Source organism: Wenyingzhuangia sp. IMCC45533, assembly GCF_054111225.1.
This window is the reverse complement of sequence record NZ_CM134197.1, coordinates 1-57,671: the sequence shown is the minus strand read 5'-3', so window position 1 is coordinate 57,671 and position 57,671 is coordinate 1. Positions and strand designations below refer to the sequence as shown.

The 57,671-nt window shown below is 33.0% G+C and carries 51 protein-coding genes (1 of these 51 running past the window's edge); 30 read left to right on the top strand and 21 right to left on the bottom strand.

The features are described from left to right. Positions 1 to 1,445 carry the 3' portion of a ferrous iron transport protein B gene (feoB, locus tag ACXGQW_RS00255; RefSeq protein ID WP_457823117.1) on the top strand. 520 nt of this gene lie to the left of the window's left edge, so only the last 1,445 of its 1,965 coding nucleotides appear in the window; the start codon falls outside the window, past its left edge; the stop codon is at positions 1,443 to 1,445. Positions 1,446 to 1,580: 135 nt separating this feature from the next. Next, positions 1,581 to 2,867, top strand: a complete 1,287-nt coding sequence (locus ACXGQW_RS00250) for a dicarboxylate/amino acid:cation symporter (RefSeq protein ID WP_457823116.1) — start codon at positions 1,581 to 1,583, stop codon at positions 2,865 to 2,867. 76 nt (positions 2,868 to 2,943) lie between these two features. Here the strand turns inward: ACXGQW_RS00250 and ACXGQW_RS00245 are convergent, their stop codons facing one another. From ACXGQW_RS00245 to ACXGQW_RS00235, 3 genes are all read right to left on the bottom strand, one after another. Further along, on the bottom strand, positions 2,944 to 3,828 hold the full coding sequence (locus tag ACXGQW_RS00245) for a hypothetical protein (protein ID WP_457823115.1): 885 nt from the start codon (positions 3,826 to 3,828) through the stop codon (positions 2,944 to 2,946). A gap of 5 nt (positions 3,829 to 3,833) precedes the next feature. Further along, on the bottom strand, positions 3,834 to 4,322 hold the full coding sequence (locus tag ACXGQW_RS00240) for a T9SS type A sorting domain-containing protein (protein WP_457823114.1): 489 nt from the start codon (positions 4,320 to 4,322) through the stop codon (positions 3,834 to 3,836). Between the two features lie 309 nt (positions 4,323 to 4,631). Then, a complete protein-coding gene (locus ACXGQW_RS00235) occupies positions 4,632 to 5,462 on the bottom strand; it encodes a universal stress protein (RefSeq protein WP_457823113.1) in 831 nt (276 codons plus the stop codon). 152 nt (positions 5,463 to 5,614) lie between these two features. Here ACXGQW_RS00235 and guaB point away from each other — a divergent pair, with 152 nt between their 5' ends. From guaB to ACXGQW_RS00215, 4 genes are all read left to right on the top strand, one after another. After that, positions 5,615 to 7,078, top strand: coding sequence for an IMP dehydrogenase (gene guaB / locus ACXGQW_RS00230; protein ID WP_457823112.1), 1,464 nt, complete (start codon positions 5,615 to 5,617; stop codon positions 7,076 to 7,078). A gap of 113 nt (positions 7,079 to 7,191) precedes the next feature. Further along, positions 7,192 to 8,367 carry a putative sugar nucleotidyl transferase gene (locus ACXGQW_RS00225; RefSeq protein WP_457823111.1) on the top strand — a complete coding sequence of 392 codons (1,176 nt, stop codon included), beginning with the start codon at positions 7,192 to 7,194 and terminating at the stop codon, positions 8,365 to 8,367. 1 nt (position 8,368) lies between these two features. Then, positions 8,369 to 8,896 (top strand): adenine phosphoribosyltransferase, encoded by a 528-nt coding sequence (locus ACXGQW_RS00220; protein ID WP_457823110.1) that lies wholly within the window; start codon positions 8,369 to 8,371, stop codon positions 8,894 to 8,896. A 4-nt stretch (positions 8,897 to 8,900) separates the two neighbouring features. Then, positions 8,901 to 11,366, top strand: coding sequence for a M1 family aminopeptidase (locus tag ACXGQW_RS00215; RefSeq protein ID WP_457823109.1), 2,466 nt, complete (start codon positions 8,901 to 8,903; stop codon positions 11,364 to 11,366). 8 nt (positions 11,367 to 11,374) lie between these two features. Here ACXGQW_RS00215 and ACXGQW_RS00210 read toward each other — a convergent pair whose 3' ends face one another. Then, on the bottom strand, positions 11,375 to 11,785 hold the full coding sequence (locus ACXGQW_RS00210; RefSeq protein ID WP_457823108.1) for a helix-turn-helix transcriptional regulator: 411 nt from the start codon (positions 11,783 to 11,785) through the stop codon (positions 11,375 to 11,377). A gap of 310 nt (positions 11,786 to 12,095) precedes the next feature. Between ACXGQW_RS00210 and ACXGQW_RS00205 the strand changes: the two genes are divergently transcribed. The 10 genes from ACXGQW_RS00205 to ACXGQW_RS00160 all read left to right on the top strand — a co-directional run bounded on the left by ACXGQW_RS00205 (position 12,096) and on the right by ACXGQW_RS00160 (position 21,523). After that, entirely contained in the window at positions 12,096 to 13,151 is a 1,056-nt protein-coding gene (locus ACXGQW_RS00205; RefSeq protein ID WP_457823107.1) for a M14 family zinc carboxypeptidase, read from the top strand. A gap of 142 nt (positions 13,152 to 13,293) precedes the next feature. Then, positions 13,294 to 13,773 (top strand): Lrp/AsnC family transcriptional regulator, encoded by a 480-nt coding sequence (locus tag ACXGQW_RS00200; RefSeq protein ID WP_457823106.1) that lies wholly within the window; start codon positions 13,294 to 13,296, stop codon positions 13,771 to 13,773. 86 nt (positions 13,774 to 13,859) lie between these two features. Beyond that, positions 13,860 to 15,035, top strand: coding sequence for a hypothetical protein (locus tag ACXGQW_RS00195; RefSeq protein WP_457823105.1), 1,176 nt, complete (start codon positions 13,860 to 13,862; stop codon positions 15,033 to 15,035). Positions 15,036 to 15,196: 161 nt separating this feature from the next. Next, positions 15,197 to 16,714, top strand: coding sequence for a DEAD/DEAH box helicase (locus ACXGQW_RS00190; protein WP_457823104.1), 1,518 nt, complete (start codon positions 15,197 to 15,199; stop codon positions 16,712 to 16,714). A gap of 143 nt (positions 16,715 to 16,857) precedes the next feature. Next, entirely contained in the window at positions 16,858 to 17,547 is a 690-nt protein-coding gene (locus ACXGQW_RS00185; RefSeq protein ID WP_457823103.1) for an OmpA family protein, read from the top strand. A 483-nt stretch (positions 17,548 to 18,030) separates the two neighbouring features. Then, a complete protein-coding gene (locus ACXGQW_RS00180) occupies positions 18,031 to 18,648 on the top strand; it encodes a Crp/Fnr family transcriptional regulator (RefSeq protein ID WP_457823102.1) in 618 nt (205 codons plus the stop codon). Between the two features lie 63 nt (positions 18,649 to 18,711). Continuing rightward, positions 18,712 to 19,152: a peptide-methionine (R)-S-oxide reductase MsrB gene (msrB, locus tag ACXGQW_RS00175; RefSeq protein WP_457823101.1), complete on the top strand. Its 441-nt coding sequence runs from the start codon at positions 18,712 to 18,714 to the stop codon at positions 19,150 to 19,152. Continuing rightward, the gene (msrA, locus tag ACXGQW_RS00170) at positions 19,153 to 19,689 is read left to right on the top strand and encodes a peptide-methionine (S)-S-oxide reductase MsrA (protein WP_457823100.1); all 537 of its coding nucleotides are present in this window, start codon (positions 19,153 to 19,155) and stop codon (positions 19,687 to 19,689) included. A gap of 3 nt (positions 19,690 to 19,692) precedes the next feature. Next, positions 19,693 to 19,944, top strand: a complete 252-nt coding sequence (locus tag ACXGQW_RS00165) for a GNAT family N-acetyltransferase (RefSeq protein ID WP_457823099.1) — start codon at positions 19,693 to 19,695, stop codon at positions 19,942 to 19,944. A gap of 37 nt (positions 19,945 to 19,981) precedes the next feature. Next, a complete protein-coding gene (locus ACXGQW_RS00160) occupies positions 19,982 to 21,523 on the top strand; it encodes a protein adenylyltransferase SelO (RefSeq protein ID WP_457823098.1) in 1,542 nt (513 codons plus the stop codon). A 189-nt stretch (positions 21,524 to 21,712) separates the two neighbouring features. Here ACXGQW_RS00160 and ACXGQW_RS00155 read toward each other — a convergent pair whose 3' ends face one another. Together ACXGQW_RS00155 and ACXGQW_RS00150 are read right to left on the bottom strand one after the other, a co-directional pair. After that, positions 21,713 to 22,555: a hypothetical protein gene (locus ACXGQW_RS00155; RefSeq protein ID WP_457823097.1), complete on the bottom strand. Its 843-nt coding sequence runs from the start codon at positions 22,553 to 22,555 to the stop codon at positions 21,713 to 21,715. 451 nt (positions 22,556 to 23,006) lie between these two features. Beyond that, positions 23,007 to 25,640, bottom strand: coding sequence for a valine--tRNA ligase (locus ACXGQW_RS00150; protein ID WP_457823096.1), 2,634 nt, complete (start codon positions 25,638 to 25,640; stop codon positions 23,007 to 23,009). Positions 25,641 to 25,763: 123 nt separating this feature from the next. On the opposite strand from ACXGQW_RS00150, the gene ACXGQW_RS00145 reads away from it, so the two are divergent. Further along, complete coding sequence (locus ACXGQW_RS00145; RefSeq protein WP_457823095.1) at positions 25,764 to 26,165, top strand: DUF1573 domain-containing protein; 402 nt, start codon at positions 25,764 to 25,766, stop codon at positions 26,163 to 26,165. 55 nt (positions 26,166 to 26,220) lie between these two features. Here the strand turns inward: ACXGQW_RS00145 and ACXGQW_RS00140 are convergent, their stop codons facing one another. Further along, positions 26,221 to 26,481 carry a hypothetical protein gene (locus ACXGQW_RS00140; RefSeq protein WP_457823094.1) on the bottom strand — a complete coding sequence of 87 codons (261 nt, stop codon included), beginning with the start codon at positions 26,479 to 26,481 and terminating at the stop codon, positions 26,221 to 26,223. Between the two features lie 151 nt (positions 26,482 to 26,632). On the opposite strand from ACXGQW_RS00140, the gene ACXGQW_RS00135 reads away from it, so the two are divergent. The 5 genes from ACXGQW_RS00135 to ACXGQW_RS00115 all read left to right on the top strand — a co-directional run bounded on the left by ACXGQW_RS00135 (position 26,633) and on the right by ACXGQW_RS00115 (position 34,734). After that, complete coding sequence (locus ACXGQW_RS00135; protein ID WP_457823093.1) at positions 26,633 to 27,832, top strand: pyridoxal phosphate-dependent aminotransferase; 1,200 nt, start codon at positions 26,633 to 26,635, stop codon at positions 27,830 to 27,832. A gap of 31 nt (positions 27,833 to 27,863) precedes the next feature. Continuing rightward, complete coding sequence (gene proC / locus ACXGQW_RS00130; RefSeq protein ID WP_457824201.1) at positions 27,864 to 28,709, top strand: pyrroline-5-carboxylate reductase; 846 nt, start codon at positions 27,864 to 27,866, stop codon at positions 28,707 to 28,709. 409 nt (positions 28,710 to 29,118) lie between these two features. Next, positions 29,119 to 30,228, top strand: a complete 1,110-nt coding sequence (locus ACXGQW_RS00125) for an efflux RND transporter periplasmic adaptor subunit (RefSeq protein ID WP_457823092.1) — start codon at positions 29,119 to 29,121, stop codon at positions 30,226 to 30,228. A gap of 5 nt (positions 30,229 to 30,233) precedes the next feature. Beyond that, positions 30,234 to 33,431, top strand: coding sequence for an efflux RND transporter permease subunit (locus ACXGQW_RS00120; RefSeq protein WP_457823091.1), 3,198 nt, complete (start codon positions 30,234 to 30,236; stop codon positions 33,429 to 33,431). After that, positions 33,412 to 34,734 carry a TolC family protein gene (locus ACXGQW_RS00115; RefSeq protein WP_457823090.1) on the top strand — a complete coding sequence of 441 codons (1,323 nt, stop codon included), beginning with the start codon at positions 33,412 to 33,414 and terminating at the stop codon, positions 34,732 to 34,734. Before ACXGQW_RS00120 ends, ACXGQW_RS00115 begins: the two co-directional genes overlap by 20 nt. Positions 34,735 to 34,811: 77 nt before the next feature. On the opposite strand, the gene katG is transcribed toward ACXGQW_RS00115, so the two are convergent. Both katG and ACXGQW_RS00105 read right to left on the bottom strand, forming a co-directional pair. Then, on the bottom strand, positions 34,812 to 37,022 hold the full coding sequence (katG, locus tag ACXGQW_RS00110) for a catalase/peroxidase HPI (protein ID WP_457823089.1): 2,211 nt from the start codon (positions 37,020 to 37,022) through the stop codon (positions 34,812 to 34,814). 956 nt (positions 37,023 to 37,978) lie between these two features. Next, the gene (locus ACXGQW_RS00105; RefSeq protein WP_457823088.1) at positions 37,979 to 39,148 is read right to left on the bottom strand and encodes a THUMP domain-containing class I SAM-dependent RNA methyltransferase; all 1,170 of its coding nucleotides are present in this window, start codon (positions 39,146 to 39,148) and stop codon (positions 37,979 to 37,981) included. A 102-nt stretch (positions 39,149 to 39,250) separates the two neighbouring features. Between ACXGQW_RS00105 and ACXGQW_RS00100 the strand changes: the two genes are divergently transcribed. From ACXGQW_RS00100 to modA, 4 genes are all read left to right on the top strand, one after another. Next, the gene (locus ACXGQW_RS00100; protein WP_457823087.1) at positions 39,251 to 39,982 is read left to right on the top strand and encodes a class I SAM-dependent methyltransferase; all 732 of its coding nucleotides are present in this window, start codon (positions 39,251 to 39,253) and stop codon (positions 39,980 to 39,982) included. Then, complete coding sequence (locus ACXGQW_RS00095; RefSeq protein ID WP_457823086.1) at positions 39,979 to 40,683, top strand: ZIP family metal transporter; 705 nt, start codon at positions 39,979 to 39,981, stop codon at positions 40,681 to 40,683. The genes ACXGQW_RS00100 and ACXGQW_RS00095 overlap by 4 nt, the downstream gene beginning before the upstream one ends. A gap of 90 nt (positions 40,684 to 40,773) precedes the next feature. After that, complete coding sequence (locus tag ACXGQW_RS00090; protein ID WP_457823085.1) at positions 40,774 to 42,081, top strand: alginate export family protein; 1,308 nt, start codon at positions 40,774 to 40,776, stop codon at positions 42,079 to 42,081. Then, positions 42,078 to 42,851 carry a molybdate ABC transporter substrate-binding protein gene (gene modA, locus ACXGQW_RS00085; protein WP_457823084.1) on the top strand — a complete coding sequence of 258 codons (774 nt, stop codon included), beginning with the start codon at positions 42,078 to 42,080 and terminating at the stop codon, positions 42,849 to 42,851. Before ACXGQW_RS00090 ends, modA begins: the two co-directional genes overlap by 4 nt. Positions 42,852 to 42,934: 83 nt before the next feature. Here modA and ACXGQW_RS00080 read toward each other — a convergent pair whose 3' ends face one another. The 9 genes from ACXGQW_RS00080 to ACXGQW_RS00040 form a co-directional block, all read right to left on the bottom strand. Further along, complete coding sequence (locus ACXGQW_RS00080) at positions 42,935 to 43,750, bottom strand: enoyl-ACP reductase FabI (protein ID WP_457823083.1); 816 nt, start codon at positions 43,748 to 43,750, stop codon at positions 42,935 to 42,937. Between the two features lie 59 nt (positions 43,751 to 43,809). Then, complete coding sequence (gene recN / locus ACXGQW_RS00075) at positions 43,810 to 45,471, bottom strand: DNA repair protein RecN (RefSeq protein WP_457823082.1); 1,662 nt, start codon at positions 45,469 to 45,471, stop codon at positions 43,810 to 43,812. Positions 45,472 to 45,483: 12 nt separating this feature from the next. Next, positions 45,484 to 46,380: a type IX secretion system protein PorD gene (gene porD, locus ACXGQW_RS00070; protein WP_457823081.1), complete on the bottom strand. Its 897-nt coding sequence runs from the start codon at positions 46,378 to 46,380 to the stop codon at positions 45,484 to 45,486. Beyond that, positions 46,373 to 47,584, bottom strand: a complete 1,212-nt coding sequence (gene coaBC, locus ACXGQW_RS00065; protein WP_457823080.1) for a bifunctional phosphopantothenoylcysteine decarboxylase/phosphopantothenate--cysteine ligase CoaBC — start codon at positions 47,582 to 47,584, stop codon at positions 46,373 to 46,375. Before coaBC ends, porD begins: the two co-directional genes overlap by 8 nt. Before the next feature lie 6 nt (positions 47,585 to 47,590). After that, entirely contained in the window at positions 47,591 to 47,911 is a 321-nt protein-coding gene (locus ACXGQW_RS00060; RefSeq protein WP_457823079.1) for a DNA-directed RNA polymerase subunit omega, read from the bottom strand. A gap of 17 nt (positions 47,912 to 47,928) precedes the next feature. Continuing rightward, complete coding sequence (locus ACXGQW_RS00055; RefSeq protein ID WP_457823078.1) at positions 47,929 to 48,744, bottom strand: outer membrane protein assembly factor BamD; 816 nt, start codon at positions 48,742 to 48,744, stop codon at positions 47,929 to 47,931. Positions 48,745 to 48,753: 9 nt separating this feature from the next. Next, on the bottom strand, positions 48,754 to 49,638 hold the full coding sequence (dapA, locus tag ACXGQW_RS00050) for a 4-hydroxy-tetrahydrodipicolinate synthase (RefSeq protein WP_457823077.1): 885 nt from the start codon (positions 49,636 to 49,638) through the stop codon (positions 48,754 to 48,756). A gap of 156 nt (positions 49,639 to 49,794) precedes the next feature. Further along, a complete protein-coding gene (locus ACXGQW_RS00045) occupies positions 49,795 to 51,177 on the bottom strand; it encodes a trypsin-like peptidase domain-containing protein (protein ID WP_457823076.1) in 1,383 nt (460 codons plus the stop codon). Between the two features lie 65 nt (positions 51,178 to 51,242). Further along, the gene (locus ACXGQW_RS00040) at positions 51,243 to 51,590 is read right to left on the bottom strand and encodes a phage holin family protein (protein WP_457823075.1); all 348 of its coding nucleotides are present in this window, start codon (positions 51,588 to 51,590) and stop codon (positions 51,243 to 51,245) included. 119 nt (positions 51,591 to 51,709) lie between these two features. On the opposite strand from ACXGQW_RS00040, the gene ACXGQW_RS00035 reads away from it, so the two are divergent. From ACXGQW_RS00035 to ACXGQW_RS00020, 4 genes are read left to right on the top strand one after another with little or no spacing between them, the layout of a single operon-like run. Further along, positions 51,710 to 52,492: a diaminopimelate epimerase gene (locus ACXGQW_RS00035; protein WP_457823074.1), complete on the top strand. Its 783-nt coding sequence runs from the start codon at positions 51,710 to 51,712 to the stop codon at positions 52,490 to 52,492. Further along, the gene (locus ACXGQW_RS00030) at positions 52,485 to 53,012 is read left to right on the top strand and encodes a GNAT family N-acetyltransferase (RefSeq protein ID WP_457823073.1); all 528 of its coding nucleotides are present in this window, start codon (positions 52,485 to 52,487) and stop codon (positions 53,010 to 53,012) included. Before ACXGQW_RS00035 ends, ACXGQW_RS00030 begins: the two co-directional genes overlap by 8 nt. Before the next feature lie 6 nt (positions 53,013 to 53,018). Further along, positions 53,019 to 54,041, top strand: coding sequence for an endolytic transglycosylase MltG (gene mltG, locus ACXGQW_RS00025; RefSeq protein WP_457823072.1), 1,023 nt, complete (start codon positions 53,019 to 53,021; stop codon positions 54,039 to 54,041). Positions 54,042 to 54,071: 30 nt separating this feature from the next. Then, positions 54,072 to 55,061: a J domain-containing protein gene (locus ACXGQW_RS00020; RefSeq protein ID WP_457823071.1), complete on the top strand. Its 990-nt coding sequence runs from the start codon at positions 54,072 to 54,074 to the stop codon at positions 55,059 to 55,061. 9 nt (positions 55,062 to 55,070) lie between these two features. Here ACXGQW_RS00020 and ACXGQW_RS00015 read toward each other — a convergent pair whose 3' ends face one another. The 3 genes from ACXGQW_RS00015 to dnaA are packed head-to-tail and all read right to left on the bottom strand — an operon-like array spanning position 55,071 to position 57,671. Continuing rightward, entirely contained in the window at positions 55,071 to 55,775 is a 705-nt protein-coding gene (locus ACXGQW_RS00015; RefSeq protein WP_457823070.1) for an SAM-dependent methyltransferase, read from the bottom strand. Further along, on the bottom strand, positions 55,776 to 56,234 hold the full coding sequence (locus ACXGQW_RS00010; RefSeq protein ID WP_457823069.1) for a low molecular weight protein-tyrosine-phosphatase: 459 nt from the start codon (positions 56,232 to 56,234) through the stop codon (positions 55,776 to 55,778). 6 nt (positions 56,235 to 56,240) lie between these two features. Further along, positions 56,241 to 57,671, bottom strand: a complete 1,431-nt coding sequence (gene dnaA / locus ACXGQW_RS00005) for a chromosomal replication initiator protein DnaA (protein ID WP_457823068.1) — start codon at positions 57,669 to 57,671, stop codon at positions 56,241 to 56,243.

Below are 57,671 nucleotides of genomic sequence, written 5' to 3'. Positions count from 1 at the left end.
CGTGTTTTGTTGAGCAAGAAACTGTGTTTTCTAAGTACGCTAAGGATGTGCAGAAAAAACATCATTTAGAAACAGTAAGGAGATATCAATTTTTAAAAGAGGTTTTAAATAAAACCTATAGCCAAGATCCTCATAATGCAAAAGATATAAGGTCTTACTTAGACAGAATTCTAATCCATAGAATTTATGGTTATTTAATATTTTTTACCATTTTATTTACGGTGTTTCAGGCTTTATTTTCGTGGTCTGCCATTCCCATGGATTTTATAGACAATACTTTTGCTAGCTTATCTGAGTTTGTGAAAAATAATTTTGCCAAAGGTACTTTTACCAATTTGCTGTCAGAAGGAATTATTCCTGGAATAGGAGGGGTGGTTATTTTTATTCCTCAAATTGCTTTTCTATTTCTATTTACCTCGGTATTGGAAGAAAGTGGATATATGAGTAGAGTAGTTTTCTTGATGGATAGAATCATGAGAAGATTTGGATTGAGCGGAAAAAGTATTGTTCCGCTAATTTCAGGAACTGCGTGTGCTATTCCAGCAATTATGGCAGCTCGAAACATAGAAAATTGGAAAGAAAGATTAATTACCATTTTGGTAACTCCCTTTACAACTTGTTCTGCTCGTTTGCCTGTTTACGCAATAATTATCAGTCTAATTATTCCTTCACAAGCCACTTTTTTAACTTTTAATGTACAAGGTTTACTCTTAATGGGTTTATATTTACTAGGGTTTATAACAGCTATATTAGCTGCTGCTTTGTTAGATAAATTTTTAAAAATCACTTCCAAATCTTACTTTGTAGTTGAGATGCCTAATTATAAGCTACCTCTTTTTAAAAACGTACTTATCAATGTGGTAGATAAGACAAAAGCCTTTGTTTTTGAAGCTGGTAAAATTATTTTGGCTATTTCCATACTTTTATGGGGACTAGCTTCTTATGGCCCAGGTGATTATATTTCTAAAGCTGATGAAATTGTTTTGGAAAGCTACCCAAACTATTCTGAAGAAGAATTGCAAACAGAAATTGCTTCTTATAAACTTGAACACTCCTATATTGGAACCATGGGTAAATTTATTGAACCTGTTATTAAACCTTTGGGGTACGATTGGAAAATTGGAGTGGCCGTTATTGCTTCATTTGCAGCACGAGAAGTTTTTGTTGGAACTTTGGCAACTATCTACAGTGTAGGTAATGAGCAAGAGTCTACTATTAAAGATCGAATGAAAAATGAGGTTTTTCAAGGTACCAAAACACCTGTTTATTCTTTTGCTACTGGAATTTCTATTCTATTATTCTATGCTTTTGCCATGCAATGTATGAGTACTATTGCGATAGTTAAACGAGAAACTAATGGTTGGAAATGGCCTATCGTTCAAATGGTAGTCATGACTGGGATAGCTTATATCACTGCCTTAATTGCTTATCAAACATTATCCTAATGCAAATAGCTCAAAACATATTAACGTTAATATTTGTTGTAGCGGCTTTGTACTATATTTATAACAAATACTTTAACAACAAACCCAAAAACAATTGCGGAGGGAAGGATTGCTCTTGCTAAAAACTTTTACGATATGAAAAAAATAGCACTACATTGGAAAATTATCATTGGACTACTGTTGGGTGTTATTTTTGGATTGTTGATGACTCAAATTGTTGGTGGACAAAAATTTGTAGTGTATTGGATCAAACCTTTTGGAACCATCTTCGTAAAACTTTTAAAATTAATCGCTATCCCATTAATTATGGGTTCTTTAATTAAAGGGATTTCTGATTTAAAAGACATTTCCAAGTTTAAGTCTATGGGGATAAAAACGGTAACTATCTATGTAATTACTACTATAATTGCCATAGTCATAGGTCTGACACTCGTAAACTTACTAAAACCTGGAGAAGGAATTTCTACTGAAACTGTTGAATTGCTCAAAGAAAATTATGCACATCAATCGAGTATACAAGGTAAAATCAACGAAGCTCAATTTCAACAAACACAAGGGCCGCTTCAATTTTTGATAGATATAGTACCTAGCAATATTGTAGAAGCCATGGGTGATAATAAAAGTATGCTAAAAGTTATCTTTTTCACCTTGTTTTTAGGAGTGTGTTTACTATTGATAGAGGAAAAAAAATCCAAGCCTCTAAAAGATTTTTTCGATTCACTTAATGAGGCTGTTTTAAAAATGATTGATATCATTATGCTATTTGCTCCTTATGCTGTGTTTTCTTTACTAGCGACTGTTGTTGTCTCGTCTGACGATATTAACGTATTGCTTGCATTACTAAAATATGCAGGAGTTGTAGTGTTAGGACTGATGTTGATGGTTGGTTTTTATGTTTTTTGTGTCTCTTTTATAGTTAAAAAATCGCCATACTGGTTTTTAAAAAACATTTCTCCTGCACAACTTTTGGCTTTTTCTACCAGTTCTAGTGCAGCCACGCTACCTGTTACTATGGAAAGGGTAGAGGAACATTTAGGGGTTGATAAAGAAGTTTCTAGTTTTGTTTTACCTGTGGGAGCTACCATCAATATGGATGGTACCAGTTTATACCAAGCTGTAGCAGCAGTTTTTATCATGCAAGTATTGTGGCCTGAAGGTTTAAACTTTCAAAATCAAATTATTATTATCATTACTGCTTTGTTGGCTTCCATTGGTTCTGCTGCAGTTCCTGGAGCAGGAATGGTCATGCTCATTATTGTTTTGGACTCTATTGGTTTTCCCAAAGAGTTACTTCCCATTGGTTTGGCCCTCATTTTTGCTGTAGATAGACCTTTAGATATGTTAAGAACCACCATTAATGTAACTGGTGATGCTACCGTAGCTTTAATCGTCGCTAAATTAAGCCAAAAGACCACAAAATAAATCTTTACTCATTCTGTAAAACACAAAAACACCTATCTAAATTGATAGGTGTTTTTTGTCTTTTGTAGTTAAGGTATTACTCATCGTAAAATTCAACCGACAAACTAGAACTTACGCTACCCCAAGCTAAATATAAGGATTCTCCGGAATTTTGAAACAGTTTAATATCAAACACATCTCCAGAAGACACTTCAATAAACGAAGTACTAAAGGTCAAACCATAAAAAGAGTTAAAGTATTGATAAGTGTTAAACCCTGAATTAGACAATCCAGAAAAAGGGTTTCCGTTTTTATTTACAAATAGTTGAGATTTGCTATCGGTTGTCGTTAGAACTTGATCATAAATAATTGAACAATGAATTTTAATATACTTAACTCCTGTAGGAATAGTAATTTCTGTATTATTAGTTCCTCCCAGACTACTCTTGTAATTTTCACTAGGACCTCCTAACCAACGAATAGCCGTAGAAGTTAAATTGGGAATTTCATTATTTGAATTTGGATTCGGAGAGCCTAGGTTTTTTGATCTTACGGCTCCTAAATACTTTAGAGATGCATCTCCGCTTGTTTTGGCATATAAGGCATAAGGAACACTTAAAAATTGACTAACTCCCGTAATTGTAAAGGTAGTACCGCCCGTTGGATCAACTTCTGTTTTAATAAAATAAGTATCATCGCTCCAATCAATCGCAGAAAAATCTCCCAAAATTGCTGTATTTGCACCAATTTGAATACTAATTAAACCATTAGCGTTTGTATTTGTACTTAAAGCTTCTACGTAGACCGCAGTACCTGTAGCAGAACCCTTTAAAACGCTTATTTGCATTCCTATAAATTGATTTTTTACAAGTTCGTTTGAATTGTCTCTTATCACAGATTGGTAACTCATTTTTTCAGGAGCCTGAGAAAATAAATTTGAAAAGGCAAAAAGGATAAACGTAAGTGCTAGTATTTTTTTCATGTTAATTAGTTTTTAATGATTTTAAAAGTTTTAATGGTTTTGTTGTTTTTCTGAATACTCACGAAATAGGTAGAGGGAGTTAGTCTTTGCATCGGAATATCTGTCTTTGCTTCTTTAATATCTACTATAGAGACAGTCTTACCTTGCAAGTCCGCAATTCTATACTTCAAATTAGACAATTCCAATTCCTGTACATCTAATTTTAAGTAGCTTATTGCGGGATTCGGATATGCAGCAATTTTTGCTATTTTTTCAAGCGGAACTATACTTAATGTAGGGGAATTAGTTGTTTCAGATTGTTGAACTCCTTCTGTAACAACACCAGATGCTCCAATATGAGTATTGTACATTAATTGTCCAACAGAGTAGCTCATACTTCCAGCAGTTCCTGTGGCAATTCCACCACTTGTGTTAACGGAACTTTGAGCATGGGTTTGGACTGCCAAAAGCATTAGTAAATGAGACCATAATAAGACTGTGTTTTTTTGTTTCATCAATAGTTGTTTAGGTTAAAATTGTTTGTGAATAATTAAGGGACTGAATCCTTCAATACAGCAACAAAACTATTGAGTATACACAACTAAACCCCCACCCGAAATGGGTAGTTTTCACTATTTACTAGAGCTTTCAACAAATTTTACTTTTTTCTATCACCTTTCTATCAAACGTATATGTGAGGTGGATGCAAGTTTATTCTATCTTCCTTTTTAAATATTAATTATCTATATAACATCGCTTACAAACAACAAAAAGCCCCATTATCATTTTATAGATAATGGGGCTCAATTAAAAAGTAAATACTTTTAGATAAGCACTGTTAAAACAGGTAGAACAGTTTCATTAGCCAAGTCCAAAGAAACGCTGTCTGTAAAAAATTTGGAAATATTTGATTTACCGTGAGTAGCAACCGCTAATAAAGAAGTACCATGATCTTCTATATAACTATTAACACCATCTACAACTGTATAATCATCATAATTTTCAAAAGAATCCAAACTAGCTAAGCTTCCTTCGGTTTCCATTAAAAACTCTTTGAATCTAGTGTCCATTTCTTTTGTAGAAACAAAGCCACTACCAGGCTTATTAATAAAAAGTAACTTTGGAACAACTCCAATTTCATTAAAAAACTTTTTAGCATTGACATATGCTTTTGCTGATTCTAGTTTAAAGTCACTCACAAAAATTGATTTAGAAAAATCAATATCTTTCAACTCGTTTTTGATGACTAAAACTGGAATCTTAGAGTTTTTAACCACTTTCTCCGTATTAGACCCCAGGTATTCTCCATTTTGATAATCTTTTCCGTGCGATCCCATAACAATTAACGATGAGTTGTTTTCCTCTGCAATAGGTCCAATTTCTGGAAACAACGCAAAATGCTTTATAATTACTTTAATTGTGATTCCTTCTAAGTAATCTTTTTCTACAAAAGTGTTCATCTTTTGCTCTGCAAATTTAAGCATAAACACAATGGATTTGGCATAGGTACTATCGTGCTCGGAGTATCCAGAAGGTAATTCAAGCATGTGAATTAGCGTAAGACCATATCCGTGTTTTTTTGCTAGCATTGCTGCCACCTTTAATGCATTTTCTGAGTATATAGAAAAATCTACAGGTATAATGATGTTTTTCATGAAGTTTATTTTTATTTAATAAGTGTATTAAAAATAGCGAAAAATTACGTTATAGCAAAGTATATACCTCTATAAATCTTTCTAATGCGATTTTAACACCATCATTAAAAATGTTGTATATTTGCATGCAATTAAATCATATCTAATTGCAAATGTCTACTACAAAAGTTATTTCTGAAGGACTTACATACGACGACGTATTGTTAGTTCCGGCTTACTCCGAAGTGTTACCTAACACCGTATCGATTAAGTCTAAATTTACAAGAAATATTCCGTTAAACACCCCTATCATTTCTGCTGCTATGGATACCGTAACAGAAGGAAGAATGGCGATTGCTATTGCTCGTGAAGGAGGTATTGGTGTTATACATAAAAACATGTCTATAGCTGAGCAGGCTAAACAGGTTAAAAAGGTAAAACGCTCCGAAGCAGGAATGATTTTAGAGCCTGTTACTATTGCAGCTAGTCAAACAGTATATGATGCTAATTTATTGATGAGTGAGCACAAAATTGGAGGGATTCCTGTTGTTGATAGCAACGGAATTTTAAAAGGTATTGTGACTAATAGAGATTTACGCTTCGAAAAAAACAGCAGTAGAAAAATTCAAGAAGTAATGACTTCAGAAAATCTAGTTACTGTTTTTGCAGGTACTTCTTTAAAAGAAGCTGAGGTTATTTTACAAGATAACAAAGTAGAAAAACTGCCAATTGTTGATGATAACTTTAAGCTCGTAGGTTTAATCACTTTTAGAGATATTGTTAAAGTTAGAGAAAATCCCGAAGCAAATAAAGATGAGTTTGGTAGACTGAGAGTTGCTGCTGCTATTGGTGTAACAGACGATTGTGCTGAGAGAGTAAGTGCTTTAGTGAAAGAAGGTGTAGATGCAGTTGTATTAGACTCCGCACATGGTCACTCGGTAAACATCTTAAATAAATTAAAAGAAATTAAATCCCAGTTTCCTGATCTAGATGTAGTTGCGGGTAATATTGTAACAGCCAAAGCTGCTTTAGACCTAGTTGCTGCAGGTGCAGATGGTGTAAAAGTAGGAATAGGACCTGGTTCTATATGTACTACAAGAGTAGTTGCAGGTGTTGGATATCCTCAACTGTCTGCTATTATGCAAGTTTCCGAAGCTTTAGCGGGGACAGGTGTACCTGTTATTGCAGATGGAGGAGTGAGATATACAGGAGATATTCCTAAGGCTATTGCAGCTGGAGCAGATTCTGTAATGTTGGGTTCTTTATTGGCTGGTACAAAAGAAGCTCCAGGAGAAGTGATTTTATTCAACGGAAGAAGATTTAAGTCATATAGAGGTATGGGGTCAGTAGAAGCTATGAAAAAAGGTTCTAAAGACAGGTATTTCCAAGGAGATGAGGATAACAGTAAAAAACTAGTTCCTGAAGGTATTGAAGGAAGAGTTCCTTACAAAGGTGAGCTTTATGAAACTATGCACCAATTTATTGGTGGTTTAAGAGCAGGAATGGGATATTGCGGTGCTGCAACTATTAATAACCAAAAAGAAGCAGAGTTTGTTAGAATTACTGCCTCGGGTATTGCAGAGAGCCATCCGCATGATGTAACCATCACTAAAGAAGCTCCTAACTATTCTAGATAAGAGTTTTATTCCATAAAATTTATCGCCACCTAACATTTATTGTTAGGTGGTTTTTTTATATCTTTTTGGCTTAAAAATTGAAGTAGAAAAAACATTGCTAACCTTAGTTATTTATGAATTACATTCTGTTTGACGGTTCATTTAGAAATAATTTGCTGCCCTTTACACTCACTAGACCCGTTGCTGATATTAGAATTGGGATTTTAACAATTAGAGAAAAATGGGAAAAGTATTTAAAATTCACAACGACAACCCTAACTGAAGAATATCTGGAAGAAAAATATCCGATAGTAGAAATGGAAGAAAACATTTTTATCAATGCAGGATATCTCCCTAATGATGATTTTTTTAATGCCGTAAAAAAATTACAGAAAAATCAAGCGATTTATTACAAAGAAGATATTATTGCTTTTTATTCGCAAATAGATCAAGAAGATATAGATTTTAGCACTTATGAAGCTATTCACCTTGACCATGTAAAACCTATTGAACATAAATGGGACTTGTTTTTGTTGAATGATGAAGCCATCAGGCATGATTTTGAACTTTTAACCAAAGATGAGGTATCGCAAGAAATTCCAGATTGGATACAAGCCATCAATAAAAACGGAATATTCATTGAAGAAGGAGCAGAAATTAACCCCTGTATTTTAAACGCATCTTCTGGTCCCATATATATTGCTAAAGAAGCAGTCATACTAGATGGTGCTATGATTAGAGGACCTTTTGCTCTTGGAGAAAAGTCTTTGGTGAAAATGGGAGCCAAAATTTATGGAGCCACCACAATTGGCCCTAATTGCAAAGTAGGAGGGGAAATTAAGAACAGTATTTTGTTTGCTAATTCTAATAAAGGCCACGAAGGATACTTGGGAAATTCTGTAGTAGGTGAGTGGTGCAATTTTGGAGCGGACTCTAATGTATCTAACTTAAAAAACACCTACAGTAAAGTGCGATTATGGAGCTATCATCAAGAGATATACGAGGATTCAAAGCAATTATTGTGTGGACTTATGATGGCAGATCATTCTAAAACAAGCATCAATACTATGTTTAATACAGGAACTGTGGTAGGAGTAAGCGCTCATATCTTTGGTTCGGATTTACCAGAGAAATTTATTCCATCGTATAGTTGGTGTGGCAATAAAATTATGGATGTCTACAATTTTAAAAAAGCCATGAGGACTGCAAAAAAAATGATGGCATTATCTTCTCAAGAATTATCGAATCAAGATCTGGCTATTTTAGAACACGTTTATAATGAAACAAAAAAATATAGAGTAAAATTTTAATATGACCTTAGAAAAAGAAATAAAAGCTGCCATTAAAGACGTTCCCAATTTCCCCAAGCCTGGAATATTATTTAAAGATATAACCCCTGTATTATTGCAGCCATTATTAATGGAAAAAATGGTAGAAGAGATTAAAAATCAATTTGCCAATACTAAAATTGATGCAGTTGCAGGTATAGAATCTCGAGGATATTTATTTGGCCTTTTGTTAGCGAAATCTCTTAAAGTACCTTTTATCATGATTAGGAAAGAAGGGAAATTACCATCTGAAACTTTAAAAGAATCTTACGATTTGGAATATGGATCTGCTACCATAGAAGTACACAAAGATTCCATAAAACCCAACAGTAACGTATTAATTCACGATGATTTACTGGCTACAGGAGGGACTGCCGTTGCTGCAGCCAATTTAATTAGACAAAAAGCAACAGTTGTTGGATTTAGTTTTATCATCAATCTAACTTTTTTAAACGGTAGCCATAAATTATCACCTATTAGTACCAACGTACAATCATTAATTTCATATTAATTACATGAAAATATCCTATCAACTATTGCTATTGTTATTGGCAACGCAGTATATTCAATCTCAAAGGCTTTACCGTTTTAACGACAGCGGTAAAAGCAGTACAAAAGAATTTGACTTAATTGATACACAACTTGATTTGAGTTTTAATTTTGAAGATCAAACCGTTAATGGAAAAGCGAAAATTACCTTAAAACCTCATTTTACTCCAACCGATAAATTACAGCTAGATGCCAAGTCTATGAAAATATTTACTGTGGAAAGTAATGGTAAAAAATTGAACTATTACAATTCTGGAGAAAAACTAAATATAGATCTTCCTAAAGTTTATACTCAAAACGACACCTTAAGTTTATTTATCAAATACAAGGGAAACCCTAATAGCATTAAAAACAATGGAGGAGTAGCCATTACAGATAACAAGGGGCTTTATTTTATCAATCCTTTGGGAACAGATAAGACCAAGCCCACGCAAATTTGGTCTCAAGGAGAACCAGAACAAAATAGTGTATGGTTTCCCACCATCGATAAGCCTAATCAAAAATCTACGCAAGAAATTAAGTTAACTGTCCCTAACCAATACAAAACATTGTCTAACGGGATTTTAATTTCTGAAACCATCAATGCGGACGGAACCAGAACCGATTACTGGAAACAGTCATTGCCACACGCTCCTTACTTATTTTTTGTGGGAATTGGAAACTTTGAAGTAATTAAACAATCTTGGAGAGGTAAAGAAGTTAATTTTTACGTTGAACCAGCCTATAAAGATACTGCAAGCGAATTGTTTAAGCACACTACAGAAATGCTAACGTTTTTCTCAAAAATTACGGGAATAGAATACCCATGGGACAAGTACAGTCAAATGATTGTGAGAGACTATGTAAGTGGTGCCATGGAAAATACAGGAGCTGTAATTCATGCTGAACAAGCCATGCAGACTAAAGGAGAATTAAGTGAGAGAAACAATTGGGAATCCATCATTGCTCATGAAATGTTTCATCATTGGTTTGGAGATTTGGTAACCACAGAAAGCTGGGCCAATATAACTGTTAACGAATCCTTTGCAAACTACTCTGAGTTTTTGTGGTTTGAGCATAAATATGGAAATGATAGAGCTGCGGAACATCTGTTGCGAACAAAAAATGCATACTTAGATAAAAATGCACTTCAAGAAAATTATGAGAAGCATTTGGTTAGATACAACTACACTAAAAAAGATGATGTTTTTGATGTGGTTAGCTACAACAAAGGTGGAATGATTCTTCATATGCTAAGAAATTATTTAGGAGATGATAAATTCTTTACTGGATTAAACAACTACCTGACCAAGCATCAATTTAAATCCGCAGAGGCACATGATTTACGATTGGCTTTTGAAGAAATTTCTGGAGAAGATTTGATGTGGTTTTTTAGCCAATGGTACTACAGTAATGGACACCCAAGATTGAAAGTAAATTACGAGACAAATGTTTTAACCGAAAAAACAATCATAAAAATTACGCAAACCGAAAAAGAATTTGATTTTCCTTTAGCAATAGATATTTACACCTCTAAAGGAAAACAATCTTTAACGGTGTTTATGGATACAAAAGAAAAGAAATTTGAATTTCCGTTGACTGACAAAATCAAGTTGATTAAAATAAACTCCGATCATGTGTTATTGGCAGAAATAGAAACTCCTGAATTAACTACGGATGAGCTTATCTTTCAATACAATAACGTAGCGCACTATGTAGATAGGCTAGAAGCTTTAAAACAGCTAAAAGATAAACAAGATAGTAAAGATGTGTTTAAAGTGTTCGAAAAAGCTATTTATGATGATTACCATGTAATACAATCCTATGCCATAGAACATATTAATTTAGCAGGTAAGTTTGCCAAGAAAAAAACCATCACCAAACTAGTCAAGCTCGCTAAAAACACCAATCCTAATGTAGCAGCTTCTGCCATATCCACCTTGGGAAAGTTGGTTAATAGTGATTATATGGATATCTATAAGAAAGGACTAGAGAGCATTTCTCCTAAAATAAAAGGGAACAGTTTACTGGCTATCTATTACATAGATAAAAAACTAGCCACAGAATATGCAAAGGGACTTTCTAACGAAGTTAAAGACATTATACACGTTCCATTACTTAAGATTTACCTTGAAGAAAAAGACAAAAGTCAGGTTTCGTTTGTGGCTAAATACTTAATAAGTGGTCTATATTTTTTACAGGATGATAAGCTGAAGAAAAATTTTGAAGAAGCCTTTGAATGGGTCGCTACAACAAATAATATAGAAGCTATTCAGGTAATGGTAGACGATTTTGTTGAAAAAGGGCTTAGGTACAAGAAATACAACTTTAATTACGAAGCTATTAGGGTTCTAAGAACTGTTAAAGACAAGCAAATAGCCTCTAATAACTCTAATAAAATAATTATTTTAGAAACCATTGATGAAGGGATTAAAAAACTAGCAATAGACTAGGGAGAACACTATAAATACTCTTTAAAAGTACCGTTAGAATAAAAAATAACAATTCTTTCTATATCATTAGAAAGGGTTGTTTTTTTTTGCGCTAAAGTATCACCTTGAATTGTATTCGAATCAATAAACTTAGGATCATCACTAGTAGGAGGTGAGCTATTATGGAGGTCATTTGTCTCATTATTATCTGTTGCTTTGGGAAAACTACCCTTTCCGTATAATAACCAATCTAAAGTTACTTCTTTGTACTGAGCCGTAATTTTTAAAACAAACTCTAAGCTTGGTTTATTTCTACCCGATAGCAAATGTGATATACTGGATCGTTGTACTTTAATTTCATCAGCAAAAACCGCAGCTGTTAAATTGTAATGATCGAACAATTTATGAAGTCTATTGATAAACTTTTCTTGATTTAACATTGTAAACTTTTTCAAGAAGCTGATTGCTATCTTAGTTGATTACAAATGTAAACAAAATTAACTTAGTTAACAACTCCACATCTAACAAACACCCCAACAACAGTCTAAAACACTTCACTCATAAAAAACTAAATACTTAATAGTTAGTAAATTATGATATTTTATATGTATGCAATTTCACCCTAGGTGTTTCATCATATAAATCACTCTCTAATTCCTCATAAGACTTGTTCAAATGTGTTTGAGGAGTTGAATTCATTTTACAATTGTAAATTACAATTGTAAACAAAAGGTTGTTTACTTTTGTAACATGGATATAACTAAATTGGAAAGCTGGTATATTAAAAACTATCAGAATAAGCTATTAGGAAGACGAATTTTATTGGAGGATATAGAACCAATTATTCATGGTTTAACAACTCCGTTTAAGGTGAATAGAATAGGATCATCGGAAAACAACAAACCTATATATAGCATCAAATTGGGTAGCGGGCCAAAAAAAATTCTTTTATGGTCTCAAATGCACGGTAATGAAAGTACGGGTACGAAAGCTTTGTTTGACTTGTTTAAATATTTAGAAGAGTTGCTAGTTCAAAAAGATCAATTTGTAAAAGATTTAATGAACCAATGTACTTTAATATTTATTCCGATGTTAAACCCAGATGGGTCAGAAAATTTTACGAGAGTAAATGCGAATAATGTAGATTTAAACAGAGATGCTGTTTCTTTAGAAGCAAAAGAAAGTTTGATTTTAAGAAGAGTATTGGATGATTTCAAACCTCATTTTTGTTTTAACTTACACGATCAACGTACTATATTTAATGTGGAAGGTTTCAAAAATCCTGCTACTATCTCTTTTTTAGCACCCTCTATAGATGAAGCTCGTACTTTAACTAAAGGGAGAAAAGAAACCATGTCTGTTATTGTTGCCATGAACGATTTATTACAATCAATCATCCCTAATCACGTAGGTAGATATACAGACGAATTTTATCCAACAGCAACTGGAGATAATTTTCAAAAACTTGGTCACAATACTATTTTAATAGAAGCGGGACATTTTCCTAATGATTACAATAGAGATGTGGTAAGAAAATTCAATTTTTACGCAATGCTAGAAGGCTTAGAGTTTTTGGTAGAAAATGATGATTATAACATTTATGAGCCTTATTTTGATATTCCAAACAATGGTAAGCAGAACTACGATTTAATCATCCGAAATTTTAAAGATGACCTTAATCTAGCGCAAGATGTTGCTTTTCAGTACGAATACAAAGTAGTAGAGGACAAATTAGTTTCAACTTTGGTGGAATACCAGCGTGGAGATCTAAAAGAGTATTTTGGTTATACTGAATGTAAACATTAAATAGTGTTCATATAATATTAAATTAAGTTTTTATTTGTCCCAATAATATTTATATTTAATGCACAAAACCACTATTAAATTTTAAAATATTGTAGTTTTGTAAGGACTATAATAAAAAGAAAGTAAAAGTACCTACACTGTCATGAAAAAACATCATTTAGACGAAATAGATCATCAAATATTAGATATGCTAATAGATAATGCACGAACACCATTTACGGATATTGCCAAAAAGCTATTGGTTTCTGCAGGTACTATTCATGTACGTGTAAAAAAAATGGAGGATGAGGGTATTATTAAAGGTTCTACTTTAACATTGGACTATGAAAAAATGCAATATAATTTTATTGCACACGTGGGTTTGTTTTTGGAAAGCAGCTCTAAGATAAGACAAGTATTAAGTGCTCTTGAAGAAATTCCAAATGTAACTGTTGCTTATATTACTGCGGGTAAATACAACATATTTTGTAAAATAAGAGCAAAGGATACCAATCAGGCAAAAGACATTATTTTTTCAATAGACGATATAGAAGGGGTGAGAAGAACTGAAACCATGATTTCTATGGAAGAAAGCATTAACGACAAAAAAAGAATGATGCATGCTATTTTTAAGGACTATTAATAGCTGTTTTTTATCGTATATAAACACCTTAGTTCATTACTAAGGTGTTTTTTTGTTATCTGTTTTAATTGTATTAAATAACTGGAATGCCTGGACATACTTTTGTAAACGCTGAATATTCTTTTAAATATTGTTTTGATATTTCTCAAGTGGCTACTGAGTGGGTTAAACTAAATTCAAACAACACTTATCTAACATATTCATATCTAAATGCATTACAAAATAGTATCGTTAAGGACGTGACTTTTATTTATGTTTTGGTTTACAAGAAAAATAGGGTGGTGGGGCAGTTGTATTTTCAATGGATTACTGTTAAAAACGATTTTTTCAATCAGAAAAAATTTCCTCAGCAAATAAAATCGAAACTCAGAGCTTACCTACTAAAGACTCTTAATGGTAGTTTGTTACTTTGCGGTAATTTTTTTGCTACTGGAACTCATGGATTTTTTTTTAGTGAAAAAGTTTCAACTAATATCATCTACGAGATTATAAAAAAAATGAGATTCAGTTTGCGTACCAATAACAATTTTCCTGCAATTAATTTTGTAATGGTTAAAGAATTTTGGCAGAACAATAATGTGGCAGTACAAAAAGAGCTTTATAAAAAAGCAGCAAAATTTCAAATAGACGTTAATATGGTTTTAGAAATCAACCCAGAATGGTTGAGTTTTGAAGATTATTTAAACGATATGAAAACCAAATATAGAACAAGGGCTAAAAACGTTATCAAAAGAACAATTGATATCACCTCTAAAGAGTTTGACGTATCAGAAATAGAACATTATCAGTCTGAAATACACGAGCTTTATAATGCTGTGCTCAAAACAGCTAGTTTTAACATGATTAGATTGAGTGAAAATAGCTTTGGTCTGTTGAAAAAAGAACTGGGTAATAAATTTGTATTTAAAGGATATTTTAAAAATGAAACTTTAGTAGGGTTCAGCACAGCTTGCACTAACAAAAGTTATTTAGATGCAAATTATGTTGGAATTGATTACGCAGTAAATAACGAGCAACCCCTATATCAGAAGATTCTTTATGACTTTGTTACAGAGGCTATAGCCAAACGTAAGAAAGAACTTAGATTGGGAAGAACTGCTGAAATTATTAAAAGTACATTGGGTGCTAAGCCTAAGGAGATGTATTTATATATCAAACATACAAACCCCTTTCTCCATATAGTTTTAAAACCTTTGACCAAATATGTAAAACCTAGTAATTATGAGATTAGGGAACCTTTTAAAGTAAAACAATCGAGATAATTCGGTATTTACAACACTATTGGTAAGATTTATTTACGTCATTTATTACGAAGCATGTGAAAGGCATCCCCAACGTTATTAATATTTTACACAGAAAAAGCGCTAATTATTTCATAAAACTTTAAAAACTGCGTAGTTTTGCAAAACTCGAAAAACATGAAATGGAAGTAGAAGCAAATAATAAAGTAGTTAAGAAAAAGGAATTATACGATTATCAAAAAGAAAACATTGATAAGGTTTTCGAAAAAATAGAAAACAAAGAACATAATTACAACCTTGCTTTTCAGTTACCTACGGGTGGTGGAAAAACAGTAATCTTTTCTGAAATAGCAAGAAGATTTATACAAGAAAAACAAAAAAAAGTTCTAATACTAACGCACAGAATAGAGCTAAGTAGCCAAACGTCTAAGATGTTAGATGAATTTGGAGTCACCAATAAGGTAATTACTAGCGATGTAAAGTCCTTAGACGATCAGAACGATTACATGTGTTTTGTCGCAATGGTTGAAACACTTAAAAATCGTTTAAATGACGATTTGCTAGACATGCAAGACGTGAGCATGGTAATTATTGACGAAGCTCACTACAATTCTTTTAGAAAACTATTTAAATATTTTCAAAACTGTTTCATACTAGGAGTAACGGCAACTCCTTTGAGTTCCAACATAAAACTACCGATGAATGAAATATATGACGAGTTGCTAGTTGGGGAGCCTATTTCTACATTGATAGATAGAGGTTTTTTAGCTAAGGCCACAACTTATACATATGATGTTGCATTAGGAGGACTTAAAGTTGGAATCAACGGAGATTACACTGTAAAATCGTCTGATGACTTGTATTCCAGCAATTTAATGCAAGACAAATTATTAAGCGCTTATATTGAAAAGTCATTAGGTAAAAAAACATTAATATTTAACAACGGTATCAACACCTCTTGGCATGTATATGACACTTTTAAAGCAGCGGGGTACGATAACATTAGACATTTAGACAATACGTTTTCTAAACAAGAGCGTATAGAAATCTTGCATTGGTTTAAACATACTCCTGATGCAATTCTAACCTCCGTAAGTATTTTAACCACTGGATTTGATGAACCAAGTGTAGATACTATTATCTTAAACAGAGCTACAAAATCAATTACCTTATACTATCAGATGATTGGTAGAGGATCACGTGTGTTTAATGAAAAAAAGACATTTAATGTTATAGATTTAGGAAACAATGCTGCCAGATTCGGACTTTGGAGCGCTCCCATCAACTGGAAGAGAATATTTAAATCTCCCGATTATTATCTAGATAACTTGATTAACGATGAGGAAATTGAAAGACAGTTTATCTATGAAATGCCAGCAGAAGTAAGACAAAAATTTAAAAACTCCGAAAACATTACGTTCAAAGTTAAAGAAGAGTATCAATACGCTATCAAAAAAGGAATCAAATCTAAAATAGTGCTAGATAAATCTGTTGAACAACATGCACAAATGTGTTTTGAGAATGCCGAGGATGTTTTTGATGCTAGAGATTTGGCTATTTTGTTAGATGATGACATAAAAGACAGAATAAAAAAATATTCCCATTATATGATAAAAAGTACAAAAAACTATATCATGTGGTTGGAAGAAGATTACAAAAGGAAACTCAACACCTCAATCAATGTAAAGTTTAAAGAATAAGCACTTACAAAAAAGACCGTCAAATTTGACGGTCTTTTTTGTGTGGAGGTAAAATAAAAATAAAGTTAAAATGTATATGGATAGAGGTCACTTTTTATAAAAAAACACATTATTTTTACTTTGAAATTATTAAAAATATAAAAATGAAAAAAATCTTTAAAAATTTAGTTTTAGTCTTTATGAGTGCCTCAATGTTTGTGGGTTGTTCATCTATGAATAATTCATCCAAAGGTGGTTTGATAGGTTCTGGAGCTGGTGCAGCAATCGGTGCAGGTATTGGTGCTTTAATCGGTGGAAAAAAAGGAGCTGCTATTGGAGCTATTAGTGGAGCTGCTGTTGGAGGTACCACTGGAGTTATCATCGGAAAAAAAATGGATAAACAAGCTGAAGAATTGAGAAATTCTATACCAGGAGCTCAAGTTTATAGAGTGGGTGAAGGTATTGATGTTGTTTTTGATGAGGGTTCAGGAATTTACTTCGCATCTAACAAAGCTATTATCAATAATGACACAAAAAATACATTGTCAAAGTTAGCTGAAGTGTTGAAAAAATATCCAGAAACAAATTTATTTGTTGATGGACACACTGATTCTGACGGTTCTGAAGCACACAACTTAAAACTATCTTTAGCGAGAGCTCAAGCTGTAGCAGATTATTTACAGTCTTTAGGAGTTCCTTCGGACAGATTCGCTGTTAAAGGTGAAGGAGAATCTTTACCAATCGCTGATAATTCTACAGCTGCTGGTAAAGCTAAAAACAGAAGAGTTGAATTGGCCATTATCGCTAATGAAACAATGAAAAAGCAAGCAGAGGCGGAAGCTAAGAAGCAATAATATAAATATATAAGGACCAATCTTATCGGATTGGTTTTATATCACCAATACTATTTAACATAATATAAATTATAACTCATATACAGAACATTTTTCGTACTTGTGCAGCATCAACTTTTACATTCTATCAACGAAAGTTCTGCAATACTTTTCGTTTACTTCAAAATAGGAAGTTTACAAGAAAATGATAGTTCTAAAATTGAAGTAGAAAAAGTATCCTTGATCTAACAAATTTATCCGTATCTTACTTATACAGTTATCAGTCTTAGAATATTTTTTAAAAACTTATTTATCAGAAAAAAATAAAACAAGGGCCTGTTTTTCAGTATTTCTTTACCTATTGGACAATTTGATGACTGAGGATATCCTTACAAACATCATCGGAATTCAAATTAGATTAGAAAAGGTTTTTTCTAAACAAATTCACGTTTTAAAATCAATGGGTTACTAAATAGTAAAACAAACACTAACTAATAATTTTAAATGAAAGACCAAATCAAAACATATTTCAATCGATATGTTAAATTTAGTGATGCTGAAATAGATGAAATATTCTTGAAATTAACCCCTAAAGTGTTTCAAAAGAAAGACTATCTTTTCAAAGAAGGAAAAATCTGTAATAGTAAATATTTCATTATTAGTGGTTTGGTTCTGTCATTTTATGTGGACAAAAAAGGCAATGAAAAAGTAACTCAATTTGCTATTGAAAATTGGTGGGTAACTGACATGGAAAGTTATATTAAAGGTACACCTTCTACCCTATCTATTCAAGCAATTGAGAAAACTGAAATGTTAGTAATTAACAAGAAGGAATTAGAAAAGCTCTATTTATCTATTCCTAAACTCGAAAGGCTATTCAGAATTATTACTGAAAATATGCTAATTGCCATTCAACGTAAAAATAACATTTATTTACAAATGAAAAGTAAAAATCGATACAATGATTTAGTAAATAATTTCCCCGAATTCATTCAAAGAGTCCCGCAATATATGATAGCATCCTATCTGGAAATTACTCCTGAATACTTAAGCAAACTGAGTTTTTATCAAATGCTTAAGCACCATTTTTATTCAATATTAATTGAGATGAATTGCCAGTGATTAGAAAACGTGAACCTTTCTTTAAAAGCTTTTAATTATCTTTGGTAGTAAACCAAATATCTTATGTTGACTTGGAAAGACATTATTCATCTTTCGGTGAATGGAAACCCCACTCCTACTACAAGAGTAGAAAAACCTGATTCAGAATGGAAAGAAATACTAACATCTTCTCAGTTTAGAATCACCAGACAATCTGGAACAGAAATGCCTCATACTGGAGCTTACTGCTCTAGTCACGAACAAGGCAAATATAACTGTGTTTGTTGCGGAAATGAATTATTTGATTCGTCGATAAAGTTCGAATCTGGTACAGGCTGGCCCAGTTTTACGCAACCTATGAAGACCAACGCAATAAAATATATCAAAGATGATTCTCATGGGATGGTGCGTGTAGAAATTCAATGTAATCAGTGCGATAGCCATCTAGGACACGTTTTTCCTGATGGCCCCGAACCTAGCGGACTACGTTACTGTGTTAATTCAGAATCTTTAATCAAAAAATAAATGGCAAAAATAGAACACGCAACTCTAGGAGCTGGATGCTTTTGGTGTGTTGAAGCTTTTTTTAATGAAGTAAGAGGAGTCGTCAAAGCAACTTCTGGTTATAGCGGAGGTAACGTGCCTGGAATTCCCACGTATAGAGAAGTATGTTCTGGCTTAACTGGACACGCAGAAGTAATTAGAATTGAGTTTGATGCAGATATTATTTCTTTTAAGGAGTTGTTGATTTTATTTTTCACGGCTCATGATCCTACCACCCTCAATAGACAAGGTGCCGATAGCGGTACGCAATACCGTTCCGTTATTTTTTACCACGACAAAATACAGGAAGAAATCGCTCACATGGTAATCGAAGAAGTTCAATCCTATTTTGAGACCCCTATAGTTACTGAAGTGAGTCCATTAATCAATTATTTTGATGCAGAAGAGTATCATCAAAATTATTACAAGCAGAATCCAGACCAAGGATACTGTAGCGTTGTGGTGGGACCAAAACTAAATAAGTTAAGAAAGTTACATGCTGACAAACTAAAAGCATAGAAGATGGATTTGATAAATGACATACAAAACAATCAATTTTATATAATTGTTGAAAACCACAAGTGTTGGATAGATTATAGAATAGACGGTAATGATATTTTTCTAATGTACACAAAAGTACCTAGCGAATTACAAGGAAAAGGTATTGGTAAAGTTTTAGTAAAAAAAACCATAAAGAATATAAAGGAGCAAAAACTTAATATAATCCCTCTTTGTGGTTATATACAACATATTATTTCCAAAACTAAAAATTGATGAATCCTACTAATCTATTTTGCAATACGTTTGCGTTATGAAATTAAATATCCAGAGTACTTTTGTCAGAGAATTGCCGTCAGATGGCAATGCAGAAAACTTTGTTAGACAAGTAGACAAAGCTTGTTATTCTTACGCAAATCCAATCAACACAAAATCACCAGAACTACTACACGTAAACAGTGATGTAGCCACTAAGCTGGGCTTTGATATAGAAGACACCAAAAAAGATAAGTTTTTAAACTTAGTTACTGGAAACTTTATATACCCAAATACCCAACCTTACGCAATGTGTTACGGTGGTCATCAATTCGGAAATTGGGCTGGTCAACTTGGAGATGGTAGAGCGATCAATTTATTTCAGGTAAAAACAGATCAAACATATACTTTACAGCTTAAAGGAGCTGGAAAAACTCCATATTCTAGAACTGCTGATGGATTGGCTGTACTAAGATCATCTATCCGAGAATATTTGTGTGCAGAAGCTATGTATCATTTGGGAATTCCTACCACAAGATCTCTATCCTTAAGTTTAACTGGAGATGATGTTTTAAGGGATGTATTGTACAACGGAAATCCTGCCTACGAAAAAGGAGCTATCGTGTGTAGAGTTGCGGAAAGCTTTATTCGTTTTGGTAATTTTCAAATATTTGCTTCTAAAAACGACAAATCTACTCTAACAGCATTGGTAAATTATACCATTCGTCATCATTTTTCTCATCTAAAAGAGAACAGCAAAGAGGGTTATATACAACTATTTAAAGAAATAGTGAATGCCACGGTTAAGATGATTGTTCACTGGCAGCGTGTTGGTTTTGTACACGGAGTAATGAATACTGATAATATGTCAATTTTGGGTTTAACTATTGATTATGGACCTTACGGTTGGTTAGATAATTACGACCCTGATTGGACTCCTAATACAACTGACAAACAACACAGACGTTACAGATATGGTCAACAGCCCAACATAGGTTTGTGGAATTTATATCAATTGGCCAACACATTTTACACGCTCACCGAAGATGCTGAACCTTTAGAAGAAGCGTTAAATAGCTATAAGGTACAATTTGAGTCTAAAAACTTAAAAATGATGTGTTCAAAAATAGGTATTCTACACCCTAGCAAGCAAGATTATATCTTGATTCAGTCTTTAGAAGCTAATTTAAAATTAACTGAAACTGATATGACTATCTTTTTTAGATTGCTAGCCAAAGCCAATACTATTGAGGACTGTTTAGATGCTTTTTACAAGCCTGAAGATTTAAGTGGAGAAATTTTAACAGAATGGCAGGCTTGGTTCTTACAATACAAAAGTAGATTAGATACAGAAGATACCTCAACCGAAGATAGAATTGCTATGATGAATGCAGTTAATCCTAAGTACATCTTAAGAAGTTATATGTCCCAATTGGCCATAGAAGCTGCAGAAAAGGGAGATTACAGTTTGATAAATGAACTTTATCTTTTGATACAAAACCCCTATGACGAGCAACCACAGTACGAAAAATGGTTTGGTAAAAGACCTAATTGGGCAAAAAACAAAGTGGGTTGTTCTATGTTAAGTTGCAGCTCTTAAATAAGCAGTGTTATAGAATTTAGAATCTTATGTTTGTTTGATAATGGTGAGGATAGACATTTCAAATCTAGTCCTCTAATTTCATCCCCAAAAACTGCTTACTCTACTAGCAAATAGCATTACAAGTTAAAATAACAAAGAGGTAATGATTACATTACCTCTTTGTTATTTTAATTTGTACTTATAAAGCTATTTTAGAGACATTAACTTTTCTTCTCTAGCTTTGTCAATTTCTGTTTCTTGATTTTTATCTGCAAGATGATCATTCTTAGAAAAGGGTTGATTTGATATAGGGTTCGTTCCTATTCTAATAACGCTTTGGTAGTTTCTATCGAAAGAATTGGTAAAGTGAATGTCTTTTTCTTTCTGTATCAATTCTTCTCCATAAATTATTGCATTTACACGCAGTAATTGATAATTAACGAATTCTTCCTCACTTATATACTCATCGCTATTTTCATCGATGTATGCATAATTTGTTACAAAATCATCATAATTAGCCACCTCCTCTTTGCACAGTTCTAAATCTTTGTTACTATCTAATGTTTTAAAAAAATCATGAGGCTTTACTAAAGAAGTAAACATCAAATTCATTTCTTCCTTAGTTTTGTCTGTCCTTTTAACCGCTTGGTAAATTTTTTCAGTTTTAGAAACATCTACCAAATTACTTTGGGATTTAGACATCAAGGTAACTAATTCAGCATTCTTATATTTTACGAATTCTTCCTCATCAATAGCATTGTCCTTATTAAAATCTATCTCCGAAAAAATAGATAAAATTTCTTTGTTTCCTTTCAATTCTTCTCTAATAACCCCCGCGTTGGAATTTAAATCTAAATCTTTAAAAAATTGAATTGGATTTACCAACGAAATAAACAACTGTTCTTTCTCTTCTTCATTCAAATTCGACTTTTGAATTTCTTCGTATATCTCCATCTCATTAAACTTTTTTATGGCCTCTTGAGTAGATTGAGCTACACTATTCACTCCTGCAAAAATAATTGCGTACGATATTGATTTTAATGTTCCCATACTTGTATTGTTTATAAATTCAAAACTATCAAAATCGTGTATTAAAGTATCGATTAAGCAAACGAATCTCTATTTTTGATATTATCATAAATAAAAATCAAAAAATTTGGAATATTCTTAGAAAAAACACTAAATAAACAATAAATAAACATTTTTAAGCTAATAAACCATTAGAAACAAAAACACTAAAAAACCAACAAATGTTAAAAAAAATAATCAACAAGTTAACTAAGGTAACATTTCTTCCTATTTTGTAATTTAGCTGTAAAAAAGTTATACACACTTGGTTTAATTCTACTAACCTACTTTTTTATGTCATAAAAGATGTTTTTTACACCATTTCAACCTGTAAGGCAGATTTATTTTGCTGATACTCCAATAACATAAAAAAAAGATCCAAAGATATTTAATCTTTGGACCTTTTCAGTAATTTAATATTGCTAAACTACAATTATGCTAATGTTTGTAAACTAGCTTTTATAGTCTCTATTTTTGCCAAAGCATCTGCTTCCTTCTTTCGTTCAGCTTCAATTACTTTATCGGGAGCATTGTTTACAAAACGCTCGTTTCCAAGTTTTTTCTGAACAGATTTTAAGAACCCTTCTGTATATTTTAATTCTTCATTTAATTTAGCCAATTCTGCCTCAACATCAATTGCACCAACCATCGGCACAAAGTATTCGTTAGATTTTACACGGAAGCTTAAAGCTCCATCCACAGAAGTATCCACATAACTTAATGCTGCTATATTACACATTTTAACAATTACGCTATCAAAACTCTTGGAAACATTATCGTTATTCAAAACAGATAAATCAATAGATTCTTTAAAAGATATATTTTTGTCTTTTCTAATGGTTCTAACTCCAGAAATTACTTCCGAAGCTACTTCAAAATTGTTGATGATGTGTTCGTCAAAAGCCGTAGCTACGGGATAATCTGCAATAATTAAAGCTTCTTCAGTAGAGCGATTAGCTATTAATTGCCAAACCTCTTCTGTTAAATGAGGCATAAATGGATGTAATATTTTTAGATTATCTTCTAAAACAGCAATTACTTCTTCATAAGTATTTGCATCCATAGGAGTTCCGTAAGATGGTTTTACCATTTCTAAGAACCAAGCACAAAAATCATCCCATATTAGCTTATATATGCTCATTAAAGAGTCACTCAACCTATATACTTCAAAGTTAGCATCAATCTCTGCTAAAGTTTTTTGGAACTTCGCTTTATACCAACCAATCGCTATTTTAGAAGCTTCTGGCTGGCTTTCTGTTTCAGATACTTCCCATCCCTTAATTAGTTTAAAAGCATTCCATATTTTGCTAGTAAACTTTTGTCCCTGCGCACACAAATCTTCGTCAAACATTAAATCATTACCTGCTGCGGCTGATAATAATAACCCAACACGAACTCCATCTGCTCCATATTGTTTCATAAGCTCAATAGGGTCTGGAGAATTTCCTAGAGATTTAGACATTTTACGTCTTTGTTTGTCTCTAACAATTCCAGTAAAGTACACGTTACTAAAAGGCTTAGCCTGCTTGAATTCGTATCCAGCAAATACCATACGTGCTACCCAAAAGAAAATAATATCTGGTCCTGTAACCAAATCGTTGGTAGGATAGTAATAATTAATTTCTTCGTTATCTGGATGGTTGATTCCATCAAAAATAGAAATAGGCCAAAGCCAGGAAGAAAACCAAGTATCTAACGCATCAGGATCTTGTTTAAGGTTAGTTGCTGTTAGAGATTCATTTCCTGTCTTTTCTTTTGCCAATAGAACTGCCTCTTCTATGGATGCTGCCACCACAAAATCTTCTACACCTTCTCCATAGAAAAATGCTGGTATTTGATGCCCCCACCACAATTGACGAGAAATATTCCAATCTCTGATATTTTCTAACCAATGACGATAGGTATTGTTATATCGCTTTGGGTATAGTTTAATTTCTTCTTCTTTTAACACAGCATCTAAGGCAGGTTTTACCATGTCTTCCATGCGTAAAAACCACTGTGCCGATATTTTAGGCTCTATGACCGCTTTAGTCCTTTCAGAAGTTCCTACTTTATGCATGTGTTGCTCTACTTTTACCAAAGCTCCAATTTCTTCTAATTCCTTGGTAATTTCTTTACGAACTACAAATCTATCTTTTCCTTGATAGTGTAAACCCTGTTCGTTTAATGTAGCATCATCATTTAAAATATCAATCACCTCCAAACCGTGCTTCTCTCCTATTTCTTTATCATTAGGATCGTGGGCAGGAGTAATTTTTAAACATCCTGTTCCAAACTCCATGTCCACATATTCGTCTTCAATAATAGGAATGGCTCTGTTCGCAATAGGCACAATTACTTTCTTACCTTTTAACTGTGTATACCTTTCGTCGTTAGGATTGATACAAACAGCAGTATCTCCTAATAAAGTTTCTGGACGTGTGGTTGCTACTGTAACAACCTCACTAGTTCCTTCTACTTTATAATTTATATGATAAAAATTACCTTGTTTTTCCTCGTAAATAACTTCCTCGTCAGACAAAGTTGTTTTAGCCTCAGGATCCCAGTTTACCATACGGTATCCTCTATAGATGTCTCCCTTTTTATATAGATCTACAAATATTTTGGTAACTGCTTTACTCAATTCAGGATCCATGGTAAATTTTGTTCTGTCCCAATCACAAGAAGCTCCTAACTTTTTTAATTGTTCTAAAATAATTCCCCCATGCTTTTCTGTCCATTCCCAACAATGACTCAAAAACTCATCACGAGTTAAATCCTCTTTATTAATTCCCTCTGACTTCAACTTTGCTACAACTTTAGCTTCCGTTGCAATAGATGCGTGATCTGTACCTGGCACCCAACAAGCATTATAACCTCTTAATCTCGCACGTCTAATCAATACATCTTGAATGGTATTGTTAAGCATGTGCCCCATGTGTAAAACTCCAGTAACGTTTGGGGGTGGAATTACAATTGTGTAAGGTTGTTTATTGTTTGGTGTAGAATGGAAGTATTTATTCTCCATCCAGTAGTCATACCATTTCTCTTCTACCGCTGTAGCATTGTATTTATTAGGAATACTCATGTATTGATTTTATTATATAATCAGGTGGCCAAAAATACAAATATCCTTATGACTAAAAAAAATTACGGTATAGTTATTGAAAGTTTGATTATAAAATTTATTTTTATGCAAAATTTAAACAACATGAAAAAATTAGCATTTATCTTATGTATGGTGTTCGCACCAATGTTATCATTTGCACAACACGCAAACGCTGAGACTGATGATACTTTAAAACCTGCTTTTGAATTTGAAACAGAAGTGATTGATTATGGTAAAGTAGCTCACAATTCAGACGGTGTTCGTTATTTTAGATTTACCAACGTGGGAAGTGCTCCTTTAATTATTGAAAGTGTGAAAGGAAGTTGTGGTTGTACTGTACCTACAAAGCCAGAAGAACCAATTATGCCTGGTCAGTCTGGTGAAATTAAAGTAAAATATGCAACGGACCGTATTGGTAGATTTACTAAATCTGTAACCATTGTTTCTAACGCATCTAAACAACCTAAAGTCGTTAGAATTAAAGGAGAAGTTTTAAAAGACTAATCTTAAATCTCAAAATAAAAAAAGAGCTTCATAAATTTATAAAGCTCTTTTTTATTTACACACAATCGCAACTAAAAAAATCATCAGAATAGTACGGTGAAATTTCCTGATCTACACTGTGAATTCTTGTAATAGGTATTTCCAAACCACTTTTTAGAATAACTATTTTTTCGTCTTCAATTTGTCCTGTAATCTTCTCTATAGCATCAGTAACGTTTTTCCTATTTCCTAGTTTATCAAAATAATTAACATTGTTTACAGGCTTACTTCCAGCTTCTGCCATTAGAATAAATGAGTATTTAGATGAATTTTGCATTGGTAATGTTTTGTGTAGATAGACGTATTTATTGCGCTAAACATACAACAATACTCTTTGATAAGGATCATCTATAATAAAACTACAGAATGCAATAACAAAAACAGAAATTTGTACTTTTGTTGCCTTAATTTTAAATCATAAATACAAAATGCTAAGAGTTTCTAACAAAGGTCGTGCTATTCCTGAGTCTCCAATTCGTAAATTGGTTCCTTATGCAGAGGCCGCTAAGAAACGTGGCACAGAAATATTTTATTTAAATATCGGTCAACCAGATATCAAGACACCTAAGGTAGCACTAGAAGCTATCAGAAATTTTGATATGGACGTTTTAGAATACTCCACTTCAAATGGATCAGAACAGTACAGAAATAAGTTGGTAGACTATTACAAGAAACATCGTATCAACCTTAATTGTGAACAAATTTTGGTTACAACGGGTGGTTCAGAAGCTTTGTATTTTACCATTGCTAGCATTACAGATCCTCAGGATGAAATTATCATACCCGAACCTTTTTATGCCAACTACACAAGTTTTTCTATTGCTGCAGGTGTTAATGTAGTACCCATTAACACGAATATGGACGATGGTTTTGCATTACCTAAAGCAGCAGATTTTGAAGCTTTAATTACCCCAAGAACACGCGCTATTTTAATATGCAATCCTGGAAATCCAACAGGTACACTCTATTCAAAAAAAGAAATTAAAGCTCTAAAAAAGCTCGTAGTTAAATATGATTTATTTTTGATTGCTGATGAGGTTTATCGTGAATTTGTATATACCAATGAGGGGCACTACTCCATTATGGAAGAAACCGGAATGGATATGAATGCCATCATGATTGACTCCACTTCTAAGAGGTATAGTATGTGTGGAGCAAGAGTTGGTTGTGTCGTTTCTCGTAATCCGGAGTTAATAAGCACGGTCATGAAAATGGCTCAATCTAGATTATGTCCTCCTACCATTGCTCAGATTGCTGCTGAAGCCGCTTTAGAAACTCCTCAAATCTATTTTGATGAGGTGAAAGCTGAGTATATTGAACGAAGAAATATATTGATAGAAGAGTTATTGAAAATTGATGGAGTACACGTGGTAAAACCCAAAGGAGCTTTTTACTGCTTAGCTGATTTACCAGTTGACAATGCCGATCAATTCGCCCGATGGATGTTAGAAAGTTATCAGGACAATGGGCAAACAGTAATGGTGGCCCCAGCAAGTGGATTCTACTCTACTCCTAACATTGCGCTAAATCAAGTAAGAATAGCTTATGTGTTAAAGAAAGAAAAGTTAATTAGAGCTGTTGAGATTTTAAAAAATGCGATTACAGTATACAATCAAAGGACTGTTTAATCGTTAAATCGTGGAAGCGTTGATTTGTTAAATTAATAACATCAGCCAAACGACTCAACCAAAAATAAATAAACATACAAAAATGAAAAACATCGTAGTAATTGGTGGGGGAAACATGGGATTTACCTATGCAGAAGGAATATTCAATGCTAAAATTGCAGACATTCAAATCATCGACAAATCTACAGATAGAATTGCTGAGATTAATGCTATGGATAAAATGAAAGCAACTGATTCTTATGATATTTTAAAAGAGGCAGACATTATCTTTTTAGCCGTAAAACCTCAAATAGCTCCGCTTGTTTTTAATGATATCAAGTCATTGGTAAACAAAAGTCAATTGTTTGTCTCTGTAATGGCTGGTATGACTATAGAAACCATTCAACAAGGTTTAGATATTGACAAAGTGATTAGATGCATGCCTAACTTACCCGCCTCTATCCAATTAGGAATGACCACTTATGTGGGTTCTAGTGAAGTCTCTAAAGAAAGTTTGGACTTGATTGGTTCTATTTTAAAATCTACAGGAAAAGCATTTGAAGTTCCTACAGAGGATATGATTGATAACACCACAGGGATTTCTGGTAGCGGAACGGCTTATATTTTTTATATGATGAATGCTTTAGCAGATGCGGCAGAAGATTTTGGATTTACTCCAGAACAAGCTAAAACATTAACCGCCCAAACTTTTGAAGGTGCTGTAGAATTATACAAAAGAAACGATATTAGTTTAGAAGAATGGATGAATAGAGTAGCTTCTAAAGGAGGTACTACAAGAGAAGCTTTGAACAACTTTGAAGCTAACAACGTTCATAACCACATAAAAGAAGGAACTGTAGCCTGCGTTAAGAGAGCTAAAGAACTAGCTAAAAATTAATAGAAAATTTCCATTTGGTTTTTCGCAAAAGGGAATTTTATGTTTTTCGATTTCTATTCTAAGCTATCTAGCCTACAACCAATAACTAAAAGCATTCCAAAATTGGTAGATGTGGTGCTTTTCATTCTATCAAACTGTAATCAGGTTTAGTTCATTTATTATGTGAAAATTGAAAATGTTTGGTATTACTTTAAACGTTATTAGGATTGTAAAGTCTTATTATTTTAAGATTTTTTTTTGCGGTCATAAAGACATCCTGTGTAGTCCTTTTATCACTTAAAATATGTTTAACATCATCTAAAATGATTTTAAAAATTGTGAATACTAACACATCATACGAACATGCTTTTAGCACATAAAAAATAAAACCAATACTCGTAAATTTACATAGCCTACAATTTAAAATAGCATGAGGAAAATTGTTTTATCCATACTGGGAATATTATTAATAATGGTAGCTGTAATTGGCTCAAAAAAATTAATTGAAAATAAAAAAAAGCCTAAACCTGTAACTAATAAAGTGGTAAAATCTGTTTTATTAGACACCGTGATTAATACCAATATTACCGTTAATATATCTGCCAACGGCAATTTAAAAGCATTGGAAAGAATAGAAATATATTCAGAAGTATCTGGTATATTTAGAAAAGGATCACATCTATTTAAAACAGGACAGGTTTATCAACGAGGAGAAGTATTGGTTAGCGTAAATGCTTCGGAACATCGTGCTAACGTGCAAGCTGCTAAAAGCAAATTATATAATGATATTGCTGCCATTATGCCTGACCTGAGATTAGATTTTCCTGAAGTTTATCCAAAGTGGCAAGAATATCTATCTTCATTTAACTTTGACAATAGTACCCCAGATCTTCCTAAAATAGAAAACACTAAGGAAAGCTATTTTATCACAGGTCGAGGTATTGTAAGTAGCTATTACAATTTAAAAAATCTGGAACAACGTTTGGCTAAATTCTCTATCAAAGCCCCATTTAATGGTATACTAACCGAAGCATTGGTTACAGAAGGTTCTTTGATAAGAAATGGTCAGAAACTAGGTGAATTTATCAATCCTGAAGTATATGAGTTAAAAGTTTCCATCAGCAAATCTTTGGCTAGTTTTTTAACCACAGGTACCTCGGTTGATTTGGTCAGTTTAGATCACTCAGAAAAATACCGTGGAATCATCTCAAGAATTAACGGTAGTGTGGATGCTGCCACTCAAACTGTATCTGTATTTGTTGAAATTAAAGATAAAAGACTTAAAGAAGGGGTTTATCTAAACGCTCTATTGCAAGCACAAACGATAGAAAATGCCATAGAAATCAGTAGAAATTTACTTTTAGACACTGATGAAATATTTTACGTCAATCAAGGTAAACTCAATAAACTAAAAGTAAAACCTGTGTATTATGGTAAAGAAACGGTAGTGTTAAAAGAGGTTCCAAACGGAACTGCCATTCTTAGCAAATCCGTTTCTGGTGCTTACGCAGGTATGTTGGTAAAACCGTATAAAAACTAATATGAATGAAAAAAATTATTAGTTATTTTATCAAGTACCACGTTGCAGTGAATATTTTTATTGTTGCGTTTTTTATATTCGGTTATTTTGGAATCAATTCCCTAAAATCATCTTTTTTTCCGCTTGTAGATTCTAAACTCATTACTATTGATATAGCTTATCCTGGAGCCTCTCCATTGGAAATTGAAGAAGGGATTGTTTTAAAAATTGAAGACAATTTAAGAGGTTTAAAAGGTGTGGATAGAGTTACCTCTGTATCTAGAGAAAATAACGGTAGAATTACCGTGGAAATAGAAAAAGGGGAAAATATAGACTTTATGTTACTGGAGGTTAAAAATGCCGTTGATAAAGTACCTAGTTTTCCCACAGGTATGGAACCCCTAGTGGTTTCTAAATTAGAGCCTATTAGAGAAACTATCTCCTTTGCCATCAGTGGTAACGATGTTTCTTTAAAAACTTTAAAACAAATTGCTCGAAAGGTAGAAAATGATTTAAGAGCCATTGATGGGATTTCTCAAATTGAAATTGGTGGTTACCCAGATGAAGAAATTGAAATTGCTGTAAACGAAAACAGCCTGCTAGCTTACCAAATAACTTTCGCTGACGTTGCAAAGGCTGTAGAAACAGCCAATATATTAACCACCGGAGGTAAAATAAAAACAGATGCTGAGGAGTATTTAATTAGAGCAAACAACAAATTTTATTTTGGAACTGAGTTGTCTAATATTATTGTTAAAGCTTTTGATGATGGTAAAATTGTAACACTAAAAGAGGTTGCAGTCATTAGAGATCGATTTTCGGAAACCCCCAATGCTACTTATTTTAATCAAGATTTATCAGTTAGAATTAAAGTTACTAGTACCAATAATGAAGATTTGATATCCTCTGCAGAGAAAGTAAAGGACTATATCAAAGATTTTAATCAAAAAAACAATCATATCAAGCTTGATGTTGTTAAAGATCTGTCTATAACTTTAGTACAAAGAACAGAACTGCTTACAGAAAATGCTATTGTGGGAATGATATTGGTACTTGTATTTTTGTCTTTATTTCTTAATACTCGCTTGGCTTTTTGGGTTGCGTTTGGGCTACCTGTTTCTTTTTTAGGAATGTTCGTTTTCGCTTCTCAATTTGATGTTACCATTAACGTGTTATCTTTGTTTGGGATGATCATTGTTATTGGTATTTTGGTAGATGATGGGATTGTGATTGCGGAAAACATCTATCAACATTACGAAAAAGGAAAGACACCTATACAAGCTGCCATAGATGGTACAATGGAAGTAATTCCTCCAGTTGTTTCTGCTATTATTACCACTTTGCTTGCATTCTCCTTGTTTTTATTTTTAGATAGTAGGATTGGAGAATTTTTTAGCGAGGTTTCAGTTATTGTCATCTTAACGTTAACGGTATCGTTAGTAGAGGCTTTAATTATTTTGCCTGCTCACTTAGCACATTCCAAAGCATTACAAAAACCTAAGCAAGAAGTAAACCCATCTAAAACGCAAAGATTCTTTGCTAAGATGAGAGTTATCAATAAAACCGGAGATCGTTTTATGTCTTATTTAAGAGATCGTATTTACGCTCCTATGCTTCACTTTGTTTTAAAGTTTAAAATTCTATCAATAGGTATTTTTATATCCTTATTGATTATCACATTTGGAGCTATTGGAGGAGGAATAATTGGGATTACCCTATTTCCTTCTATTGCTAGTGATACTGCTAGTATAGAACTAGAAATGCCTGCTGGAACTAACGAAAAAATTACAGATTCTATTATTTCTATGATAGAGGAGAAATCTTTTATTGTCAATCAAGAATTGTCAGAAAAATACTTGAAAGGGACAGGAAAACAGTTGTTTGAAAACACCATTTTAAATATAAAAAGTAGTTCTAGCGCTAAACTAATCATTAATCTATTACCTGGAGAAGAAAGACCCGACGAAATAAAATCATTTATGATTACCAATAGATTAAAAGAATTGGTGGGCCCTGTTGTTGGTACTGAAAAATTAATTTATGGTTCTGGAGGTAATTTTGGTGGAAGCCCAGTTTCTGTATCTCTATTAAGTAATAACATCAAGGAACTAAAGGCCTCCAAAAAGGAACTCAAAACTTATTTAGAATCTAATCCTTTGTTAAAAGATGTAGAAGATAATGACCCTGTGGGTATTAAAGAAATTAGACTTGAGTTAAAAGAAAACGCATATTTGCTCGGCTTCAGTTTAAAAAATATTATGAGTCAAGTGAGGGCTGGTTTTTTTGGGGTACAAGCACAACGATTCCAAAGAGGTCAAGACGAAATAAGGGTTTGGGTCAGGTACGATCGTGAAAACAGAAGTTCAATTAACGATTTAAACCACATGAAACTCCTTGCTCCAAATGGTCAAAGAGTTACGCTTAAAGACATCTCTTCTTACAGCATACAGCGCGGAGATGTTGCTATTAACCACTTAGATGGACAAAGAGAAATTAGAGTTTCTGCTGATTTAAAAAACCCTAGTAACAGTAGTACTGATATTTTAAATGATATTAGAACCCAGTTTATTCCTAATTTGCAAACTAAGTATCCTAGTATTTCTGCCTCGTTTGAAGGACAAAATAGAGAAGCTAGTAAATTGTCTAATTCTATTAAAAGCGCAGGTTCTATTATTTTGGTTTTGATATACATTACCATTGCTTTTACTTTTAGAAGTTACAGTCAGCCTATCTTATTACTACTACTAATCCCTTTCAGTTTAACAGCAGTGGGTTGGGGACACTGGTTGTTTGGCATGTCTGTTAATGTATTATCCTTATTAGGAATTATTGCCCTGATAGGAATTATGGTAAATGATGGTTTGGTATTAATTGGTAAATTTAACGTGAATTTAAAAGATGGATTATCTTTTGATGAAGCATTATTAGAAGCTGGAAAATCGAGATTTAGAGCTATCTTTCTAACCTCTTTAACCACTATTGCTGGTCTTGCTCCTTTGTTACTAGAAAAAAGCAGACAAGCTCAGTTTTTAAAACCGATGGCATTGTCTATTTCCTTCGGTATTGCCTATGCAACGATACTCACGTTGTTGGCATTGCCATTACTACTATCTTTTAGTAATAGCATCAAAAAGAATATCAAATGGTTAATTACAGGAAAGAACATTACCAAAGAAGAAGTTGAACGTGCAATTATAGAACAAAATGAAACTAAAGAGCATTAAGATTGTATTAAACTGTGTAGCTCTCATTTTCTTATGCTCTTTAAAAGCACAAGAAATAGTGACACCTGAACAAGCTGTAAAACTAGCTTTAGAAAACAATTACGGTATTAAAATTATTAAAAACAATGCTGCTGTTGCTAAGAACAACACTCATATCCAAAACAGTGGTTATCTACCCAGTATTGTAGCAAATGCAGGAGGAGTCTACAATGTAGATGATACTGAAGCTGAATTTTCCAATGGGGATGTTAGAGAATTAAGCAATGCTACTAGCTCAAGGTATAATGCTTCTATTGGTTTAAACTATGTATTATTTGATGGATTAGGAAGAAAGTACAACTATCAAAAATTTAAAGAGCAATATCAACTCTCGGAACTACAAACCAGAGAGACTATTGAAAATACCGTAAATCAATTGTTTACGCTTTATTACAAGATTGCCCAAATGCAAATAAACGTAAAGTCTCTACGAGAAAGTTTAGAAATTTCTAAAGATAGAGTAAAAAGGGCTTCTTATCAGTTTGAATACGGTCAGAATACGAAACTAGGAGTTTTAAATGCTCAACTAGATTATAATAATGATAGTATTCAGGTAATTAATCTCTCTCAACAGATAAAAAACGTAAAAAGAAACTTTAATAGTATTTTAGGCAATCAACTCAACAGTGATTTTAATGTAGATACTGAGGTAAATTTTAACGTACTTGCGAATAAAGAAGAATTATATAAAAAGGCCAAAACCAAAAACACCAGTTTGTTAGCTATTGAAAACAACATACGCTTAAAGGAATTAGATCTTAAACTCATCAACGCAGAGTATTTCCCAAAACTTAATTTAAACACCAATTACAACTGGAATTTAAACAACAACAATGCTGCTGCATTTTTAACAACTTCTACAAGTAACGGTCTATCTACAGGAATTAATTTAACATGGAATTTATTTGAAGGTAGAGCAAACATTGCAGCGAAAAACAGAAAGTTGAGTTTAGAAAGTGAAAAACTAAACAAAGAAAATATCCTAATCAATTTAGAAAAAGATTTTTACAACGCTTGGGATGATTATCAGATCAAGTTACTGGTTTTTAATATACAGGAGCACAACATAAAAACAGCTCAGAATAATTTTAATCGTACTCAAGAAAAATTTAAACTCGGACAAATTAACTCTATAGAATTTAGACAAGCCCAATTAAACTTATTAAACGTAGAAGTCAATAAAAATAATGTCAAGTATCAGGCTAAGTTAGCAGAGTTACAACTGCTGTATTTGAGTGGAGAACTATTGAATACCCCATTTTAAACCCTCGCTAAAAGCATTAAAAAAATCCCTTTCTAGAACATAGAAAGGGATTTTTGTTTCGACAATAATTCAATTTATTACAAATCAAATCTATCTAAATTCATTATTTTGTTCCATACTTTTACAAAATCTTGCTCAAATTTGGTTTCATTCCCTTTGGCAGCATACACTTCTGCAATGGCTCTCAGCTCTGTGTTTGATCCAAAAATTAAATCAGCTCTCGTTGCGGTCCACTTTACTTTTTCTGTTTTTCTGTCCTTTCCCTCAAACAGTAATCCTGCATCAGAAATATCACTCCACACCGTATTTAAATCTAGTAAATTCACAAAAAAGTCAGGAGTTAATTTTTCAGGAGTAGTGGTTAAAACTCCGTGAGCAGAACCATCATAATTAATATTGATAACTTTTAATCCTCCCATCAAAACTGTTAATTCTGGAATAGATAGAGTTAGTAATTGAGCTTTGTCAATCAGCAATTTTTCAACAGCTGGTTTTAGTCCTTTTTTTACGTAATTTCTAAAACCGTCTGCTAAAGGTTCCATTACTTTAAAGGAATCTACATCTGTATCTTCTAAAGAGGCATCTGCCCTACCCGCTTTAAAGTCCAAAGAAGTTTTATGATCTATCGCTTTTTCTATACCCACATTTCCTCCTAATACTATCAAATCTGCTAAAGAAACTTGCTTGTGATCCTCATCAAAACCATCCTTTATACTTTTATAGACCGCTAGTACTTTGTCTAACTGTTGAGGATTATTTACTTCCCAATTTTTTTGAGGAGCCAAACGCACCCGAGCTCCATTAGCTCCACCTCTCATATCCGAACCTCTATAAGTTGATGCAGATGCCCACGCAGTTCCCACCAATTCTGAAACTGTTAAATCTGCATCTCCAATACTCGCTTTTAAAGATATAATATCAACATCACTTAAAGGATTACTTGTAGTTTTTGGTATAGGATCTTGCCAAACAAAAACCTCTTTGGGAACTTCTTCTCCTAAATATCGGTCGGTTGGTCCCATATCTCTATGTGTTAACTTAAACCACGCTTTGGCGAAAGCTTCTTCAAAAGCTTTGGGATTTTCTTTAAATTTCTTAGAAATCTCTAAGTACTTCTCATCTATTTTTAAGGCTATATCTGCCGTAGTCATCATTAATTCTTGAGATTCACTACTGTTGCCTGCTTTTGGTGCTTTCTTGGCCTTAGGAGCTTCTGCAGGTTTCCACTGATGTGCTCCCGCAGGACTTTCAGTTAGTTCCCAATCATAATCTAATAACACCTTGAAATAATCGTGATCCCAAGTGGTTGGATTTGGAGTCCAAGCTCCCTCAATTCCGCTAGTAACGGTATCATCTCCTTTACCAGAATTGAAACTATTTTTCCATCCCATACTCATTTCTTCAATACTCGCCCCAGCAGGTTCTGCACCTACATATTTATCAGCATTGGCAGCACCGTGAGCTTTACCAAAAGTGTGCCCCCCTGCAACTAAGGCTACAGTTTCTTCATCATTCATAGCCATACGAGCAAAAGTATCTCTAATATCAAATGCTGACGCTTTTGGGTCTGGATTTCCGCTAGACCCTTCGGGATTTACGTAAATCAATCCCATATTACTAGCTGCTAATGGCTGCTCTAATTCTCTATCTCCAGAATAACGCTTGTCTTCTGCCAACCACTCTGTTTCTTCTCCCCAATAAATATCTTGCTCTGGCTCCCAAGTATCTGCTCTACCACCTGCAAAACCAATGGTTTTAAATCCCATAGATTCTAAAGCACAATTACCTGCTAAAATCATTAAATCTGCCCAAGATATCTGATTCCCATATTTTTGTTTGATAGGCCATAATAGTAATCTGGCTTTGTCTAAATTACCATTGTCTGGCCAGCTATTTAAAGGAGCAAAACGCTGTGAACCTGATGTTGCACCTCCTCTACCGTCTTGTAATCGGTAAGTACCAGCACTATGCCATGCCATACGAATAAACAAAGGTCCGTAGTGTCCATAATCCGCAGGCCACCAATCTTGTGAATCAGTCATTAATTGAAACAAATCTTCTTTAAGTCCCTTGTAGTCTAAACTTTTAAAGGCTTCCGAGTAGTCAAAATCTTCTCCCATAGGATTAGATTTGGAAGCTTGTTGTCTTAAAATATTTAAATTTAATTGATTAGGCCACCAATCTTTATTATCGGTTCCTTGCCCTGCTGTTTTTTTTGGTGATGATGAAGCACTATCGTGTCCAAATGGGCATTTGCCTTCTTGACTATTTATTTTGTAATTATCCATATGATATTTTTTAACTTTTCTTTCAAATTTAATGAGATTACTAATTAAATCAATAGTTTTTAAATATGATTAATTTACTGTGTTATCATTAAAACTTATAATACATAGTATTTAATTACTAGTCGACTAAAATGTCAGATGATGACAAATAAAGTAAGGCTTTGAGAATAGCGATACGTAAAAGCAAAGATGTATTTATTTTTAAAAAAATAATTGTTTTTTCAACTTTAATTGCTAGAACTAAAAATTTTGAACCTAAATAGTTCACCACTGGGAATAAAAGCTTCAGTATTCGATGAATTTATTTTACTCTAAAATTTGATCATGAAAAAGACAGTATTAAGTCTTTATATCAGCGATGATTCGAGCTAGAGTTTCTTTATATTTGAAGGAAAAGGGCCTGTTTCTTTTTTTCAAATCTCACATGATTTGTAGGTAATACTTTGAGCAATAGTATACTCTTGGCTTAGATAAGTTACTTTATGGACAAAAAAATAAAATCAACAATGGTCTATTTGGATTCTTTCATGAAATTGCGTTTTTGACTTGGTTAATAAGATAAATAATATGTTTTAGAAAATCCTATCAACCAAATTAGACATTATACATCACTTTCAATACCCAATAAATACAAGCTCAATCTAACAAAGGGTATATTAGTCATCTGTTACAAAACATTAACTTCAAATAATACTGAATATTCTTTGTTTGTCTTTGCGAATAAATCTCGTGAATTTTTGTGATTAAACTGCTTAAAACAAAATAAGAAATTAATCAAACCCGAGTTGTTTGTTCAATCTCTTAATAGGGATGTTAACGTTTAGAAATCAAACTTATGTGTTCTTATTCGAACTCAAATATATAATTTGTTTTTCATAAAAACATCCCCAAAATTATATCTAATTTTTGGGGACACTCAACAAAATTCAGTTTTTTATTATAAACGCAACCGATTATTAATAATCGTTTTTCTTTGCTTTTTTACTTCCCTCGTAAATTTCGTACTTAACAAATTTACAATCTAAATCACTGTTTTTAATCGCAATCCTTCGGCTTGTTTTTAACCCAACATACTTTAAGGCTTCTATATCTGATGTGATGAACCAAGCTGATGAGTTGTGATAATGATGCTTTAGTGTATCTCCTATATTTTTATAAAAACCTTCAATATCATCTAACTTCAACCTTTCTCCATAGGGTGGATTGAACAATATAGTTGTAGGGCCAAAAACTTCTTTTTTGGAGTTAAAAAAGTTAACGTGATGCACTCCTATAAAATCTTCTAAATTTGCGTTCGCAATATTCTCATTGGCTTTTCTAACTGCAGAAGGAGCTTTGTCGAACCCCATAATTTTGCATTGCGGATCGCGTATTTTTTTAACTAAAGAATCTTGAATAATAAAGAACAAATCTTCATTAAAATCTTTCCACTTTTCAAAAGCAAATTCTTTTCTGTTAATATTGGCAGGAATGTTACAAGCAATCATTGCTGCTTCTATCAATAAAGTTGCTGAACCACACATTGGGTCTATAAAATTCTGATCTCCGTTGTACCCAGACAGTAATATCAAACCAGCCGCTAAAACTTCGTTAATCGGAGCTAAATTGGTGTTTAATCTATAACCTCTTTTATGTAAAGAATCTCCAGAGCTATCTAAAGAGACTGTCGCTATACCGTATCTATCTACATGGACATTTACCTTTAAATCTGGGTGCTTAATATCTACATCTGGTCTAGCATCGTACTTAGCCATGTAGTAATCAGCAATAGCATCTTTTGTTTTTAATGCCAAATAATGAGTATTGCTCGTTAAACCACTAAACTGGTTGGTTCCCTTAGTTGCAAAAGTCCCATTAACTTCTAAGTATTTTTCCCATCTAATTTTTAAGAGATTTTTATATAAATCATCTTCGTTTCTAATTTTAAATTTTACGATAGGTTTTAAAATTCTAATAGCGGTTCTTAAAAACAAATTGGCCTTATACATAAACCCCTCATCACCAACAAATTCTACCATTCTGACTCCAGCTCTAACCTCTTGAGCTCCCAATTGTTTTAATTCATTAGACAAAACCTCTTCTAAACCTTGTAAAGTAATGGCTACCATTTTAAAATCGTCTCGCATAAACTAGTATATTTTAATGCAAAAGTAATTCTTTGTAATGTCTTTTGAATAAAACTACTAAAGAATAAATTAACTAAATTTGACACTCAACAAAATTACCGCATGGAACAAAGCAAAACATGGTTTAGCGAATGGTTTAACACCACTTATTATCATATTTTATACAAACACAGAAACAATGACGAAGCAAAAATATTTATAGAAAATTTAGTTTCTTTTCTAGAACTTCCCAAGAACAAAACTATACTAGATTTGGCATGCGGAAAAGGAAGACATTCTATCTTTTTAAACTCGTTAGGTTATACTGTTATTGGTGCAGATTTATCAGAAAACAGCATTGCTTTCGCCAATCAGTTTGCCAATGAGTATTTAAATTTCAAAGTTCAAGATATGCGTGAACCATTTAATGTAAAGGTAGATGCTGTTTTTAATATGTTTACCAGCTTTGGTTATTTTGATGATGATAACGAGGATGTAAAAGTTTTATCTAACATTCAAAAGTCCTTGATAGAGAATGGTGTTGCTGTAATAGATTATATGAATGTGAATAAAGTCATTAAAAACTTGGTTGCGAGTGAAATTACACACAGAGATCATTTAGAATTTCATATCAAAAGACACCTTACTAATGGCTTTATCACTAAAGATATTCACTTAAAAGATAAAAATGAAACTTTTAACTTCCAAGAACGAGTAAAAGCTATTGATTTAGACAAATTCAAAAGCTATTGTAAGCTAGCCAATTTAAAAATTAAGCATATCTTTGGCGACTATAATTTATCAGAATTTAACGAAGAAACTTCTGATAGACTGATTCTGATTCTAACCCAATGATATACCTATACTTAATAACATCTGTACTTATAAGTGTTATTTTTGTAACGATTAGTCAACCCAAAAAAAAGTTTATTCAATTATTACTTTCTTTTAGTGGTGCGTATTTACTATCCATGACTATTAGCCATTTATTACCCGAAGCATTTGGTATGTACGGAGACCACCATCAGCATGATACGGAGATGGTTAGTATTAAGTTAATTGGTGTTTTTATTTTATTGGGAATTATTGTTCAGCTAGTTTTAGAATCTTTTTCTAAGGGTGCTGAACACGGACACGTACACATACACAGCAAAAACAAACAATTTCCTTGGATGTTATTTGCTAGCTTGTGCTTGCATGCTTTTTCCGAAGGAGTTCCTTTAGGGTACGAGAACAATGAGTCGTTTTTATGGGCAATCGTTATTCACAAAATACCTGTGGGAATTGTTCTTACCTCTTTCTTTTTACAGCACAAATATGATGTTAAGAAAGTAGTTTTTTTTATGACCGCTTTTGCTTTTATGAGCCCTTTAGGTAGTTTGTTAGCTTCTCAAATTCACTTCTTTCAACATTATCAGCAATATATTACCGCTATTATCATAGGAATTTTTCTACATATTTCTACAGTTATTTTGTTTGAGAGCTCTGAGAATCACAAATTCAGCTTTCCGAAATTTGTAGCCATTTTGTTGGGTATGGGAGTTGCCTTAATTTAAATTTTACGACAGTTTCGTTCAAAAAAGTAGATGGTAACAATCGGTGGCTGTTGCTAATTTTTACTAGGTTTGTAATCCAAAAACAAAATCATGAGCAATAAATATTTAAGTCTTGTTTTTTTAGTTGTTATACTACTTACAAACGAATCATACTCTCAGGATATCCCGTTGATAAAGGGAGATTTAAATGTTGATGCTGAATATAGACCTAGAACAGAATTGAGAAGAGGTTATAGAGCATTACCACGTAAAAATGACAAAGCTTCTTTTTCAACATCTCATAGAGCTAGAATTAACTTAGATTACAAAATTAACAACTTTTTATTACACACAACTTTACAAGATATTAGGGTTTGGGGAGATACTGATACGAGAGATGCTGATGGAAAAGCGCAATTTTTTGAGTTTTATGTGCAGCCTAAAATTAGCGAGAATTTATATGTTAGAGTCGGTAGACAAAGAATTAAGTATGATGATCAACGTTTTTTTGCTGAAAACAATTGGAGACAAGCGGGTGGCCAACACGATGCTGTTAAGTTTATGTATCAGAAAAATAACGTCAAATCAGATTTGATATTGGCTTACAACCAGAATCGCCAAAACCTATTTGGGAATCAACACGATATTGATTGGGATTTTTACAGAGGACTGATTGCAAATTACTCAAAAATAGAACTCAACAATCAGTTAACTGTTACAGGATTAAACTTTGCAGATGAATACACGGACCCTAGTACCGATAACAAAAAAGGATACTGGAAGTTTACCAATGGGGGAACTATCAATTACCATAATCGTAATTTGATGTTATCCCTTGCAGCTTATTATCAATGGGGTAGAATAGAAAGTGGAAAAAAACATCGTGCTTTTTATATAGAGCCCAAGGTTAAATTGAACTTTAGCGAAAAATATAGTTTAACCATAGCTACCCAAGTTTTTAGTGGAGATGGTAACAACAATGATGATAAATCCAGTGCTTTTTTAACTCAATACGGTGCATTTCATAGACACAATGGCCAATTGGATTATACCCAATTAACAGTTAGAACTAATGAACACGAAGGAATCATCAATCCTTACATTACGCAAGACTACAAATTCACTAACAAACTAGCTTTAAATTGGCAAAGCCACTTGCTAGGAGCTGAAACGAACTTATTTGAGAATACAGATAACGGTAGAAAAAAGTTGAACAAATTTTATGCTTGGGAAAACGATTTTAAGTTTATTTACCGTGCAAATCATTATACCAAGTTGGAAATGGCTTATCTATTTCTATTGGCTAATGATGGTATTAAAGCTTTGAGTGTACCTCAAAATGGTGATACTAGTGAGGTTGCACAATTTTTATATTTAGCAGTTACTTGGACTCCTAAACTTTACAGCTCTAAAAGATGATGAAAATTTGCAAACTCATTATTCTAGCCTCTTTGTCATTACTTTTATCATCCTGTACTCACAACACAAAAAAAGGAATTAATATTGCTGTGGCTGCCAATATGCAATTTGCTATCAAAGACATTTGTAGTGAATTCACCAAGCTAACCAACGTTAAATGTAATATTATAATAGGTTCGTCAGGAAAGTTAACCACACAGATAGAGCAAGGAGCTCCTTACCACGTATTTCTGTCGGCAGATATTAAATATCCACAATACTTGCATCAAAAAAAAATCACCTCTTACAAACCTTTTACCTATGCTTATGGGCATTTAATTCTTTGGTCTAATCACAATGATATAGATATCAACCTTAAAAAGCTAAACAACCTTAACATTAAGCATATTGCTATGGCCAACCCTAAAACTGCACCTTACGGATTTGCAGCTGATCAGGTGTTGAATAACTTAAAATTAAAAGATATTTTAGAATCGCAACTAGTCTATGGCGAAAGTGTTTCTCAGGTAAATCAATTCGTACTTTCTAAAACAGCACAATTGGGTTTTACTTCAAAGTCCGTAGTTCCGTATATCATCAAAAATAAAACGGGCCAATGGAAGGAAGTCCCCCAAGAGTTTTACACCCCTATAAAGCAAGGAGCTATAATCATCAACCTACATGACCAGAAATTAAAGCAAAGCCTTGATTTTTTAGAATTTTTAAAATCTAAAGAAGTAAGTGAAATTTTAATTAAGTACGGCTATACCCCTGTTACTACCCAATCATAAAAAACTAAGTGCAAGTAGTTGATAAAACAAAAAAGCTACGCGTAAATGCGTAGCTTTTTTAGTATATATTGAATGGCGAAATACTACTCTTGATCGTCAAAAGCAGCCATTATTTCTGTAGAAACTCCCATGTTAGAGAATCCTCCGTCGTGAAATAAGTTTTGTAAAGTAACTTTTTTAGTTAAATCAGAAAATAACGTAATCGTGTAATCTGCACAATCTTGAGCAGAAGCATTTCCTAATGGTGACATTTTCTCTGCATAGTTAATAAATCCAGAAAATCCTTTTACGCCATTCCCAGCGGTAGTGGCTGTAGGAGACTGAGAAATTGTATTTACACGTACTTTGTGATCTCTACCAAAGAAATATCCAAAAGAACGAGCAATAGACTCTAAATAAGCTTTATTATCAGCCATGTCGTTATAGTCTGGAAATACTCTTTGAGCGGCCATGTAAGTTAACGCCACAATAGATCCCCATTCTGCCATAGCATCTTTTTTGTATAAAACTTGCATTACCTTATGAAAAGATAAAGCAGAAATATCAAAACCTTTATGAGTAAAATCGTAGTTATTATCTGTGTAATGAATTTTTTTACGAACATTTACAGACATTCCAATAGAATGCAAAACAAAATCGATTTTTCCACCTAAAATCTCAACAGACTTTTCAATTAAGTTTTCAATGTCTTCTAATTTGGTAACATCCGCAGGAATGATTTCAGAACTAGTTTTTTCAGCCAATTCGTTAATTTGTCCCATACGCATTGCTATTGGTGCATTTGTTAACACAAATGTTGCTCCCTCCGCGTGTGCAGATTCTGCAACTTTCCAAGCAATTGAATTTGAGTCTAAAGCTCCAAAAATGATTCCTCTTTTACCTTTTAATAAATTGTACATATGTATAGTTTAATATAATAGTGTTCTTTTTTTTCAATGTTGACAAATATAAGTTATTCCTATGAAATACTTAACAATTGTTCCGCATGTTCTATAGCCGATTGAGATTTGTCCTTTCCTCCTAGCATCTCGGCAATTTCGTCAATTCTTTCTGTGGGCTCTAATTGCGTAAGATAAGTAACCGTTTCTGGTCCTTCTATTTTTTTATAAACCTTATAGTGGTGTTTCCCTTTTGAAGCCACTTGAGGTAAATGCGTAATAGTTATAACTTGCATATTTTTGCCCATTTCAACCATCACATCCGCAATTTTAGTAGCCACTTCCCCAGACACTCCTGTATCTATTTCATCAAACAAAATGGTAGGTAAATTAACAGATTTAGATAATATCATTTTAATCCCCAACATTACTCTAGATAATTCTCCTCCAGAAGCTACTTTTCCTAACAATCCAAAATCCGATCCTTTGTTAGAAGCCAACATAAATGACAAGTCGTCTATACCATATTCTGTGAACACCTCGTCAGTAGTAATAGTTACTTTAAACTGAGCATTTTCCATACCTAGTTTGGATAATACTCCTTCTAAATCTTTTTTAAACGCAGCAGTAACTTTTTTTCTTGCTGATGATATTTTTTGTGCAATATCTAAAGTAGCTTTTTTGTTTTCTAAAACTTTTTGCTCTGCCTCTAGCAAAAGATGAGCTGCATACTCTACCTGCGATACTTTAATTGCTAACTGATTTCTTTTTTCTATCAATTCACTTAGTGACGTTACAAAGTGTTTTTTCTGTAACTCAAACAATAAACTTAACCTATCATTTAAAGACTCCAAAGTAGCAGGGTCAGCTTCTATATTTTCAACGTGTTTTTCCAATTCAAAAACCAAATCGTCCAATTCAATTTGAACGCTCTTGGCTCTTTCATACATTGCTTGATAAACATGATCGAAAGGTGCTATTTTAGATAATTTTGCCTGTAGTTGATGAAGTAAATATTGAACTCCAGTTTGTTCGTCTGTAGAAATATGCAGACTTTCAAATAAGCCTTCTTTGATATCTTCTGCGTGGGATAGCTTTTCTATTTCTGCTTCTAAAGACTCTATTTCATTAGGAGCTTTTAACTCAGCTTGTTCTAATTCTTGATAAAGGTGTAAATTATACTCATATTGTTGCCTTGCCTCTTCTTGGCTATTCTGCAAAGCTTTAAAGTCTGTAACGGCTTTCTTGTATGTTTTTAAGGATTTTTGATATTTAACCAATAACACCTGATTATTTGCCAAAGCATCTACAACATAATATTGATAGTGTTTATCCGATAAAGATAATGTGTTATGTTGAGAGTGTATATCTAACAAATGCTCCTTTAAGGTTTGTAATGCCTTTAAATTAACGGGAGTATCATTCACAAAAGCTCTACTTTTTCCACTAGGTAAAAGTTCTCTTCTTATAATAGTTATCTCTTCATAATCTAAGTCTAAGTTTTCAAAAATAGTTGATAATTGGTAAGCGTTGATTTTAAACTCAGCCTCAATTACACATTTTTGTTCTTTGTCTTTAAGATTACTTAAATCTGCTCTATTTCCTAAAACCAAACCTAACGCTCCTAGCAAAATAGATTTACCCGCTCCTGTCTCTCCTGTAATCACAGAATAACCTTGACTAAAATCTACTTTCAGATTTTTTATCAAAGCATAGTTCTTAACAGATAATGCTAATAACATAGTTGTTAAATTTTAGTTAGAATATATTTGTTTCCACTTTTTGGAATTGTTCGCAGATACTTTTTTTAAAACAGCAATAAGTTCTGTAGTATCTATTCCTCTGTTTTTCCTAAAAATATTTATAATTTCATCAGATTTAGCATCCATAAAACTTCTAATTAAAATATTATTAGGATTAGCATTGTATATATCCTTAAAGGTTAGCAATGACCTTAATAATTTTGTAGCTGCCGTTTTTTGATTCCTTTCAAAAACGTCCATACTATCGTAGTGGTAAGAATATAAAGTTTTTCTAAAAGGTTCGTTTTCTAACGCTAACAGCTGATCTACTAGAGTAAATCTAGTTACCTCGTTCCTAGCGTTTTCCCAACCTGTTGAACCCGATTGTTGTGCTTGATTGGCAATGGTGAGCGCTGTTTGTAAATGTCTTTCTCCACCATCTAAACTAAATGTATCTAAATACAAACCTATAATTACATAACTATAGTAAGAAATGACCGAAATTAAATTGGATTCAAAACCATTACGATTGTAATTTAAAGGCTGAAACTCTATGTAGTTAAAGGAAAATTTGTCATCCTTATGATTGAGAATAGGAGTGTAATAAGTGGAATTAAAAACAGGTCTAGAGGCTTGAATTTGTATACTTCCTCTAAAGTTATTGGTTCCAGACTGTTCTGTAATTATTACAGTAATGGCACATTTGATACGCTCATGCTCCTCAAAATCAATTTTAGTCCACTGCGTTTGGTTAATTAATTCTGATAAAGAATTTTCTAGCGTTTTAAAAATTTGATTATTTGATACTGAGATTTGATCTGCGTTCACAGTAACATTACAGTTTAATTCCTGTGCATTTACAACCGTAAAAACAAGTAGAAAAAAACTTATAAATAATTTTTTAAACATTTAATTTTTGAGTGATTACCGTTAAAATATCTTGAGCTACTTCTGATTTAGATTTCATATCGAAATGCAACATTTCAAAATCTTTATCAATAATAGTAATTTTATTAGTATCTGTTGCAAAACCAGCCCCTTTATCTCTAAGTGAATTTAATACAATTAAATCTAAATTTTTCCTTTGTATCTTACCTTTAGCGTTTTCTTCCTCGTTGTTGGTTTCTAAGGCAAATCCAACCAATAATTGATGTTGCTTGGCTTGTCCTAAAGAGGCTAAAATATCTTTCGTGGGAGCTAATTCTATATTTAAACTAGCATCTTTCTTTTTAATTTTTTGATCTACAACTACAGCAGGTTTGTAATCGGCTACGGCTGCAGAACATATGGCTACATCTACCTTTTGATAGTATTCATGACATACATTATACATATCTTCAGCACAAACTACATCAATTCTTTTTACAAAAGAATGTTTAATACTTTGATGCGAAGGACCGCTAACTAAAATAACTTCTGCTCCTAAATTAGCTGCTCGCTTGGCAATTTCAAATCCCATTTTCCCCGACGAATGGTTTCCTATAAAACGTACAGGATCTATCGCTTCGTATGTGGGACCTGCAGTAATTAATACTTTTTTTCCTTTTAAGGGTAATTTGGCTTGTACATCACTTTCTATAAAAGCTACAATATCTTCTGGTTCTGCCAATCTACCTTCTCCAACCAAACCACTAGCTAGCTCCCCACTGGTAGCAGGAATACAAATATTACCAAAAGAGGTTAATTTTTCAATGCTATCTTTTGTAGATGGATGCTGATACATATCTAAATCCATGGCAGGAGCAAAATAAACAGGGCACTTAGCGGATAAATAAGTAGCTAACAATAAGTTATCGCAAACACCATTGGTCATTTTTGCCAGCGTATTTGCTGTTGCTGGTGCAATAACCATTAAATCTGCCCAAAGGCCTAGATCTACATGATTGTTCCACACAGCATTCTCATCCTCTTCATTATAAAAAGTAGAATGAACAGGATTTTTTGATAGAGTAGAGAGTGTTAACGGTGTAACAAATTCTTTGGAGGCAGGAGTTTGTACTACTTGTACCTCTGCACCTGCTTTTATAAATTGCCTAACTAAATGGGCAGTTTTATAAGCAGCAATTCCTGCACTAACCCCTAACAAAACTTTTTTCCCACTTAATATGCTCATAAAAAACTACTCTTGTTCAGGTTTTCTGTGGTAAACTTTTCCTGCTAACCATTCCTCTACTGCTATTGCGTGTGGTTTTGGTAATTTTTCGTAAAATTTAGATACTTCAATTTGTTCTTTGTTCTCAAATACTTCTTCTAAACTATCGTTAAAAGTTGCAAATTCGTCTAATTTATCTACCAATTCTTTCTTTAAGTCGCTACCTATTTGAGTTGCTCTCTGAGAAATAATAGAAATAGCCTCGTAAATATTTTGCGTTGGTTCTTCTACTTTGTTTTTGTTGTAAGTAACTGTAGACAAAGGAGCTTCTGTTTTTTTGTAATCCATAATTTTATATAATTATTTTAACTGTTTAGTTCTTGTTTTGGTTGTCTTTCTTTCATCAACTTTGCATACAAAGCATCTGCTTCTTCTAAATATGTGGATGATGGGAATGCTTTTTTGTATCTGTTGTAAGTCTTAACGGCTTCGTCAATTCTTTTTTGTTTTTTGTACACTACACTATTGATGGCCAATTGATAAGTGGACTTGAATTTGTAAAGCATTGCTTCTTCTTTGTAAGAAGTACCTAAGTAATCTAAAATTACATTATCAAATGCCACTATTGCAGATTTGTAATAGCCAATCTTATAATATTGTTTGGCAATTTCAAACGCTTTTTTCTCCAACTTCAAATTTAATTCTTTAATTTTCTTGTTGGCCTCTTTAATTCTTTCAGAATCTGGATTCTGATCTATATAGTTTTGGAATGCTTCTAGTGCCTTTTTAGTATCAGTTTGAGTAACGCTATACTTTGGCGAAAGTTCATAATAACTTTCTGCAATTCTGTACTGTGCGTTTCCTAACTCAGTACTTTTAGGATAGTTTCTGATAAATTTTTCGTAATGATAAACTGCCGTTGGGTAATCTTCTATTTCAAAATTTGAATCAGCCAAACGAAATGAAATCACCTCTGCCTGTGGTTTGGTTGCGTATGAAGCCATTGCCAATTCATACAAACGAATCGCTCTGTCATACGATTTTTCTTTGTATAATTTATTGGCTAAATTATATCTTTCTTTTGCCGTTCCTCTATTCAGCACCTTGTTGTAACTTCCGCAAGAAGTTAACAACAAAATCATTAAGGTGAATACTGAACTAAGCTTAAAAATTTTGATCATGAAATATTTTTATGAGGCAACGTAAAACGATTCTACAAATTGTCTTAAAGCTCCCTTTAATTCTACACTAGCTTCTACCAAAGGTAATCTTACAGAAGCATTAGAACTTCCTAAAATCTCCAATAAAGCTTTGATACCTACAGGGTTTCCTTCTTTAAAAATCAACCCTATACTATCCTGTATGTTGTATTGTGTTTTATATGCTTTTTTTCCTTTATCTAATAATCCCAGACGAATCATATGCGAAAATTCACTTGGCAATGCTTGTCCTATCACTGAAATTACTCCAGCTCCACCAGCTAAAGTCATTGGCAAGGCAATCATATCATCACCAGAAATTACCAAAAAGTCACTCGGCACGGCTTTTATCAATCTTAACGCTTGATCCATATCGCCCTTAGCTTCCTTAATTCCTATAATATTGGAAATCTCAGACAACCTCGCTACTGTTTCTGGCAATACATTTGAACTCGTTCTTCCAGGTACATTATATAAAATAATATCAACTGGGCAGTTTTCTGCAATCGCCTTGTAATGTTGATAAATCCCTTCTTGAGAAGGTTTGTTATAATAAGGAGAAACTGATAATACAGCATCGATAGCTGTAAAATCAGTCTCTTTTATCTCGTTGATAATTGCGCTTGTGTTATTCCCACCAATTCCTAATACAATTGGTAATCTACCTGCATTAGTGTCTAAAATAGTTTTCTTTACTAAGGCTCTCTCTTCTTTTGTTAAAGTAGCAGCTTCTGCTGTGGTTCCCAAAACCACAAGATAATCTATTGCGTTTTCTATCTGAAACTCCACCAACTTTTCTAAAGCTTGAACATCTACATTTCCATCGTGATCAAAAGGGGTTATCAATGCAACTCCGGTTCCTAAAAAACTACTCATCTCTTTACTTGTGCTCTTTATATAATTGTGCTAGCCTGCGAATTTACTATTTTATTTATAGATTATCTACACAAATCATCATCGTTACGAATCTCCATATAATAATTTAACATAAATTAAAAACATGTATTTTTTTTAGCAGTATATATACGTAGTTTACCAACCTCTAGAAAAAGTTTCTCTATCTCCTTTTAAATTAATAACCACTAGTTTGTTGATATCCTTTTCTCCTGTAATACTCGCTTTTATTTTTTCTACATCTGTTAAAGAGGCTAGTCTATAGTTGTTAATAGATAATACTACATAACCCGCTCTGATTCCTAATTTTTGTAAATCTTTATTATTTATTTTATTGACCTTAACCCCTGCATCTATTCCCAATTTCTGTTTGTCTGATGCATTTAATTCGCCAAATTCAATTCCAAAAGCTTCTGTAATTAGAGCAGTAACTTCCGATAATTTTACATTTAAATTTTTATCAACACCATCTCTATCCACAGTAACTAGCACTGTATCTCCTGGTCTTTTGGCAGTAAGTTGCCCTACTAAGTCAGAAAATTTGTGAATTTTAACGTTGTTTATTTTTTTAATAACGTCTCCAGATTTCATTCCAGCTTTGTCTGCACCTGTTCCTTTAGATACATCAGAAATGTAAACTCCATCCACATTTGCTTTTACCTGCGTAGTCACACCCAAAACCGCTCTTTTTACAGAACCACTCTCCATCAAATCTTCTACAATTCTTTTGGCTATGTTAGAGGGAACTGCAAAAGAGTATCCTACAAATGAACCTGTCTGAGAAGAAATAGCTGTATTAATACCAATCAACTCTCCTCTTGTATTTACCAAAGCTCCTCCACTGTTTCCTGGATTTACGGCAGCATCTGTTTGTATAAAAGATTCTATATTTCTATTTCCTTCTAAGTCTCTTCCCTTTGCACTAATAATACCCGCTGTAACTGTTGATGTTAAGTTGTACGGATTTCCTACGGCCAGTACCCATTCTCCAATTTTAGAAACGTCCGAATCTCCAAAAGTTACGTAAGGCAAATCTTTAGCATCAATTTTAATCAAGGCAATATCTGTAGACTTATCAGTTCCAATTAATTCTGCTTTATACTTTTTTTGATTGTTTAGGCTAATTTCTATCTCAGAGGCACTTTCGATAACATGGTTATTGGTAATAATGTATCCGTCGGGAGAGATAATCACACCGCTTCCTGTTCCTACCCTTTCGTACTTTCTTCCTCCTCCGTAACCTTGTCCAAAAAATAACTGAGCAAAAGGATCTTGCTGTACACCTACCGAAGTATTTTTAACATGGACAACAGCATTTACAGTTGCTTCTGCTGCCTTGGTAAAATCTGTCAAAGTTTCGGCTGCTACTACATTTGTGTTAGATGTGTATACAGGAAACTGATTTATTTTTTCAACTTCTTTCTCTACAATTACTTCTGACTTCACAAAATAGTGATAGGTGGTTAATGACACAAAACCTCCAAGTAATGCAACTACAAATAATTTAATATGCTGTTTCATGTTTAATATTTTTATTGATTAAACATCATTTTCCAAAAACTGTGCCATTAGAAACAATGTCAGTTTTACGATTCTTTTAAACCAAATACATTTGATAAGAAAGATTGAAGTACTGAAAGTAACAATCCAAAAACAAAGGTCATAAATATAGAACTCACCTCAAAACCTGAAACCAAAGCAGCTGCTATATTGATGATGATTACGTTGATAAACAACAAAAATAAACCTAATGTTAACACTGTTATAGGCAATGTAAAAATAATAAGCACTGGTTTAACCAATACATTTAAAACCCCTAGTACCAGCGCAACCCATATCGCTGTTGACAGAGAGGATACATATACACCTGGTAATAGATTCGCAAGTAAAATTATCGCCACTCCGTTAACGATTAATTGTAGTATAAACTTCATGTTTTTTCTTATAAAATTACAATTATAGTTTAACTAATCATAAAAATACGTGCAATCTGTAGCCTACCAATAACACTGATTTATTTTCTTTGTACTTTTGTTACTCAACAAAACAATAAATGGAGATAACTTTTTATAAATATCAAGGAACTGGAAATGATTTTGTGATCATTGATAATAGAAAATTAGATTTCCCTAGAGAAAACACTAAGCTTGTTAACTTTCTATGTGATAGAAGGTTTGGTGTAGGTGCTGATGGTTTAATGCTACTAAATCCGTCTGATAAGTACGACTTTACCATGGTCTATTACAATTCCGATGGAACAGAAAGTACAATGTGTGGAAATGGAGGACGTTGTTTGGTTGCCTTTGCTCATAAACTCGGTATTTTTAAAACAGAAACTACTTTTGATGCTGTGGATGGTTTGCACTATGCTTCTTACGAAAACGGAGTAACCAATTTACAAATGATTGATGTTAAAGACATCAATATTTATGATAACCATTGTTTTTTAAACACGGGTTCTCCGCATCACGTTGAAATTGTAACCGATATCGAGAAATATGACGTAAAAAATAATGGACATAAAATACGTTACGGTGCTCCTTATTTTGATGAAGGGACCAATGTAAATTTTGTAGCCCCTTTAAATGATGGTTTTAGAGTAAGAACCTATGAAAGAGGAGTAGAAAATGAAACCCTTGCTTGTGGTACTGGGGTTACTGCCGTTGCCATAGCCATGTACGAGAAAAAATTAACCAGCAAGACTAAAATACCGCTGCAAGTTGAGGGAGGTCATCTAGAAGTTTCTTTTGAGCCTACAGATGAGGGTTATAAAAACGTATTTTTAAAAGGACCCGCGACTTTTGTATTTAAAGGGACAATGAATTATCATGAATAAACTTTCTGGCAATCTTGTAAAGCTAAGAGCTATCGAACCAGAAGATTTGGACTTTTTATACAAAATAGAAAATAACGAATCCTATTGGGAAGTAAGCGATACGCAACAGCCTTTTTCTAAATATTTGCTCAAGCAATATATTAAAAACAGTCACTTAGATATTTACGAAGCCAAACAATTGCGCTTTATCATTGTAAACCTCCAAGATATTGCTGTGGGAACTATTGACTTATTTGATTTTAATTCACAACACGCTAGAGCTGGAGTGGGAATTTTGATTCAAGAAAACTTCCGAAAAATGGGATATGCAAAACAGGCTTTGGAATTGATGCATCAGTATGCTTTTTCTAAACTGAATCTGCATCAGTTGTTTGCAAATATTGCTACTGATAATATTTACAGCATTCGACTTTTTGAAACATTGAATTACCAAAAATCGGGAATCAAAAAAAATTGGATTTATAGTAACAATCAATATAAAGATGTTGCTTTTTATCAAATTTTAAAATCTCAATCTTAAACATTTATGAAAAAAATATTTTGGGGCTTGGGGATTTTCTCTCTCTTAATCGTAAGCGTTTCTTGTTATTTTTACAATATCATTTACAGTGGCCAAATACAAAATGATACTAAATTTTTTATAGGTTCTCACGACAATATTGATGATGTGACAAATAAACTGAGTCCCGTGGTAGTTGACATTCAGAATATTAAAACTGTTGCCTCTTTAAAGAAATATACACACGTAAAACCTGGAATGTATGTGTTAAAAAAAGGGATGAATGCCAACGAGATTATTAATTTATTAAGAAGTGGTCGTCAAACTCCTATTAAAGTCACTTTTAACAATCAGCGATATATCGAAAATTTGGCGGAAAGACTTGCCCAACAAATTGAAGCGGATTCTACAGCAATCATCAATAGTTTATTGGATATTGACTTTTTAGAGAACAAAGGCTTCAACAAAAAAACAGCTATAAATTATTGTATGCCCTACACTTACAATTGTTACTGGAATATCAGTCCTAACGATTTAAGAGAAAAACTATATAATGCTTACCAGCGTTTTTGGACCGATGAAAGACTCCTTAAAGCTAAGGATCTCAATTTATCCAAGAATCAAGTTATCACTTTGGCTTCTATTGTTCAAAGTGAAACGCAGTACAAGCCTGAGAGAAAAAGAATTGCAGGGGTGTACCTAAATCGATTAAAACGAGGAATTCCGCTGCAAGCCGATCCTACTGCGAATTACGCTTGGAAAGAAAAGTATGGTCGAGACATTGTTATTAAAAGAACGCTACACAAACACCTAAAACTAAATCACCCTTACAATACATACGTCCAAAGAGGACTTCCTCCTTCTGCTATAGCAATGCCAGACGTGGATGCCATAGACGCCGTATTAAATGCTGAAAGACATTCCTTTATTTACTTTTGTGCAAATCCTGCCAAAGCAGGAACGCATAGCTTTGCCAAAACTTTAGCGCAGCACAATAGAAATGCTGCTATCTACCAAAGATGGTACAGAAAACAATTCTCAAACAGATAAGTTGTATTTTAGTGCTTTAAAAATCAATGAATGCATCAAATAGAAAAATATTACGTCCTTTTGGGAGTTGATAGTGATTCATCTTTGAACGACATTAAAAAAGCTTACAGGAGAAAGGCTAAACAATGTCATCCTGATAAAAATAAAAACGAAAACGCTGAGCAACTTTTTATTGCTCTATCAGAAGCATATCAGTATTTGTGCCAATATAAAAATGATGAAATTCCAGTTTACGAAACCGTAGACCGAGAATTTTATGATGCTAGAGAAAAGGCAAGAGAGCAAGCAAGAGCACATGCTAGAATGCGATACGAGGAGTTTTTAAATAGTGATTTTTATAAAAACGATCAAGCCTTTGTAATTCTTTTAAACCATCTTCAATTTTTTCTTTCCGTTATATTAATTACAGCTCCCATTATATTAACGTCTCATTACGTTTTTAATCAAAAATTAATAGGGGTGATTCTAAGCTTAGCCGCAGCTTTTTTTTGGCAGAGGAATTACAGAAAGCACGTAGATTTAGATCTTGAAGTGTTAAAGGAAGCTTTGCAAACCATTCTAAAAATCAAAGCAAGTCAATACGTTATTTCAATAATTATCAATCTGTATTTATTTGTAAAATATACTTTAAACACAGAATTAAATAACTTTGTTAGCGCTAGCATTTTTATCATCACCAACATCTTTTTATATCTCATTCTCTATTTCTACAAAAGAATAAAACACAAATGGTACCTGCTGAGTATTCCGCTTGCCATCAATTTTATATTTTTTATCAATTACCATTTTTCAAGCTCAGCTACTGAGGAAACTTATTCGTTTAAACACCAATATTCATCTTTTGGAAACAATGCTCAAAAAACTAGTTCTATTATTTTAGAAAACAATAGCTACCACAAAGTTTCTTCTTTTAGAATGTTTACGAGTTTTGAAAAAATGAAAAATAAGCATTACGTATGCTATTCCTTTGAGCAGGGACTTTTTGGTTTAAAAGTGTTAAAGTCGTACCATTTCTTTTAAACAATTCCCTTAAGCATGAACAATAAAAATTGCGGGAATTTTATGTAGCTCTGGCTGTTGATTTTTCCACTCCGCTACAGTATAGGTTCTAATATATTCGTTAGACATGGTAATATTTGCTGCAATACAAAGTTTGGTATTTGCAGATAAGGTAGATTTTAAATCTTCTAACATTTTGATATTTCTGTAAGGAGTTTCTATAAATAGCTGAGACTGGTTGTGCTCTCTAGATACTTTTTCTAATCTCTTAATTTCTCTTTTTCTTTCGTTTTTTTCAATAGGTAAGTATCCATTAAAGGCAAAGCTTTGTCCATTCATACCACTAGCCATCATTGCCATCAGTATAGACGAAGGTCCAACCAAAGGAACTACTCTAATTCCTTTCTTATGCGCTAAAGCCACTACATCAGATCCTGGGTCTGCCACAGCAGGAACACCAGCTTCGGATAATAAACCCACCGAAGTTCCTTCCATACAGATATCTAAATAAGTATTCACCTCAACCGGATCTACATATTTATCAATCAACTTTAGCTTTAGGTTGGGTTGCGATTTTGAAGGTGTAATTTTTTTGATAAACCTACGAGCAGATTTTTCGTTTTCAACAATAAAATAGGTAAGACTTTCCACCACCGATTTCACAGAAATTGGCATAACCTCTAAAGGTTCGTTGTCTCCAAGCGTGGTAGGTATTAAATACAAATTGCCTTTCATCTATTTTATTTTATTGATAATAACATCGCATGCTGTGTCTAGCATTTGAAACACCTGATTAAATCCTTGGTCTCCTCCGTAATAAGGATCTGGAACAGCTACGTTTTTATCAGGATAAACTTCATTCATAATCATGAACACTTTGGCTTTTTCAGCGTTGTTGCTAGCCAGAGATATTATATTTCTATAGTTAGACTCATCCATTGCATAAATAAAATCGAACTCAACTAAGTCCGAAGCCTTTATCTTTCTTGCTTTTTGATTCGTAATGTCTATACCGTTTTTCTTAGCTACCTGAATAGACCTAATATCTGGTGAATTACCTATGTGATAAGCACCTGTTCCTGCAGAATCTACCTCTACATTTTGATGGGTTATTTTAGACTTTAGTATGCCTTCTGCCAAAGGAGATCTACAAATATTCCCCAAACAAACCATCAAAACTTTAGTACGCTTCATCTTTATTTAAAAAGATAATTTTTTAGAAATGTCTTCTACGTACTTTTTAAATTGTTTATCTGTAACGGTTAAGTTATCTACTGTTTTACAAGCATGCAACACCGTAGCATGATCTCTTTTTCCTATTTGAGCTCCTATACTTGCCAAAGAAGATTTTGTTAATTTTTTAGCAAAATACATGGCCAATTGTCTTGCTTGCACAATATGACGTTTTCTTGTTTTGGATTGTAGCGTTGCCAAATCTATTTCAAAATATTTGGACACTACTTTTTGAATATAATCTACAGAAACTTCTTTTTTAGTATTCTTAACAAATTTATCAACTATAGTTTTCGCTAAGGTTAAACTAAATTCTTTTTTGTTAAAGGCCGCTTGAGCAATTAAAGAAGTTACCACTCCTTCCAACTCCCTTACGTTTGTTTTGATGTGTTTTGCTATGAACGCAATCACCTCTTCGGGCACCTCTACCCCATCTCTATAAAGTCTGTTGTTCAGAATATTGATACGAGTTTCATAATCCGGAGCTTGAAGCTCTGCTGATAATCCCCATTTAAATCTAGACAACAACCTTTGTTCAATGTCCTGCATATCCACAGGGGCTTTATCAGAAGTTAAAATGACTTGCTTTCCATTTTGATGTAACTCGTTAAATATTTGGAAAAAAGCATCTTGTGTTTTTGTCTTACCTGATAAAAACTGAATGTCATCTACAATTAGAACATCAATCATTTGATAGAAATGTAAAAAGTCATTTCTATTGTTATTTTTTAAAACAGCATCTCCGTACTGTTGGATAAACTTTTCTGTTGAAACGTATAAAACCGTTTTATCTGGATACTTATCTTTTACTTGAACTCCTATGGCATGTGCCAAGTGAGTTTTACCCAAACCTACTCCACCATATATCATTAACGGATTAAAAGAAGTTCCTCCTGGCTTGTTGGCTACTGCCATCCCTGCAGATCTACCCAATCGGTTAGATTCACCCTCCATATAGTTTTCAAAACAATAATTTGGATTCAAGTTAGACTCTACCTTCACCTTTTGTAAACCTGGAATTACAAATGGGTTTTTCACCTCTCTACTAGCTGTTTTTGAGGAAAATGTCACATTTTGTGGTTTCATAGGTGCTCTGTTCGCACTTGGAATTTTTACTGTTTGCGGTACTTTGCTACTGTAAGAATTTTCTAACCTAACATCATATAATAAACGTGCTTCCTTTCCTAATTCTCTTACCAAAGCACTTCGCATGATTTTAACATAATTTTCTTCTAAAAATTCAAAAAAGAATTTACTAGGAACCTGAATCGTTAAAGCAGCACCCTCCAATTTTACGGGTACAATAGGTTCAAACCATGTCTTATAGCCAACTGGTGTAATGTTATCTTTAATAAAACTTAAGCATGATGCCCATATGTCTTCAGGTGTTTTAATCAT

Bases quoted from the DNA above. Each gene is read 5' to 3' on its own strand.
- ACXGQW_RS00095 (WP_457823086.1), top strand. From the start codon at position 39,979: ATGATATACCTATACTTAATAACATCTGTACTTATAAGTGTTATTTTT.
- ACXGQW_RS00245 (WP_457823115.1), bottom strand. From the start codon at position 3,828: ATGAAAAAAATACTAGCACTTACGTTTATCCTTTTTGCCTTTTCAAAT.
- ACXGQW_RS00015 (WP_457823070.1), bottom strand. From the start codon at position 55,775: ATGAAAGGCAATTTGTATTTAATACCTACCACGCTTGGAGACAACGAA.
- modA (WP_457823084.1), top strand. From the start codon at position 42,078: ATGATGAAAATTTGCAAACTCATTATTCTAGCCTCTTTGTCATTACTT.
- ACXGQW_RS00215 (WP_457823109.1), top strand. From the start codon at position 8,901: ATGAAAATATCCTATCAACTATTGCTATTGTTATTGGCAACGCAGTAT.
- ACXGQW_RS00150 (WP_457823096.1), bottom strand. From the start codon at position 25,640: ATGAGTATTCCTAATAAATACAATGCTACAGCGGTAGAAGAGAAATGG.
- ACXGQW_RS00240 (WP_457823114.1), bottom strand. From the start codon at position 4,322: ATGAAACAAAAAAACACAGTCTTATTATGGTCTCATTTACTAATGCTT.
- ACXGQW_RS00080 (WP_457823083.1), bottom strand. From the start codon at position 43,750: ATGTACAATTTATTAAAAGGTAAAAGAGGAATCATTTTTGGAGCTTTA.
- ACXGQW_RS00060 (WP_457823079.1), bottom strand. From the start codon at position 47,911: ATGGATTACAAAAAAACAGAAGCTCCTTTGTCTACAGTTACTTACAAC.
- ACXGQW_RS00180 (WP_457823102.1), top strand. From the start codon at position 18,031: ATGAAAGACCAAATCAAAACATATTTCAATCGATATGTTAAATTTAGT.
- ACXGQW_RS00225 (WP_457823111.1), top strand. From the start codon at position 7,192: ATGAATTACATTCTGTTTGACGGTTCATTTAGAAATAATTTGCTGCCC.
- ACXGQW_RS00115 (WP_457823090.1), top strand. From the start codon at position 33,412: ATGAAACTAAAGAGCATTAAGATTGTATTAAACTGTGTAGCTCTCATT.
- guaB (WP_457823112.1), top strand. From the start codon at position 5,615: ATGTCTACTACAAAAGTTATTTCTGAAGGACTTACATACGACGACGTA.
- mltG (WP_457823072.1), top strand. From the start codon at position 53,019: ATGAAAAAAATATTTTGGGGCTTGGGGATTTTCTCTCTCTTAATCGTA.
- dnaA (WP_457823068.1), bottom strand. From the start codon at position 57,671: ATGATTAAAACACCTGAAGACATATGGGCATCATGCTTAAGTTTTATT.
- ACXGQW_RS00105 (WP_457823088.1), bottom strand. From the start codon at position 39,148: ATGCGAGACGATTTTAAAATGGTAGCCATTACTTTACAAGGTTTAGAA.
- ACXGQW_RS00190 (WP_457823104.1), top strand. From the start codon at position 15,197: ATGGAAGTAGAAGCAAATAATAAAGTAGTTAAGAAAAAGGAATTATAC.
- msrB (WP_457823101.1), top strand. From the start codon at position 18,712: ATGTTGACTTGGAAAGACATTATTCATCTTTCGGTGAATGGAAACCCC.
- ACXGQW_RS00040 (WP_457823075.1), bottom strand. From the start codon at position 51,590: ATGAAGTTTATACTACAATTAATCGTTAACGGAGTGGCGATAATTTTA.
- ACXGQW_RS00045 (WP_457823076.1), bottom strand. From the start codon at position 51,177: ATGAAACAGCATATTAAATTATTTGTAGTTGCATTACTTGGAGGTTTT.
- ACXGQW_RS00210 (WP_457823108.1), bottom strand. From the start codon at position 11,785: ATGTTAAATCAAGAAAAGTTTATCAATAGACTTCATAAATTGTTCGAT.
- porD (WP_457823081.1), bottom strand. From the start codon at position 46,380: ATGTTTAAAAAATTATTTATAAGTTTTTTTCTACTTGTTTTTACGGTT.
- ACXGQW_RS00145 (WP_457823095.1), top strand. From the start codon at position 25,764: ATGAAAAAATTAGCATTTATCTTATGTATGGTGTTCGCACCAATGTTA.
- ACXGQW_RS00185 (WP_457823103.1), top strand. From the start codon at position 16,858: ATGAAAAAAATCTTTAAAAATTTAGTTTTAGTCTTTATGAGTGCCTCA.
- ACXGQW_RS00020 (WP_457823071.1), top strand. From the start codon at position 54,072: ATGCATCAAATAGAAAAATATTACGTCCTTTTGGGAGTTGATAGTGAT.
- ACXGQW_RS00195 (WP_457823105.1), top strand. From the start codon at position 13,860: ATGCCTGGACATACTTTTGTAAACGCTGAATATTCTTTTAAATATTGT.
- ACXGQW_RS00090 (WP_457823085.1), top strand. From the start codon at position 40,774: ATGAGCAATAAATATTTAAGTCTTGTTTTTTTAGTTGTTATACTACTT.
- ACXGQW_RS00030 (WP_457823073.1), top strand. From the start codon at position 52,485: ATGAATAAACTTTCTGGCAATCTTGTAAAGCTAAGAGCTATCGAACCA.
- ACXGQW_RS00010 (WP_457823069.1), bottom strand. From the start codon at position 56,234: ATGAAGCGTACTAAAGTTTTGATGGTTTGTTTGGGGAATATTTGTAGA.
- ACXGQW_RS00220 (WP_457823110.1), top strand. From the start codon at position 8,369: ATGACCTTAGAAAAAGAAATAAAAGCTGCCATTAAAGACGTTCCCAAT.
- ACXGQW_RS00160 (WP_457823098.1), top strand. From the start codon at position 19,982: ATGAAATTAAATATCCAGAGTACTTTTGTCAGAGAATTGCCGTCAGAT.
- coaBC (WP_457823080.1), bottom strand. From the start codon at position 47,584: ATGAGCATATTAAGTGGGAAAAAAGTTTTGTTAGGGGTTAGTGCAGGA.
- ACXGQW_RS00140 (WP_457823094.1), bottom strand. From the start codon at position 26,481: ATGCAAAATTCATCTAAATACTCATTTATTCTAATGGCAGAAGCTGGA.
- ACXGQW_RS00100 (WP_457823087.1), top strand. From the start codon at position 39,251: ATGGAACAAAGCAAAACATGGTTTAGCGAATGGTTTAACACCACTTAT.
- katG (WP_457823089.1), bottom strand. From the start codon at position 37,022: ATGGATAATTACAAAATAAATAGTCAAGAAGGCAAATGCCCATTTGGA.
- ACXGQW_RS00155 (WP_457823097.1), bottom strand. From the start codon at position 22,555: ATGGGAACATTAAAATCAATATCGTACGCAATTATTTTTGCAGGAGTG.
- ACXGQW_RS00200 (WP_457823106.1), top strand. From the start codon at position 13,294: ATGAAAAAACATCATTTAGACGAAATAGATCATCAAATATTAGATATG.
- ACXGQW_RS00135 (WP_457823093.1), top strand. From the start codon at position 26,633: ATGCTAAGAGTTTCTAACAAAGGTCGTGCTATTCCTGAGTCTCCAATT.
- ACXGQW_RS00250 (WP_457823116.1), top strand. From the start codon at position 1,581: ATGAAAAAAATAGCACTACATTGGAAAATTATCATTGGACTACTGTTG.
- dapA (WP_457823077.1), bottom strand. From the start codon at position 49,638: ATGAGTAGTTTTTTAGGAACCGGAGTTGCATTGATAACCCCTTTTGAT.
- ACXGQW_RS00120 (WP_457823091.1), top strand. From the start codon at position 30,234: ATGAAAAAAATTATTAGTTATTTTATCAAGTACCACGTTGCAGTGAAT.
- ACXGQW_RS00165 (WP_457823099.1), top strand. From the start codon at position 19,693: ATGGATTTGATAAATGACATACAAAACAATCAATTTTATATAATTGTT.
- ACXGQW_RS00125 (WP_457823092.1), top strand. From the start codon at position 29,119: ATGAGGAAAATTGTTTTATCCATACTGGGAATATTATTAATAATGGTA.
- ACXGQW_RS00205 (WP_457823107.1), top strand. From the start codon at position 12,096: ATGGATATAACTAAATTGGAAAGCTGGTATATTAAAAACTATCAGAAT.
- ACXGQW_RS00055 (WP_457823078.1), bottom strand. From the start codon at position 48,744: ATGATCAAAATTTTTAAGCTTAGTTCAGTATTCACCTTAATGATTTTG.
- recN (WP_457823082.1), bottom strand. From the start codon at position 45,471: ATGTTATTAGCATTATCTGTTAAGAACTATGCTTTGATAAAAAATCTG.
- ACXGQW_RS00235 (WP_457823113.1), bottom strand. From the start codon at position 5,462: ATGAAAAACATCATTATACCTGTAGATTTTTCTATATACTCAGAAAAT.
- msrA (WP_457823100.1), top strand. From the start codon at position 19,153: ATGGCAAAAATAGAACACGCAACTCTAGGAGCTGGATGCTTTTGGTGT.
- ACXGQW_RS00035 (WP_457823074.1), top strand. From the start codon at position 51,710: ATGGAGATAACTTTTTATAAATATCAAGGAACTGGAAATGATTTTGTG.